The sequence below is a fragment of the Acinetobacter sp. A1-4-2 genome, assembly GCF_040233925.1.
Classification (GTDB): domain Bacteria; phylum Pseudomonadota; class Gammaproteobacteria; order Pseudomonadales; family Moraxellaceae; genus Acinetobacter.
In genome coordinates, this window is sequence record NZ_CP157981.1 from 1,095,607 (window position 1) to 1,153,277 (window position 57,671).

General features: G+C 41.7%; 54 protein-coding genes and 2 pseudogenes (1 of these 56 running past the window's edge). 22 read left to right on the plus strand and 34 right to left on the minus strand.

Features of this window, described 5'->3' with window-relative positions; translation table 11 throughout:
- Positions 1–95: 95 nt before the first annotated feature.
- Both ABJ384_RS05395 and ABJ384_RS05400 read left to right on the plus strand, forming a co-directional pair.
- Entirely contained in the window at positions 96–1,346 is a 1,251-nt protein-coding gene (locus ABJ384_RS05395) for an SfnB family sulfur acquisition oxidoreductase (protein WP_349929352.1), read from the plus strand.
- A gap of 13 nt (positions 1,347–1,359) precedes the next feature.
- Entirely contained in the window at positions 1,360–2,616 is a 1,257-nt protein-coding gene (locus ABJ384_RS05400) for an acyl-CoA dehydrogenase family protein (RefSeq protein ID WP_349929353.1), read from the plus strand.
- A gap of 149 nt (positions 2,617–2,765) precedes the next feature.
- Here the strand turns inward: ABJ384_RS05400 and ABJ384_RS05405 are convergent.
- The 3 genes and pseudogenes from ABJ384_RS05405 to ABJ384_RS05415 form a co-directional block, all read right to left on the minus strand.
- Positions 2,766–3,178 (minus strand): annotated as a pseudogene (locus tag ABJ384_RS05405) (monooxygenase); the annotation flags it as partial.
- Between the two features lie 121 nt (positions 3,179–3,299).
- Positions 3,300–4,919, minus strand: coding sequence for an oleate hydratase (locus ABJ384_RS05410; protein ID WP_349929354.1), 1,620 nt, complete (start codon positions 4,917–4,919; stop codon positions 3,300–3,302).
- 496 nt (positions 4,920–5,415) lie between these two features.
- Positions 5,416–6,458: pseudogene (locus tag ABJ384_RS05415) on the minus strand (transcriptional regulator).
- A 618-nt stretch (positions 6,459–7,076) separates the two neighbouring features.
- Here ABJ384_RS05415 and ABJ384_RS05420 point away from each other — a divergent pair.
- From ABJ384_RS05420 to ABJ384_RS05440, 5 genes are all read left to right on the plus strand, one after another.
- Positions 7,077–8,063, plus strand: coding sequence for a DUF1852 domain-containing protein (locus tag ABJ384_RS05420; protein ID WP_349929356.1), 987 nt, complete (start codon positions 7,077–7,079; stop codon positions 8,061–8,063).
- Positions 8,064–8,090: 27 nt separating this feature from the next.
- Positions 8,091–9,119: a methionine synthase gene (locus tag ABJ384_RS05425; protein ID WP_349929357.1), complete on the plus strand. Its 1,029-nt coding sequence runs from the start codon at positions 8,091–8,093 to the stop codon at positions 9,117–9,119.
- Between the two features lie 97 nt (positions 9,120–9,216).
- Complete coding sequence (locus tag ABJ384_RS05430) at positions 9,217–9,711, plus strand: flavin reductase family protein (RefSeq protein WP_349929358.1); 495 nt, start codon at positions 9,217–9,219, stop codon at positions 9,709–9,711.
- Positions 9,712–9,755: 44 nt separating this feature from the next.
- The gene (locus tag ABJ384_RS05435; RefSeq protein WP_349929360.1) at positions 9,756–10,556 is read left to right on the plus strand and encodes a sulfite exporter TauE/SafE family protein; all 801 of its coding nucleotides are present in this window, start codon (positions 9,756–9,758) and stop codon (positions 10,554–10,556) included.
- A gap of 997 nt (positions 10,557–11,553) precedes the next feature.
- Positions 11,554–11,772 carry a hypothetical protein gene (locus tag ABJ384_RS05440; RefSeq protein WP_086195017.1) on the plus strand — a complete coding sequence of 73 codons (219 nt, stop codon included), beginning with the start codon at positions 11,554–11,556 and terminating at the stop codon, positions 11,770–11,772.
- A 96-nt stretch (positions 11,773–11,868) separates the two neighbouring features.
- Here ABJ384_RS05440 and ABJ384_RS05445 read toward each other — a convergent pair whose 3' ends face one another.
- The 4 genes from ABJ384_RS05445 to ABJ384_RS05460 all read right to left on the minus strand — a co-directional run bounded on the left by ABJ384_RS05445 (position 11,869) and on the right by ABJ384_RS05460 (position 14,065).
- Positions 11,869–12,135 (minus strand): hypothetical protein, encoded by a 267-nt coding sequence (locus ABJ384_RS05445; protein ID WP_227609556.1) that lies wholly within the window; start codon positions 12,133–12,135, stop codon positions 11,869–11,871.
- Positions 12,136–12,434: 299 nt separating this feature from the next.
- A complete protein-coding gene (locus ABJ384_RS05450) occupies positions 12,435–13,061 on the minus strand; it encodes a hypothetical protein (protein WP_349929362.1) in 627 nt (208 codons plus the stop codon).
- A gap of 85 nt (positions 13,062–13,146) precedes the next feature.
- Positions 13,147–13,845 (minus strand): DUF3820 family protein, encoded by a 699-nt coding sequence (locus ABJ384_RS05455; RefSeq protein ID WP_349929364.1) that lies wholly within the window; start codon positions 13,843–13,845, stop codon positions 13,147–13,149.
- An 88-nt stretch (positions 13,846–13,933) separates the two neighbouring features.
- Entirely contained in the window at positions 13,934–14,065 is a 132-nt protein-coding gene (locus ABJ384_RS05460; RefSeq protein WP_349929366.1) for a hypothetical protein, read from the minus strand.
- Positions 14,066–14,462: 397 nt separating this feature from the next.
- On the opposite strand from ABJ384_RS05460, the gene ABJ384_RS05465 reads away from it, so the two are divergent.
- From ABJ384_RS05465 to ABJ384_RS05485, 5 genes are all read left to right on the plus strand, one after another.
- Positions 14,463–15,713, plus strand: coding sequence for an alpha/beta fold hydrolase (locus ABJ384_RS05465; protein ID WP_349929368.1), 1,251 nt, complete (start codon positions 14,463–14,465; stop codon positions 15,711–15,713).
- 154 nt (positions 15,714–15,867) lie between these two features.
- The gene (glyA, locus tag ABJ384_RS05470) at positions 15,868–17,121 is read left to right on the plus strand and encodes a serine hydroxymethyltransferase (RefSeq protein WP_086195022.1); all 1,254 of its coding nucleotides are present in this window, start codon (positions 15,868–15,870) and stop codon (positions 17,119–17,121) included.
- Positions 17,122–17,287: 166 nt separating this feature from the next.
- The gene (gene rnk, locus ABJ384_RS05475; RefSeq protein ID WP_200224459.1) at positions 17,288–17,692 is read left to right on the plus strand and encodes a nucleoside diphosphate kinase regulator; all 405 of its coding nucleotides are present in this window, start codon (positions 17,288–17,290) and stop codon (positions 17,690–17,692) included.
- A 409-nt stretch (positions 17,693–18,101) separates the two neighbouring features.
- Positions 18,102–19,073: a TauD/TfdA family dioxygenase gene (locus ABJ384_RS05480; protein WP_200224461.1), complete on the plus strand. Its 972-nt coding sequence runs from the start codon at positions 18,102–18,104 to the stop codon at positions 19,071–19,073.
- Between the two features lie 149 nt (positions 19,074–19,222).
- Positions 19,223–19,921 (plus strand): Crp/Fnr family transcriptional regulator, encoded by a 699-nt coding sequence (locus tag ABJ384_RS05485; protein WP_349929371.1) that lies wholly within the window; start codon positions 19,223–19,225, stop codon positions 19,919–19,921.
- Between the two features lie 121 nt (positions 19,922–20,042).
- Here ABJ384_RS05485 and slyD read toward each other — a convergent pair whose 3' ends face one another.
- Both slyD and ABJ384_RS05495 read right to left on the minus strand, forming a co-directional pair.
- Positions 20,043–20,525: a peptidylprolyl isomerase gene (gene slyD, locus ABJ384_RS05490; RefSeq protein WP_092819263.1), complete on the minus strand. Its 483-nt coding sequence runs from the start codon at positions 20,523–20,525 to the stop codon at positions 20,043–20,045.
- A 446-nt stretch (positions 20,526–20,971) separates the two neighbouring features.
- A complete protein-coding gene (locus tag ABJ384_RS05495) occupies positions 20,972–22,282 on the minus strand; it encodes a D-alanyl-D-alanine carboxypeptidase PBP6B (RefSeq protein WP_166170245.1) in 1,311 nt (436 codons plus the stop codon).
- 180 nt (positions 22,283–22,462) lie between these two features.
- On the opposite strand from ABJ384_RS05495, the gene ABJ384_RS05500 reads away from it, so the two are divergent.
- Positions 22,463–24,166 (plus strand): M61 family peptidase, encoded by a 1,704-nt coding sequence (locus tag ABJ384_RS05500; protein WP_349929373.1) that lies wholly within the window; start codon positions 22,463–22,465, stop codon positions 24,164–24,166.
- A gap of 253 nt (positions 24,167–24,419) precedes the next feature.
- Here ABJ384_RS05500 and ABJ384_RS05505 read toward each other — a convergent pair whose 3' ends face one another.
- Positions 24,420–25,211, minus strand: a complete 792-nt coding sequence (locus tag ABJ384_RS05505) for a pseudouridine synthase (protein WP_086195029.1) — start codon at positions 25,209–25,211, stop codon at positions 24,420–24,422.
- A gap of 194 nt (positions 25,212–25,405) precedes the next feature.
- Between ABJ384_RS05505 and icd the strand changes: the two genes are divergently transcribed.
- Positions 25,406–26,659 carry an NADP-dependent isocitrate dehydrogenase gene (icd, locus tag ABJ384_RS05510; protein ID WP_349929374.1) on the plus strand — a complete coding sequence of 418 codons (1,254 nt, stop codon included), beginning with the start codon at positions 25,406–25,408 and terminating at the stop codon, positions 26,657–26,659.
- A 276-nt stretch (positions 26,660–26,935) separates the two neighbouring features.
- Here icd and ABJ384_RS05515 read toward each other — a convergent pair whose 3' ends face one another.
- Positions 26,936–28,114 (minus strand): YbfB/YjiJ family MFS transporter, encoded by a 1,179-nt coding sequence (locus tag ABJ384_RS05515; RefSeq protein ID WP_166170253.1) that lies wholly within the window; start codon positions 28,112–28,114, stop codon positions 26,936–26,938.
- A 230-nt stretch (positions 28,115–28,344) separates the two neighbouring features.
- On the opposite strand from ABJ384_RS05515, the gene ABJ384_RS05520 reads away from it, so the two are divergent.
- Positions 28,345–30,321 (plus strand): acyltransferase family protein, encoded by a 1,977-nt coding sequence (locus ABJ384_RS05520; RefSeq protein ID WP_349929376.1) that lies wholly within the window; start codon positions 28,345–28,347, stop codon positions 30,319–30,321.
- A 73-nt stretch (positions 30,322–30,394) separates the two neighbouring features.
- On the opposite strand, the gene ABJ384_RS05525 is transcribed toward ABJ384_RS05520, so the two are convergent.
- On the minus strand, positions 30,395–31,825 hold the full coding sequence (locus ABJ384_RS05525) for a pyridoxal phosphate-dependent aminotransferase (RefSeq protein WP_349929377.1): 1,431 nt from the start codon (positions 31,823–31,825) through the stop codon (positions 30,395–30,397).
- Positions 31,826–32,053: 228 nt separating this feature from the next.
- Here ABJ384_RS05525 and msrB point away from each other — a divergent pair, with 228 nt between their 5' ends.
- The gene (gene msrB / locus ABJ384_RS05530; protein ID WP_180081045.1) at positions 32,054–32,473 is read left to right on the plus strand and encodes a peptide-methionine (R)-S-oxide reductase MsrB; all 420 of its coding nucleotides are present in this window, start codon (positions 32,054–32,056) and stop codon (positions 32,471–32,473) included.
- Positions 32,470–32,952: a glutathione peroxidase gene (locus tag ABJ384_RS05535; protein ID WP_349929379.1), complete on the plus strand. Its 483-nt coding sequence runs from the start codon at positions 32,470–32,472 to the stop codon at positions 32,950–32,952. Before msrB ends, ABJ384_RS05535 begins: the two co-directional genes overlap by 4 nt.
- A 178-nt stretch (positions 32,953–33,130) precedes the next feature.
- On the opposite strand, the gene dapC is transcribed toward ABJ384_RS05535, so the two are convergent.
- The 5 genes from dapC to ABJ384_RS05560 form a co-directional block, all read right to left on the minus strand.
- Positions 33,131–34,300 (minus strand): succinyldiaminopimelate transaminase, encoded by a 1,170-nt coding sequence (gene dapC, locus ABJ384_RS05540; protein ID WP_349929381.1) that lies wholly within the window; start codon positions 34,298–34,300, stop codon positions 33,131–33,133.
- A gap of 25 nt (positions 34,301–34,325) precedes the next feature.
- Complete coding sequence (glnD, locus tag ABJ384_RS05545) at positions 34,326–36,992, minus strand: [protein-PII] uridylyltransferase (RefSeq protein WP_349929383.1); 2,667 nt, start codon at positions 36,990–36,992, stop codon at positions 34,326–34,328.
- Positions 36,993–37,022: 30 nt separating this feature from the next.
- Positions 37,023–38,237 (minus strand): formate-dependent phosphoribosylglycinamide formyltransferase, encoded by a 1,215-nt coding sequence (gene purT / locus ABJ384_RS05550; protein WP_349929385.1) that lies wholly within the window; start codon positions 38,235–38,237, stop codon positions 37,023–37,025.
- A gap of 170 nt (positions 38,238–38,407) precedes the next feature.
- Complete coding sequence (ygaH, locus tag ABJ384_RS05555; RefSeq protein ID WP_166170269.1) at positions 38,408–38,755, minus strand: L-valine transporter subunit YgaH; 348 nt, start codon at positions 38,753–38,755, stop codon at positions 38,408–38,410.
- Positions 38,745–39,500 (minus strand): AzlC family ABC transporter permease, encoded by a 756-nt coding sequence (locus ABJ384_RS05560; protein ID WP_166170271.1) that lies wholly within the window; start codon positions 39,498–39,500, stop codon positions 38,745–38,747. The genes ygaH and ABJ384_RS05560 overlap by 11 nt, the downstream gene beginning before the upstream one ends.
- A gap of 104 nt (positions 39,501–39,604) precedes the next feature.
- Between ABJ384_RS05560 and ABJ384_RS05565 the strand changes: the two genes are divergently transcribed.
- A complete protein-coding gene (locus ABJ384_RS05565; protein WP_180043515.1) occupies positions 39,605–40,084 on the plus strand; it encodes a hypothetical protein in 480 nt (159 codons plus the stop codon).
- Positions 40,085–40,309: 225 nt separating this feature from the next.
- On the plus strand, positions 40,310–40,489 hold the full coding sequence (locus tag ABJ384_RS05570) for a hypothetical protein (protein ID WP_349929388.1): 180 nt from the start codon (positions 40,310–40,312) through the stop codon (positions 40,487–40,489).
- 133 nt (positions 40,490–40,622) lie between these two features.
- Here the strand turns inward: ABJ384_RS05570 and ABJ384_RS05575 are convergent, their stop codons facing one another.
- Positions 40,623–41,324, minus strand: coding sequence for a Crp/Fnr family transcriptional regulator (locus ABJ384_RS05575; protein ID WP_349929390.1), 702 nt, complete (start codon positions 41,322–41,324; stop codon positions 40,623–40,625).
- Between the two features lie 101 nt (positions 41,325–41,425).
- Here ABJ384_RS05575 and ABJ384_RS05580 point away from each other — a divergent pair, with 101 nt between their 5' ends.
- The gene (locus ABJ384_RS05580) at positions 41,426–41,959 is read left to right on the plus strand and encodes an Mpo1-like protein (RefSeq protein WP_349929392.1); all 534 of its coding nucleotides are present in this window, start codon (positions 41,426–41,428) and stop codon (positions 41,957–41,959) included.
- A gap of 68 nt (positions 41,960–42,027) precedes the next feature.
- Here ABJ384_RS05580 and ychF read toward each other — a convergent pair whose 3' ends face one another.
- From ychF to ABJ384_RS05620, 8 genes are all read right to left on the minus strand, one after another.
- Positions 42,028–43,119: a redox-regulated ATPase YchF gene (gene ychF, locus ABJ384_RS05585; RefSeq protein ID WP_349929394.1), complete on the minus strand. Its 1,092-nt coding sequence runs from the start codon at positions 43,117–43,119 to the stop codon at positions 42,028–42,030.
- A 113-nt stretch (positions 43,120–43,232) separates the two neighbouring features.
- Positions 43,233–43,892 carry a methionine ABC transporter permease gene (locus tag ABJ384_RS05590; RefSeq protein WP_349929396.1) on the minus strand — a complete coding sequence of 220 codons (660 nt, stop codon included), beginning with the start codon at positions 43,890–43,892 and terminating at the stop codon, positions 43,233–43,235.
- On the minus strand, positions 43,873–44,943 hold the full coding sequence (locus tag ABJ384_RS05595) for an ATP-binding cassette domain-containing protein (protein WP_349929398.1): 1,071 nt from the start codon (positions 44,941–44,943) through the stop codon (positions 43,873–43,875). Before ABJ384_RS05595 ends, ABJ384_RS05590 begins: the two co-directional genes overlap by 20 nt.
- A 10-nt stretch (positions 44,944–44,953) precedes the next feature.
- Positions 44,954–45,790, minus strand: coding sequence for a MetQ/NlpA family ABC transporter substrate-binding protein (locus ABJ384_RS05600; RefSeq protein ID WP_349929400.1), 837 nt, complete (start codon positions 45,788–45,790; stop codon positions 44,954–44,956).
- An 11-nt stretch (positions 45,791–45,801) separates the two neighbouring features.
- On the minus strand, positions 45,802–46,632 hold the full coding sequence (locus ABJ384_RS05605; RefSeq protein ID WP_349929402.1) for a MetQ/NlpA family ABC transporter substrate-binding protein: 831 nt from the start codon (positions 46,630–46,632) through the stop codon (positions 45,802–45,804).
- Between the two features lie 15 nt (positions 46,633–46,647).
- Positions 46,648–48,069 carry an LLM class flavin-dependent oxidoreductase gene (locus ABJ384_RS05610; RefSeq protein ID WP_349929404.1) on the minus strand — a complete coding sequence of 474 codons (1,422 nt, stop codon included), beginning with the start codon at positions 48,067–48,069 and terminating at the stop codon, positions 46,648–46,650.
- Positions 48,069–49,292, minus strand: coding sequence for an SfnB family sulfur acquisition oxidoreductase (locus ABJ384_RS05615; protein WP_349929405.1), 1,224 nt, complete (start codon positions 49,290–49,292; stop codon positions 48,069–48,071). The genes ABJ384_RS05610 and ABJ384_RS05615 overlap by 1 nt, the downstream gene beginning before the upstream one ends.
- Positions 49,293–49,303: 11 nt before the next feature.
- On the minus strand, positions 49,304–50,506 hold the full coding sequence (locus tag ABJ384_RS05620) for an SfnB family sulfur acquisition oxidoreductase (protein ID WP_349929407.1): 1,203 nt from the start codon (positions 50,504–50,506) through the stop codon (positions 49,304–49,306).
- Between the two features lie 381 nt (positions 50,507–50,887).
- Here ABJ384_RS05620 and ABJ384_RS05625 point away from each other — a divergent pair, with 381 nt between their 5' ends.
- On the plus strand, positions 50,888–51,652 hold the full coding sequence (locus ABJ384_RS05625; RefSeq protein ID WP_349929409.1) for a glutathione S-transferase family protein: 765 nt from the start codon (positions 50,888–50,890) through the stop codon (positions 51,650–51,652).
- Between the two features lie 387 nt (positions 51,653–52,039).
- Complete coding sequence (locus tag ABJ384_RS05630) at positions 52,040–52,510, plus strand: Lrp/AsnC family transcriptional regulator (protein WP_086195053.1); 471 nt, start codon at positions 52,040–52,042, stop codon at positions 52,508–52,510.
- A 93-nt stretch (positions 52,511–52,603) separates the two neighbouring features.
- Here the strand turns inward: ABJ384_RS05630 and ABJ384_RS05635 are convergent, their stop codons facing one another.
- From ABJ384_RS05635 to ABJ384_RS05670, 8 genes are all read right to left on the minus strand, one after another.
- A complete protein-coding gene (locus ABJ384_RS05635; protein WP_086195054.1) occupies positions 52,604–53,353 on the minus strand; it encodes a YebC/PmpR family DNA-binding transcriptional regulator in 750 nt (249 codons plus the stop codon).
- A gap of 112 nt (positions 53,354–53,465) precedes the next feature.
- Entirely contained in the window at positions 53,466–54,029 is a 564-nt protein-coding gene (locus tag ABJ384_RS05640) for a 1-acyl-sn-glycerol-3-phosphate acyltransferase (RefSeq protein WP_086195139.1), read from the minus strand.
- A gap of 1,206 nt (positions 54,030–55,235) precedes the next feature.
- Entirely contained in the window at positions 55,236–55,499 is a 264-nt protein-coding gene (locus ABJ384_RS05645; RefSeq protein ID WP_349929411.1) for a DNA-binding protein, read from the minus strand.
- Positions 55,500–55,715 (minus strand): hypothetical protein, encoded by a 216-nt coding sequence (locus ABJ384_RS05650; protein WP_349929412.1) that lies wholly within the window; start codon positions 55,713–55,715, stop codon positions 55,500–55,502. It lies immediately after the preceding gene.
- The gene (locus ABJ384_RS05655; RefSeq protein WP_349929413.1) at positions 55,708–56,190 is read right to left on the minus strand and encodes a hypothetical protein; all 483 of its coding nucleotides are present in this window, start codon (positions 56,188–56,190) and stop codon (positions 55,708–55,710) included. Before ABJ384_RS05655 ends, ABJ384_RS05650 begins: the two co-directional genes overlap by 8 nt.
- A gap of 9 nt (positions 56,191–56,199) precedes the next feature.
- Positions 56,200–56,562 carry a hypothetical protein gene (locus ABJ384_RS05660; protein WP_349929414.1) on the minus strand — a complete coding sequence of 121 codons (363 nt, stop codon included), beginning with the start codon at positions 56,560–56,562 and terminating at the stop codon, positions 56,200–56,202.
- Positions 56,562–56,816, minus strand: a complete 255-nt coding sequence (locus ABJ384_RS05665) for a hypothetical protein (RefSeq protein ID WP_349929416.1) — start codon at positions 56,814–56,816, stop codon at positions 56,562–56,564. Before ABJ384_RS05665 ends, ABJ384_RS05660 begins: the two co-directional genes overlap by 1 nt.
- Before the next feature lie 133 nt (positions 56,817–56,949).
- Positions 56,950–57,671 carry the 3' portion of a hypothetical protein gene (locus ABJ384_RS05670; protein ID WP_349929418.1) on the minus strand. Its footprint extends 433 nt past the window's final position, so 722 of the gene's 1,155 nt are visible here — the last part of the coding sequence; the start codon falls outside the window, past its right edge; the stop codon is at positions 56,950–56,952.

The following is a 57,671-nucleotide window of genomic DNA, read 5'->3' on the forward strand; positions in this document are numbered from 1 at the left end:
TAAAATGATTTGCTTCGCTTATTAAATTATAAATAGTCTTTAAAAATAATGTTAGCTTTTATCCATTATATATAGGGTAACTAGAGCATTTTATAATGACATCCAAAATTGAAATAAATCTGAAACATGCAGACAATATTCCAAAAGATTTTTATCAACATGACCAATTGGCACATGTTATACAGTCAGATGAAGAAGCAATTGAAGTGGCGCAGCAGCTGGCGGCTGTTTTTGCCAAAGAGGCGTCCAAACGTGATCATGAACGCCTTCTGCCTTTGCAGGAAATACAGCAGTACTCAGCTTCAGGCCTGTGGGGAATTACGATTCCCAAGCAGTTCGGTGGTGCCGGGGTTAGCTATAAAACCCTAGCAGAAGTGGTAAAAATCATTTCCAGTGCAGATTCCTCATTGGGGCAAATTGCACAGAACCATTGGGCCTTTTTGGAACATATCCGTCTGGATGCCAGTCCAGAACAGCAGGCATTCTTTTTTGACCAGGTGCTAAAAGGACAGCGTTTTGGCAATGCCTTCTCAGAAAAAGGCTCAAAAACAGTGGCAGATCTGAGCACCAAAATCGAGTTCAAGGATGACCATGCGGTGATTAATGGTCAGAAATTCTTTGCTACTGGTGCACTGCTGGCGCATTGGATTCCCGTGGTTGCGGTCAGTGATGAAGGCAAGCCATTTGCAGCACTGGTGCCACAGCATACACCGGGTTTAACCATTGTGAATGACTGGAGTGGTTTTGGCCAGCGTACCACTGTGAGCGGTTCAGTACTTCTAGACAATGTACAAGTCGATCTGAAATATGTTGTGCCGATCTATCAGGCATTTGAACGTCCTACGGCAGCAGGGGCGATTTCACAATTTATCCAGTCTGCTATTGATGCGGGTATTGCGCGCGGTGCAATTGATGAAACCATTGCTTATGTACGCCAGCATGCACGTCCGTGGATTGACTCTGGTCTGGAACAGGCCGTGCAAGACCCGTACACCATTGCCAATATCGGTGAATTAAAAATCAAGCTGCGTGCGGCCGAAGCAGTTCTGGCTTTAGCCGGTGAAGCGATTGACCATGCTTTGGAAAACCCGACGGAAGAGACAGTATCTGAAGCAACGTTAATTACGGCCGAATCGAAGGTACTGACCACTGAAATTGCCCTGTTGGCTGCCAATAAGCTGTTTGAACTGTCTGGCACACGCTCAACACTTTCTGAATTGAACCTAGACCGTCACTGGCGCAATGCACGCACACATACTTTACATGACCCTGTACGCTGGAAGTTTAATATCGTCGGGAATTATTACCTGAACGATGTTCCGCCACCGCGTCACGCATGGAGCTAAAAGGAAAAATATTATGACTCTTCAAGCCAATCAAAACTTATCTCTGGGTGCAGATTACCAACAGGTTGCTGCTAAATTCCGCCCGATTTTTCAACGAATTGCAGACGGTGCGCTGGAGCGTGAAAAGACCCGTACACTCCCGTATGAGCCAATTCAATGGCTGAAGCAAGCCGGTTTTGGTGCGATTCGCGTACCCACTGCTTTTGGCGGTGACGGTGTATCGCAGAAACAGCTGTTTCAATTGCTGATTGAACTGGCAAAAGCCGACTCCAATGTGGCTCAAGCATTACGCGGCCATTTTGCCTTTGTCGAAGATCGCTTAACTGCCCGTAAAACTCAATCTCAAGACCTCTGGTTTCAGCGCTTTGTACAGGGTGAAATCGTTGGAAATGCCTGGACGGAAATCGGCAAAGTTGAAATTGGCGATGTGGTGACCCGCGTCACTGAAAATCCACAGGGCCAGTTGGTGGTGAATGGTCAGAAATACTATTCCACTGGAACCATCTTTGCCGATTGGATCGACTTGTTTGCCTGGGATGAAACCACGAATCAGCATGTGATTGCTGCGGTACCGACTCAAGTGCCAGGCATTCAAGTGGTGGATGACTGGAACGGTTTTGGCCAAAAAACCACAGGCAGTGGTACTTTGACCATTCAGCAGGTTGACATCAGCCGTGATCATATTTTGCCATTTGAAGAACGCTTTAAATACCAAACTGCCTTCTATCAAGTGGTGCATTTAGCAACCTTGGCCGGTATTGCACAAAGTGCTGTAGAAGCATTTACTCAAGAAGTCCGCAAGCGCACCCGTATTTTCAGTCATGGCAATGCGGATTTGGTCCGCGACGATGCACAAATCCTGCAAGTGATTGGTAAAGCGTCTGCACAGGCTTATGCGGCTGAAGCGATTGCTTTGCGTACTGCTGAAGCACTGGATAGTGCCTATATCAGTCATTTTCAGAATGATGCGGCGGCTGATCAGCAGGCAAATGAGCGTGCTGAACTGGAGTCTTCACAAGGGCAGGTGGTCATTTCAGAGTTGGTACTGAATTTGACTACAGAGCTGTTCAATGCACTGGGGGCCTCTGCCAGCACTACCGAAAAGCAGCTGGACCGCTTCTGGCGCAATGCCCGTGTTGTGTCTTCTCATAATCCACTGATCTATAAACAGAAAGTCATTGGTGATTGGGTAGTGAATCAGGCACCTTTGCCCTATGTTTGGCAGATCGGCAACAGTCCGGCAGCTAAAAAGCATGAAATTGCAGCATAAATATGATTTAAAAGATTTAAGTAAAACCGCATATCAATGCGGTTTTACTCTATTGAGAGGCTCGAAAAATATAATCTCAGCTTTATTTTAATTCATGTATTTCAGATATTTTTAAATCTTATTTTCTATCTTGGTTTCCAGAATTAAACCTGACCAAAGCCGTTCCAGTCATCAATGATGGTTACACCTGCAGCATCACGCGGAATCAGTATGCAGGCTGAGTGGCCATTCAGAGCGGTAATTCCGACACCTATCCAGTCAGCATATAAGCTGCCGAAGGTATAGTATTTTTTGCCATTCAGCACCACAGTCCCGTTTTTCCATTGTGCAAGATGCGTGCTGAATTGTTCAATGGACTCTTTACCGCCTTCCGACCAGGCACTGCCAACTGTTTCACCTTTGCCGATACGTTGCAGCCATAACGCTTTAAAAGCCTCATTCTGGCTCAGCAGCAGATCTTCAGTAAAGCCCAAATGCACATGCAATGCAGGGGTAAATTGGCATCTGCCTGCACGAGTTCAATCAGCAAGGCAAACAGTTCAGGAAGGGGAGCATCAAAACCATGATAAGCCTACATACAGCAGCTAATAGCGGAATGTTGATGACTTATCTGGAGCAAAAAAGAGCACCCGAAAGTGCTCTTATCCTGCATGCTTCCGCACACATTTAGAATGAATGGAACATTAATGAAAAACGGTTTCCAACGCCTTTAAGCCAACTTTAGGGTCAAGCAGGCCATTATAAATGTCAGGGATTTCACGTTCTACGCCAAAAAACTCGTAAATGGCAATCATGGCACCACGTACTGAATATTCCACGGTAAACACCACATCCTCTTCAATTTCCACAAACTGGCCTAAGAATGCAAAGTTTTGCGAGCCTTGAGGAATGACTAAAGGACGATCGCCAGGTTTACGGCAGGCGAACAAGGCAGACGCATAGGGCATCATGGCCGTGGTAATGTCGGTGCTTTGCAGCACATGGTCTAAAATGTCATCAAAACCGAGCTGCTTGACCAGTTCAGTTAAAATCTCTTTGCCCGTCGCTTGTGACATGGGTTTTTTGATGTAATCGCCCATATGGTCAATTTGGAAACCGTAGCCCCAAAGGGTGTACATGCCTTCAGGCAAATCGGCAAAGTGTGGCTGTGCTGGAACAACAATAGATAAATGCCAGCCAGACTCAAACCAAGTCATCAGTGCGCCTGTACCTGGCTCATTACCGGTATAGTCAATGATGCGTTTTAACAATACCTCATCTTTCATGGTCAGGGTAAATGACTCCCACTTATGTTCATCGACATTGCCATAAAAGGTCATGGGACGGCCAAAATCCGGTGATTTTTTAGCCAATGTATCCCACAATGTCCAGCCATGATCCAAACGGTCACGAATTAATGCAGGTACATCATCCTTGCCGCCATAGCGAGAATCTGCAGTAATCGAACCTAGGGTGAAAATGGCCAAGTCATGCGCTTTCAGCTCAATCTGCTCCGTGCCTTCAGGTAGTTTGACATACAGGCGTGTAGCACGGCGCTCTTGCGTGTCTGCATCGGTTATGAAGTCGGCATCGGTCACATAATTGCCAAAGCGCACATCGACACCTTGCGCCACCAGCCAGCGCTGTAGTGGCAGAATCATCGAATCATACTGATTGTATTTGGTGCGCTTTACCCCTGCGAGTGTATGAATGCGCGGCAGCTCTTGAATGAAGCGCAAAAAATAGCGGCGTAGTTCGGCGGCGCTATGCCATTTTTGAAAGGCGAATGTCGTGCGCCACATGCGCCAGAAGTTGGTTTCAAAAAATGTCTCATCAAAAAATTCATCAATACGGCGACTACCGATTTTCTCTTCTTTAGACGCCAACAAGCGCAGCATTTGCGCACGGTGCAGGGTATTGAGGCCTAATTTTTCGGCATCGGCAATGACATGCTGCGCATCAATTAAACGCGCTTGGGCATGTGTTTTCACCTGTTCATTAAACTCACGGCATTCTTCGCGTACGGAAATTTCAGGGTTTTCCAAAGAGGGAATACTGGAAAATAAATCCCAAAGGCATAAATAGGTTTCATCGGTCAGCATGCGTCCACCCCGTGTGACCCAAGCCTGTGCAGCATTGGGAGTAGGGCCGCCGTCCATTGATCCACCTGAAATATCCAGCTCTTCCAAAATATGAATATTTTTTGCAGGTATTTTCGCATCACGGATTGCAAAGGCCGCTGCTGCCATACCAGCAATACCGCCCCCGATAATCCAAAGATGGGATTGCTGTGCATCTAACCCATAACGTTTGTTATTTTGCATTATTAGCCCCTCGTTTAATTAATATGATGTGCAAACGGTTTTAAAACCATAAATTTAGTATGCTTTTTTATATATGAAAAATGTATTAAATATAAAGTTATTTATCCATAATTTTTGTAATTAAAGATTTACTTATTATGGTTTTTATGAATATTTAATGGACATAAAATGATTTTAATCCGTAATTAAGTTATTGAATTAAAAATACTTATTTAGTTATTACTCTATATTATTTTTCAAAATAAAGATTTTTAGATAATTCACAAGTGTATTTAAATTTATAATAAAAATCTATCATTAATGTGAAAGGTTTGATTATACAGCTTTCAAAGCTGGCTTTGCTGTTGTCGCACTGAATTATTAGATCAAATCAGGAAGATATCATCTTTGAATGGTATCTCGACATCAGTGAGTCATAAAATCATTCAGCTTCAGGGGATATGCAATAAAGTCACTGATGCCGGTTTTACTTTCCATTAATAATTAAATACACAGACTAAAGAAACTTTAAAAACAGGTTTCGATGTGGACTATCTTGCGGCAACAGTTCTAGCAGGCGCTGCACGGCATCTATCCGCTCAGGGGCACGACCAATAATCCGCAGCAGCTGATCAATATCCTGCATTTGATAAATTAACCGGCTCAGTCGCGCATCAAAACTATTGCGCCAGATAGTTAAAAATGGACTTTCGGATTTGCTTAAAAAACTTCCTTTATACAAATTGAAAGTACTGGCAAGAAGACCCGCATTCAACGATTGTTCTGCCCGTAAAAAGTCGCATTGAATTTCACAATTCAATTTATAAATACGCAGTTCAATACAGTTTGGCAGCAGGTTACGCAGTTGGGAAAGTTCAGCTTTAAGGGCCTTGATACTGACATCACGTTCGCCATACAAGGCATAATGCAGTTCGTCTAGATTGATGCCGTATGGATCAAGACCAAAATACACAGAATCTCAATCTGCCGGTGAGTCAGGCTTAAAACATGCTGATTAAACTGAATCCACGGCGTGCCCAGCGCTTGAATATACAAGACATTTGTTTGTTCAAACTGGATGGCACGCTGTACCAAATCTGCACAGCGCTCTACCGCAAGCAAGCCAAGCGGCGTATGTTTTTTATATTTGGTTGAAAGGTTAATAATGCCATGAAACTGGCCAGAGTACGGATCTAAAATGGGGGCTGCATAGCATACCCAGTCACGGACGCTATCCATTTGATTTTCATGCGAGTAAACACAGCTGGAGGTATGGCTGTTTAATGTCAGCCCGATGGCATTGGTTCCAACGGCCTGAGTGGACCAATGTCCGCCTTCGACAAAGTGAACCTGTTCAGCCGAAGAGAGCATGGCCGAACTGCTCCATGTCCATAACAAGGTACCCTGATGGTCGGTCAAGCCTATTGCCATGCCGGAATCATCCGCAATTTTCAGCAAATCGGCATAATTATGCTGAATGGAACGGCGGAACAAGGAGGGCTGGGATTCCTGGGGTAAAGTCTATATAGGTCACAGTCTTGGATATGCGATTTAACACATGTTCAGCTAAAGCCCACTTCATAAGTTTTATGAACTTACTCACTGAACCAAAATTTTCGACGATGAAGATGGCTTAATCAGCCTAATATTCGATAGTTAACTGTTTAAGCTTTGAAATTAATGGTGTTGCATCTTGTTCATAACTTTTTGCGGGAGTCAGTTTTTGATATCCAAGTTTGTTTGATATAGCGATAGGGTGAGTATCTGACCCTTTTATCCAGCTATTTAGATAGCATTAGGTAAAGTGAATATCTTGATATTTTCTAATTTTAAGATGAGATAAATTCACATAACGTTTGGAAGACATATTTTATATCATATTTGGTTTTGGAGATTTTTTGCATCTCATTCAGCATTTCTACTCAAAAATTTAATAATAAAAATAAATAAGTATTTATTATTTATAGATTTATTAGATTAAGAATACTCAATTTTTTAAAGGATAAAGTAGAGCAGGTTCATCCTCATCAAACTAAAGACGGGTAAAGAATATATAAAAATGAATTTTATTCATCTTTTGATTAAACTAAATCATTTTTATTCATCTAATGATTCGCGTATAAATTATTCCATTCAGAAATTTTGGTTTTATCTCAAAAATTAGGGTAGCGGATCACCATGAGTAAAGAGTTTGCATGTTCAATTAAACGCATTCGTTTTGACGAAAACTATCAGCCAGCAGACAGCACACGTCTGACTACGAATTTTGCCAATTTAGCACGCGGTGAAAGCCGTCAAGAGAATCTGCGCAGAACTTTAGTGATGATCAATAACCGTTTTAATAGCTTGGCAGCTATTGATAATCCGAAAGGAGATCGCTATTCACTTGAAATCGATATCATCTCTGCAGAACTAGACGTTGAAGGCAACGGCAAGACTTTTCCATTCATTGAAATGCTGAAAAGTACGATTACCGACCATAAAACCCATGAACGTATTGAGGGCATGATTGGTAACAGTTTTTCATCTTATGTACGTGATTATGACTTTAGCGTTGTATTACCGGCATTGGGCTGTAAAACAGATGAGAAGCCAGAGAACTTTGGTGATTTGCATGGCAAGCTTTATCAACACTTAGTCAATTCAGAGGTCTTTAAAGCAGAGTTTAAAAAACAGCCTGTGATTTGCCTCAGTGTTTCAACTACTAAAACCTATTACCGTACTGCGAATGTGCACCCCGTATTAGGGGTGGAATATAAAAATGATGAATATTCACGCACAGATGACTATTTCAAAAAAATGGGCTTGCGAGTGCGTTATTTCATGCCTGCTCATGCAGTTGCACCCTTGGCGTTTTACTTTAGCGGTGATTTACTGCGTGACTACACCGATTTTGAGCTCATCAGTGCGATTAGCACCATGGAAACTTTCCAAAAGATTTACCGTCCTGAAATTTACAATGCCAACTCGAACGCAGGTTTAGTCTATCAGCCAAGTTTGAACTATCAGGATTATTCATTGACGCAAATTGTCTATGACCGTGTTGAGCGCGGTCAACTGGCAGTCAAACAAGGTCAATGGACTGAAGAAAACTTTATCAAGCCTTATAAAGACATTCTTGAGCAATGGGCTGCAAGCTATGCCGTTGAAAGCCAAGCTGCTTAATTTATTCAATATAGACGATTACTGATTATGAAAATTTTATTACCGACTTCAACAGCGGGCAGCTTACCGAAACCCTCTTGGCTGGCAGAACCTGAAAAACTTTGGTCACCCTGGAAACTGGAAGGTGAACAACTGCTTGAAGCAAAGCGAGATGCTTTAAGTTTATCGTTGCATGAACAACTGCAAGCAGGCATTGATATTGTCAGCGATGGTGAACAAACCCGCCAGCACTTTGTGACCACGTTTATTGAACATCTTGAAGGTGTCGATTTTGAGAAACGTGAAACGGTTCGAATCCGTAATCGTTATGATGCAAGCGTACCTTCAGTGGTGGGTGCAGTATCACGTAAAAAACCGGTGTTCGTGGAAGATGCAAAGTTTTTACGCAGTCAAACCCATCAGCCGATTAAATGGGCGTTACCTGGTCCAATGACCATGATTGATACGCTGTATGATGGGAACTATAAAAGCCGTGAAAAACTGGCTTGGGAATTTGCCAAAATTCTTAATCAAGAAGCTTTGGAATTAGAAGCTGCAGGTGTCGATATCATCCAGTTTGATGAACCTGCTTTTAATGTGTTCTTTGATGAAGTGAATGATTGGGGCATTGCAACTTTGGAGCGTGCACTTGAAGGGTTGCAATGTGAAACTGCGGTACACATTTGCTACGGTTACGGCATTAAAGCCAATACCGATTGGAAAAAGACTTTAGGTTCAGAATGGCGTCAATACGAAGAAATTTTCCCGAAATTACAACAGTCTAAAATTGATATCGTATCACTTGAATGCCAAAACTCACGTGTGCCGATGGATCTGATTGAACTGATTCGCGGTAAAAAAGTGATGGTCGGTGCGATTGATGTTGCAACTAATCAGATTGAAACACCTGAAGAAGTGGCAAACACTTTACGTAAAGCATTGCAATTTGTTGATGCAGACAAGCTGTATCCTTCAACCAACTGCGGTATGACACCTTTATCTCGTCAAGTCGCTCGCGGCAAACTTGAAGCATTAAGCGCAGGTGCTGCGATTGTTCGTCAAGAGCTTGGTGCTTAACACGAAGTGTGGCTAAATCAGAGCAGGGTGAATGATCCCTAAATCATTTGCCATACTTGAGTCTAGGTACGTCATAAATACATTTGAGATAGAAGAGATGATTGAAGCAACTGACTTTAGAAATGCAATGTCCTTGTTGACGACTGCTGTGAATGTAATTACAACACAAGGTACGGCAGGGATGCATGGTTTTACTGCATCAGCCGTATGCAGTGTGACCGATACACCGCCCTCATTGCTGGTCTGTATGAATCAATCCTCTCGCTCACATGCACATTTTATTGAAAATAAAGTGCTATCAGTCAATGTGCTCAGCATACAGCATGAACACATCTCTAATGCATTTGCCTCAAGCAAATTCAATTCTGAAGATCGCTTCAAACTTGGTGATTGGACCACACTCGAAACAGGATCACCTGTGTTAGAAGATGCTTTGGTGAGTTTTGATTGTCAGATTGAAGATATTCAAAACGTCGGTACACATAGCATTTTCTTATGTCGTGTCTTAGCAATTAAACAAAGTCAGCAAGAGGAAAGCCTGGTCTATTTTAACCGCGCTTATCATCAAGTCGGTCAATTAGAAACGGCTTAACCGTCCATTGCTTTAATACTCCATTCTTTAAAAGTCAGCATATCGTGGAACTTATTATTTTTTTAGCCATTGGGGCGCTTGCCGGATTTGCAGCAGGGCTCTTTGGTGTGGGTGGTGGAACAATTATTGTCCCACTCTTATTTATTGTCTTTACCCAAATGGGTTACAGTGCTGACGTCATTATGCATTTGGCTTTAGGCACTTCTTTGGCAACCATTGTGGTTACCTCGATCAGCTCATTGATGGCTCACCATAAGAATGGCGCAGTCATATGGCCTGTATTTAAAAATCTCGCACCAGGAATGGTGATAGGAGGCTTTGTCGGGGCCGGAATTGCAGGATTACTTTCTGGAATTCATCTTCAGCTGATTGTTGGTGTATTTTTGCTTTGGGTGGCTTACACCATGTTTAGCGGTGCCAGACACGTGGTAGATACCCATAAAGTATTGCCTTCATCGCCTAAACAATTAGGTGCAGGCGCTGGAATTGGTGTAGCTTCTGCAATTTTCGGTATCGGCGGTGGCAGCTTAACTGTGCCTTATTTAAATCATTATGGTGTAGTCATGCAAAAAGCGGTTGGAACCTCAGCTGCATGTGGTTTACCCATTGCGATTGCTGGTGCTTTGGGATTTATGATTTTTGGTATGAATGCCCACGCCGCTGTGCCCAATAGTATTGGCTTTGTACATATTTATGCCTTTTTAGGCATTAGCCTGATGAGTTTCTTTACAGTAAAATTTGGTGCAAAAGCAGCACATGCATTATCACCACAAATGCTGAAAAAATGTTTTGCCATATTGCTGTTTATCATTGGATGTTTTTTCCTTTTTAAAGGACTGCGTTGAAACATATTCATTCTTCAGTATGATGAAAAAGCCCATGGAATATGGGCTTCTGTATTTTTGCAATAGCTAGAATGATTGTCTGAGACGCAGTTGTCTTACTAGGATTGAGATAACTTGGTGTTGAGCCATTAAGAATCATTGAACAGCCAGACTGAAATTTGACTTGCTGAAACAAGGACGAAATGTGCTGAAAAAAAATAATTTCACAAAATAGTAGGCAGGATTGCTAGGTACTTTATACGGAATGATTTAACCCATTTTTGTATGAATTTGACCAATCAAATCTAAGAAATATGGGGAAAATTTAGATGAAATTTTAAAAGTGAAAAGCCGGAAATTTTATATTTATTGATTCTACAGACTTTACTATTGTGCTTGGACATCCGAAATATTCTGAAGGACAAGACGTCATTGTGATTCCCAGAATCCGTTGCTGTGAGCATATTTACTGTCATTGGGCTAAAAATGGCAGAGATAAACTATTAAATAAAAGCTAATATTAAAACAGCATCTATTATCCATGTATTTATAAAATATACAATAATAGTTTCTTTGAATTGTTGTGTATAAATGTTGAGCAGGGTTGCCTATTTCATTTTCGAGTTTTATATTAAAAATACAGTAGGTCGAGAGACGCTACAAAGTGGTTGGACGGATCAATGACAGCTTGTTGAGCTTGCAACCTTCGGGTTGAAGCAAAAAATCAGCACTAGCCTTCCAACATAAAAGCCCGCAGTAATGCGGGCTTTCTTATTTTTAGGGCTAAAAAAAATTTCCAATGAACCAATATTCTAGAATTTATTTTAGATAATTGAAGAAATTGATCGAGGTGATTTATTATAAAAATTAAGCGTTTTCTAAATAACATGTTTAAGAGAAATATCATTTATTTGTTTATAAAAAATTACATTGCCAAAAAATCTAACATCTCTAAATTATGAATAAATAAAATTTATGCTATAAAAAGTTTATTTAAATAAAGAGAGCAGGGAATAATATGAGCCAATTAATAGAAATAAAGGTTAAAGACCAATTTAGCAATATTCATGCAGTACAGGCATTATTACAGACAATTCCGGAAAATTCAGCTTTGCATAAACTCTCATTATTTCAAAAGATCGAACATATCGTGGTCAAAGGTGAAATTATTCGTCCAAGTATTGAACTGCTTTTTGAAAGCCGTATTTCCACGAGTATTTACCGTATTATTGAATAATGAAAGTATGATAAAAACTCACTATTAAAGGTGAGTTTTTATAAAAAGTAAAAAAATGATTAAAAATAATTAATACATGGCGTTACAGAGCAATATTTAAATCAAACTAAGTTCGACGTCATATTTATTAAACTCTTCTATCAGGTTTTCAATGACTTTGATTCCAATCGCATCACTACAACTGAATATTTCATCCTTACCTTGAGCACTGTTATAACAGATGATTTGCTGGATTAACCAGCGATTTTCAATTTCTGTTTGATCAATAATGATTCGAACAGGTTGCAGGTTTTCACTGACCTGGCGCGGCAACACACTGGTAATCGCAAGTTGGATATGGGTCAGATCTTCTCTAGGACTCAAAAATGTTATTACCCAATTACCTATTTTTTTTAAGTATACGGGATGGTCTGCCGGATGAAATTCTAAATAATGTAAGGATGTCATCGTGAATTCCCCTGAAATAGTTAATATATGCGGTTTTTAACAATGATTTACCATTCAGCTAAGGTCGTATTTAGAATCACGCCATGGGTTCTTATTTAATCTAGTTATTGTGTAATAAATCCAATCTTATTGTTTTATAAGTATAAAAATAAATATGTCTTAGATAGCTAAGACCTTAAATAAATAATGAAACATAAAAAAGCTCTTAAGCTTGATCAGCTTGGAAGCTTCTGTAGAGAAAAATTGATCTGATTGAGGTAGCGGTTTAATTCCTGTGGAGTGATGCGGCTTTCCTGTAAGGTGGTAATCCATTGCATCTGGCACTGTTTTAAACTGCGTAAATCGTCAGCAGACAGAATACGGCTAATCAGCTGTTTTGCCATTAAACCGCAATGACGTTGCAGCAGTTCAGCCATGAATTGCTTGACCTGTTCAAAATCCAGGATTTCTAGCGTTGTTTGCACTTCATTTTGACAGGATGCCTGCTCAGCTTTTTCATCCGTGATTGAAGATGGGGAAATGCTGGGAACAAAGATCTCTTCGGCAGAGTGATCCTTAAGTTGAGTGCTGTGCAGCGCAGGGCTGGTTTTAATTTCTGTATCTAGGTTGTCGGATGTCAAGGGTGTTTCAATGGACGGGTTAGCCGCACGGCTGATCAGTCCCATTTCCAGCAACTGTTCGAGTAATTCGGGTGGCGCGATACGATGCCTGAATTGTTCAGAAAGCAGATCAAAATCATCGGTGCCAATCAATAGTAACAGTCTGCGCTGACGAGCATTCAGATTCATTGAACGCTGTTTTAAACTTTCAATGCCTAAATCAGTTTTATGAAATTGAGTCATGCTTTAATTTACGTTGCAATAAATTAAAGCTGATTGTAGGGGGGAATCATGACAGGAATATTAAATAATATTACAAATCATTATATTACAGGGTAACAATACTGGTTTTCTCTAGAGCCTTGCGCAAATAAGGGTCCAGATCTTCCTGACGCAGCAGCCATTGCATATAGTCTGCAGGTAAATCTGCTATTGCTGTGCCTCGGTGCTTGCCAAAATTAATGGTCCGAGGAATACGCGCGTCTTCCGATGCGAGATAAAGCTCTTCAATATTTTGAATGTTTAAATGATGGATTTCATGCATTAAAATATTGGCGGTTAAGATAATATCCATATCGGCACGATGTGCTTTTTTAATCATTTCACGGGCTTTTTCACTGCCTTTGCTAATCATATAAATAAGGGCAGAAATATTGTGCGCTTCAGCATCCGGCCAGACTAAATGTGCCAGGGCAAGGGTACAAATGGCTTTGATCTTGCTGGTATCTACACCGCATTTCTCAATGGCACGAATATCATAATCAATATTGTGACCAATAATGTACGTGGTTTCCTGTGGAAGGCTGAAAGTTGTGTAGTGAGGCTGACCCACCAGCTCAGATTCCAGAATATGATGTACTGCCATGGCTGCATACGAAATCGGTTCATCGACACTATAAAGCTGGTCGAAAATTTCGCTCTTGTCTAAGGAAAGTTTGCTGTCATGAATTTGGATCGGTGCATAAGCAATCTCAATCGGCTGTCCATTTAAAGTATGGGTTTCGGTATCGAGAATAATTGCTTGCATGACAGGTCCATAACCGTTGCGATTGTTTGAGTCAATTTAACATTTTCAAAGATACCGATACAAACTGAAAATAGGCTCTTTTCCCTGTTCATGCTGATTTCTGTACCGGACTGCTGGTTAAATACACTGCTTCGAAAGCATCACTCGAAATACGCGCTTTAGATGGATACCAGGATAGCCAGTCATGTTGATCAATGCTTATTTGATAAATCGTAAGCATACCTTTGGGTTTCTGTTTAATGAATTCACTAATCTGTACGCTATCGCTTAGATGACGGCTTTTATAGGTCAGTTTTGTTGATTAGTCATCGGTGCCGCATAAGAAGTGACCACTTTGTTCACGATTTTTTTAATACTTCTATAGCCTAACTCCACGCAAGCCTGGAATCAGACAAATAAAAGCAGACATATTTTGTTAAATTAATAGTGTTTGATATTTGTAAAAGTAAAAAAATAAAATTTATAAAAATCATTGATTTGTATTGATAATAATTCGGTCTCTTTTTAAATTTTTTATTTGATGTTAAATCGCATTGTTCAAATATTAAATAAAGGTAATAGTTTGTATTCATGATTACTTAAATCATCAAAATAAAAAGATATAAGGAAATGCAAAAATGAAAAAAACATTATTAACGGTGTTTATCAGTAGTTCGGTCATCCTTTTAACAGCGTGTGGAAGTGGAAATGGTGATTCGGTCTTCAATAGTCCAAATAATGGAATTCCGGTCAATGATATTCAGAACCCGGTCGTTTCTACCCCCACAGTTTATAACAAAACAAATATGACTAGCGTGGCGGGTGAAAGCGTAGTGATGACTTATAAAATGTTGGGGGTTAATGCTAAACAAGTTCAGGCAACTGCATTGGTCTTTACGCCGAAAACGGCTGTGCCTGCAAAAGGTTGGCCAATTGTGATTTGGGCGCATGGTACAACGGGCGTGGCAGACCAATGTGCACCGAGTCGAAATGCATTGAATATCTATATTCAAGCAATGATTGCTCAACTTTTAACTGCGGGTTATGTGGTGGTTGCTCCTGATTATGAAGGTTTGGGAGAACCAAATGGTAATGAGCTCCATCCTTTCTTGAATGTAAAAAGCGAGGCCTATTCTATTACGGATGCGGTTGTCGCTGCGCGCCATTATTTGGGGACAAAAGCATCCAACCAATGGATGGCAGTAGGACATTCACAAGGTGGACAAGCCGCCTTAGGTGCGGCCCAATATGCTTCACGCGCTTCTAACTTGGTCTATAAAGGAACAGTGGCCCTCGCTCCAGCTTCTAACCTTGCGCTTATTTTGACAGCTGGGGAAAATGCTGCAGGAAAAGAAACCGACCTGAATAAAAAAATTAAAACGTTGTCATCTTTGGATGCATTTACTGCATTAATTACAGCAGGACTGCGTAATCCTCATCCTGATTTGCAATATAGTCAGGTTTTTAAGTCGCCTACGGATAATATTGCGAAAAATGCAGAAGTTGATTGCTATGATCTGTTAGAGCAGGAATTTGTTAAAGGGATGGATGATTACGTGGCAACAGAGGGTTCAGTCAATATAAATAATTACCCGCGTACTCAAATGAATTTTATGGGTATTCCTGTAGTTAAAACCTTTTTGGAAAAAGATTCGCAGCCACTTCAGGTTAAAGTCTCAACGCCCGTGATTATTTATCAGGGATCACTGGACCCTACCGTTCCGAAACAAGTGACTGACGTACTTTATTCTTCAGCGATACAACAAAACACCAATATCCGTTATTTGACCGATGAATCAGCTGCAACGAAATGGGATCATGGAACGGTCTATGCTTTAAATATTCCTAATATTATTACAGATGTAAAATCTCTGATGCCAATTCAGTAATTTGTTTTGACTATATATGCTCATGTTTTTTAATCATGAGCATTTTTTTATTTAAAACTGAGTAAAGTTCATTCTCAACATTTACAAACTTCATGCTACAATACGTGCCAATCTTAGCACGGCTTAAAAGCCCTAATTTAATAGGACCTCGCTAATGTTTGCCAATATCTCTATTGCCGAATTTGATCCAGAAATCGCTCAGGCAATCGCTAATGAAGATGCTCGCCAAGAAGCGCACATCGAGTTGATTGCTTCTGAAAACTATTGCTCACCAGCAGTAATGGAAGCGCAAGGATCAAAACTCACTAACAAATATGCAGAAGGCTACCCAGGCAAACGCTATTATGGCGGTTGTGAATATGTAGACGTTATTGAACAATTGGCAATTGACCGTGCTAAAGAACTTTTTGGTGCTGATTATGCTAACGTTCAACCGCATGCTGGTTCTCAAGCAAACTCAGCTGTTTACTTAGCTCTTCTTAATCCGGGCGACACAGTTTTGGGTATGAGCTTGGCTCACGGTGGTCACTTGACTCACGGTGCAAAAGTAAGCTTCTCTGGTAAAACTTATAATGCAGTTCAATACGGTTTAAACCCGGAAACTGGCGAAATCGATTACGAAGAAGTTGAACGTTTAGCTGTAGAACACAAACCACGTATGATCGTGGCTGGTTTCTCTGCTTATAGCCAAGTTGTAGACTGGCAGCGTTTCCGTGACATCGCGGACAAAGTTGGCGCTTACCTTTTCGTAGACATGGCTCACGTAGCTGGTCTGGTTGCTGCTGGTGTTTACCCAAGCCCAGTGCAAATTGCTGACGTAACGACTACGACTACGCATAAAACACTTCGTGGTCCGCGTTCAGGTTTAATCCTTGCTAAAGCAAACGAAGAAATCGAGAAAAAATTACAGTCAGCTGTATTCCCGGGTAACCAGGGTGGTCCACTTGTTCACGCTGTTGCAGCGAAAGCAATCTGCTTTAAAGAAGCAATGGCTCCTGAATACAAAACTTACCAACAACAAGTGGTTAAGAACGCTCAAGCAATGGCTGAAGTATTAATCGCTCGTGGTTATGACGTAGTTTCTGGCGGTACTAAAAACCACTTGTTCTTGTTATCTTTAATCAAGCAAGACATCACTGGTAAAGACGCTGACGCTTGGTTAGGTGCTGCTCACATCACTGTGAACAAAAACTCTGTACCTAACGACCCACGTTCTCCATTCGTGACTTCTGGTATTCGTATCGGTACCCCAGCTGTTACAACTCGTGGTTTCGGTGAAACTGAAGTACGTGAACTTGCTGGCTGGATCGCAGACATCCTGGACAGTAAAGGCGACGAAGCTGTAATTAACGCTGTAAAAGCGAAAGTTGAAACTGTATGCGCTAAATTCCCTGTTTACGCAAAATAAGTTCTGACTTGAGAAAAGCCCCCTCAAGGGGGCTTTTTTTATATATATTAAAAGTCATATTTTTCAAAGCTGGTATTTCTGCTATAACAGAATAAATCCCCCTATAAAAGCTATAAATATTTTGCTGTTGCTGTAATGACATTTTTCGTCCAAAGGAATCAGATAAATGGCTAAACCCACTATTATTATTTCACAACAAGATCTGGAACGTTTAGAAACGATGCTTGAGCATCAGTCTAAACTGACGCCAACCATGCAGCATCTGGAAGATGAGCTTGCACGTGCCCAAGTGGTTGCCCCGCAGGATATGCCGGCAAATGTGGTGACAATGAATGCACGGGTATCAATTACCATTGCCCCTGCGAATGAACCAACTACGATAACCCTGGTTTACCCACATGATTTTCTGGGTGAGAAAGGACAGGTGAATGTACTTGCACCAATCGGTGCAGCAATTCTGGGACTGGCTGAAGGTCAGGAAATTGAATGGCCGCAGCCAGATGGTCACTTAATGAAAGTGAAAATTGAAAAAGTATTGTATCAGCCAGAACGTGTAGGCAATTATCTATAACTTTTTCAAATAAATAGCCCCCCCATTTAGGGGCTATTTTGATGTACAGATAAAAATAATTAATGCTTAATGATTTTATCGAGACAACACATCATCAATGCTGAAACGACAAAGCTCTGGTGCATGTTATTCCCCAGATTATTTTCTTGATGTTTTGACTTGATCATCAATAAATCGCTTTAAAAATTTGACATTTTTATGTTTTTTAATTGCTTGTATTTTTTAATTGTCTGAATAATTTCAGGGTTGAGAAATCTAATCTCAAAATTCTAAATCAGGAAAGTTCAAAACTTCAGCAGGTATTATGCTGATCACTGTCAACGCTTTGACAGTGTTTATGGCCTATTCAGGGCAGACTGTATTTCAACAACATAACGTTGCAATAAAAATTGAAATATAAGGAATCGCCATGAGCCAAACTCAAACCAAACCCTATGATCCGAACTATCAATATCAACATATTCAGGTAAAACCGATTACCGGGCGTATTGGTGCGGAAATTGAAGGGGTTAAATTGTCTTCAATTCTAAATCAAGACACGGTCCATGAAATTAACCATGCTCTCATCAAGTACAAGACCATTTTCTTTAAAAACCAACAACATTTAACTGATGATGAACAGGAAGGCTTTGCCGCTTTATTGGGCAAGCCCTTGAATCATCCAACCGTTCCGGTCAAAAGTGGCACAGCACATGTGCTTGAGCTGGATTCACGTGGTGGACGGGCAGATACCTGGCATACTGATATCAGCTTTATTGAAGATTATCCAAAAGCTTCCATTTTACGCAGTATAGTTGCGCCTGCAGCTGGCGGTGATACCGTTTGGGCAAATACCACAGCGGCTTATAATGATTTACCAGAAGAACTGAAAGCATTGGCAGATCGTTTACGGGCAGTGCATAGCAATGATTATGACTATGCCTCTAAAGTAACCACAAGCCCGCGTATCGATGCAGAAAAATATCGTGCGCTATTTAATTCAACCGAATATGAAACAGAGCATCCATTGGTGCGCGTGCATCCGGAAAGTGGGGAAAAGACCCTGTTATTGGGTCACTTCTTTAAACGTTTTGTGGGTTATAACAGCCAGGATTCACGCCGCCTGTTTGATTTATTCCAGGACTATGCCGTGAATTTAGAAAACATCGTGCGCTGGCGCTGGAGTGTAGGTGATGTTGCCATCTGGGATAACCGTGCTACCCAGCACCGTGCAATTAATGACTATGGGGATGAGCTGCGTGTTGTGCGCCGTGTCACCATTGAAGGGGATATTCCAGTTGGTGTAGATGGTCGCCCAAGTGTGAACCTGAAGAAAGTGGTGAAACAGGACATTTCTAATTTTACCTTTGAAAATGGTCAAATTTTAGAAAAAGCATCTTAATGGTTAGATGCATTGATTTAGGCTGTATGGACTTGTAGGGATCTGAATTCGAGATATACATAGCGCTAAAAGTTGGTTGGTTTAAGCATATAAAAAACCTAGTATTTATATATTAGGTTTTTTATTTTGAATGAGATCATCAATTTCATATGCTCAGTCGCGCAGAAAAATTACAGCAGATTTTTGGGCAGGATGCTGTGTTTTCTGCATTCAATACACAATCCCATCAAACCTTATTGCAGCATGTGAAATATCTGCGTTTTTTACCACAGCAACAGATCTTGCATTATCAGCAAAAAATGGACGATATCTATGTACTGTTGTCCGGACGGATGCAGATTGGCTGGCTGCTCAGTGATGGCGAGTTTAAAGTCAGTGATTATGTGAAAATGTATTCGGTATTTAATCTGGTGCCATTTTTACAGCAAAAACCGCTGAATTTTGATTTTTATGCCGTAGAAGTAGTTGAAGTGGCTGTAATTTCAGGTCAGGTTTTTCTGGAACAATTACAACAGCAGCCGCAAGCCATGTGGCAGATCATTCAATTACTGAGTGAACGGATGTATAGTTTGATGGAGAAAAACCGTTATCTGCAAACTGCGAGTATGACGCAAAAAATTGCGCGTCATTTAATAACCTTGGGTCAACAGGCAAGACCAGTAGGTCAGGAAAAATCAACCATTCAATTTAAAATGAGCCAGCAGGAATTTGCCGAATTACTGCATGTGTCCCGGCAAACCTTAAACAAGCAACTACAATATTTTATCCAGCAACACATTGTAGAGTGGAATTATAGCCAGATTAGGATTATCGATCTGCAGCGCCTAAAACAGCTTAGCCAGTTCTAAAGAGATGGTTGAAAAATTGCCCGGCTAACTGAAATGATCGCGGATAATTGAATGGGATAAAAAATTCAAGGCAATAAAAAAGGCAAAGTCAAAACTTTGCCTTTTATGATCGCGGGCGATCTTAGTGGTGATGACCACCAGCACCGTGTACGTGACCGTGTTCTAATTCTTCAGCAGAAGCTGCACGAATTTCAACGATTTCAACTTCGAAAGTTAAATCTTGGCCAGCAAGTGGGAAGTTAGCGTCTACAACAACGTTGTCGCCTTCAACTGCTTTAACAGTCACGATTTGAACGCCGTCATCAGTTTGAGCTTGGAACTGCATACCCGGTTGGATGTTGTCTACACCTTGGAACATTTGAGCTGGAACTTCTTGTACGAGGTCAGGGTTGTATTCACCATAACCTTCAGCAGCAGGAACATTTACAGTGAATTTTTCACCAACAGTTTTGCCTTCTAAAGCGTTTTCTAAACCAGGGATGATGTTGCCCGCACCGTGCAAATATGCAAGTGGCTCACCTTGTGATTGGTCGAGAGTTTCGCCCTCTGCGTTAGTCAACGTGTAGTGGAAAGAAACCACGAGGTCATTTGCAATAGCAGTCATGTTATTGATCCATTCAATTTTTTAAGGGTACATCATAAAGTGAAAAGTAGGTTTTGTAGACTAGATTTAGCAAAAATCTGCATTTTTCCCACTCTTATGGTGTTTTTTTAATAGTGGGGATGGTTTTTTTAATTTCAATGAAATTTTAATCTTTTTAGCTGTTTTTCTTGTGACAAAATCCAGAGCTCTTGATTTGTACAGTCATACGCCAGTAGTTTGATAATGGTTTAACAACACGGCAAGACTTTGAGTGGGAAATTTGAGCATACTATACTGGGACAGGGAGGAAAGTTGAATTTGAGCTGTCAGGCATTTAGGAGTCATTATTGGTCAGTAAAAAGAAGATGATATATACCTACCATCTTCTTTTTATTACTTTTATCCAAATGATTATTTTATGAATAGGATTGTTCTGTCATCTGACTCAAGTCAAAACTATTCATCCTTTAGCGTAGAGGATAAATTTTGACCCGAATGTCATCACTTGAGAAAAAACTAAAAAGCTGTTTAAACCAGAGGGCAATTTTCTGGAAGAAATTGGCTTCTTCAATTTGCACATCATTTTCAATGGCAATGGTGCGGATCAACTGGTTATTTTGATAAACCTGCACGGTGGCCAGTTGCATAACTTTGGCTAAAGGAGCAGTCAGGTATTTTTCCGTGATTTCAACATTTAAGTGGGTCTTGGTTTCTTGTAAGGGCTCAATGGCTTGAATCGTACCATTGCCTGTATTCAGCATAACACGCTGATTGACCGTATCATACGTTTGCAGATCAATCGCATAGGGCTGGTCATATAAAGACGTGGTGACAATTTGCGGTTTGCTGGTTTCCAGTTTAAACATTTTTAAAGTAGATTTCACCACCGGCAATTCAGCAATCAGCTGTTTATCTTTAATCGCGACCTCATTACGGGTATAGGTATAGGCCATATCCATCAGGGTGTGGGCAACTTCCGCACGTTTTAAGGCATTTTTTGTACCCATCACCACCACAATCAGGCGACGTTCAGGTAGTGCAGGATTACCAGTAGGGCGATGTGCAGTCAAAGCCAGGTTATAACCAGCCGCTTTAGTGAAACCAGTTTTTAAACCATCCACACTTGGGTCAAACTTGAGTGCCAGATTGGTTGCGCGGTGAAAACGCTGGTTATAGCTGAAACTTGGCATGACTGAATAATGCAGATATTCAGGCGTCTGAACGGTCAGTGCTTGACCCAGCAGGGCCATGTCATGAGCAGATGAGTAATGATCTGGCATGGTCACGCCTGGTGCATTGGCAAAATGCGTATCCTTCATCCCTAAGGCTTTGGCTTCTTTATTCATGCGTTCAATGAAAGCCGGTACAGTACCTGAAATACGTTCTGCCAAAGTCACCGCTGCATCATTGGCTGACATCACGATCAAACCTGCCAGAAGCTGATCCACAGTAATCTGATCCCCTTGTTTAAGATACATTTGCGACTCATCCCACTGCACCATTTTTACCACCGGTGTCGCCGTGATGACTTCATCCTTTTTTAAACGACCGGCTTCAATTTCTTTCAATGCAATATACGCAACCATCATTTTGGTCATGGATGCCGGTGCACGTTGCTCATGACTATTGTGCTCTGCAATGACCTGACCTGATTGGGTATCAAGAATGGTCCATGCCTGGGCTTCAACGCTTTCAGGAACAAGGTTGAGTAATGCAGCATTGACTATCGTGGAACACAATAAACTTAAGGATGCGAGGAGGTAGATGACAGCTTTCAATGATCTTCCTTATTTACCAATCCATTGGTGGTAGAAATGCAAAAAATATGAGGAATGCTATGCCTTTTTTTTAAGAATGGCTAGTCGGAATTGCAGACAATTGCGACAGTTCAGCATTGCCGGACAAAAAATGCTAAGCTAATTGTTAAGTTAACTTTTTTATATTTTATATTGCCCATTATGTTGCATTATCAAATCGAATTTGACGATTATCGTCAGCATCTTATTCACGTGACAGTTCGCTTTTTAGCTGATCCAACTCAAGTCCTTTCTCTACCGACCTGGATTCCGGGTAGCTATCTGATTCGCGAATTTTCAAAGCATATTGAGTCGGTTCGTGCTTATGATGAAGATGGGCGCATTTTACAAATTCAGAAATTTGAGAAGAATAAATGGCGTTTATTTAATACCGATCATGAACTGATTACGGTGGAATATGATGTCTATGCCTATGACTTGTCTGTACGCGGTGCCTATGTGGACCAAACCCGTCTCTATGTGAATCCGGCCTGTGCATGTTTGGGGCTAGAAGGACAGGAAAATAAAGCGGTTGAAGTTGAAGTATTCCTTCCAGATGAACTGAAACATTTCCAGCTGGCAACAGGTCTAATGGCTAAAAGTCTGGTTAAAGGTCGTTATACCTTAAAGGCGGATAACTATGCCCAGTTGATTGATTCACCTTTTGAGCTGGCAGAACAAACACGTTTTAGCTTTGAAGCCAATGGTATTCCCCATGAATTTGTGGTGTCTGGCAAACATGCCATGAATGCCGCGCGCATGCAGCAAGATATTGAAAAAATCTGTGCCACTGAAATTTCAATGTTTGGTTCTGCACCATTTAGTGACTATACCTTTATTACCATGGCGACAGGCAATAGCTATGGAGGCTTGGAGCATCCGAACAGTACCAGTCTGATTACCCCACGTGACGATTTGCCTAAAGCCGATGAACCTGCTGAACCCTCTGCGGATTATCAGCGTTTCCTGGGTTTATGCAGTCATGAATATTTCCATTCCTGGTTGGTAAAATTTATTCGTCCTGAAAATTTCGTCAATTATGATTTAAACAAAGAAGGCTACACTTCATTGTTATGGATTTTTGAAGGTTTCACTTCTTATTATGACGACCTGATTTTGCTGCGTAGTGGTGTGATTTCTCAAGAATCTTATCTGAAATTATTAAAAACACAGATTGACCGCTATTTGCAAAATCCGGGACGCGCGATTCAAACCGTTGCAGATTCAAGTTTTGATGCCTGGGTGAAATTCTACCGTCAGGATGAAAACTCCAATAACGCCGGCACCAGCTACTACAACAAGGGTTGTTTGGTGGCGCTGTGTCTGGACTTGGGCTTGCGTTTACGCGGTTCAAGCCTAGATGCCTTAATGCGTAAATTGTATAAAAATGCGCAAAATGGTGTTCAAGTTAATGAGCGTACCATCTTCGAGTTGTGTAATGAGTTGACAGGCGATAACTGGCTTGAACAGATCAATCATTTGATCAATACCACCGATGAGTTACCATTAGATCAGTTGCTTCCCGAATTTGGTTTAAGTTTTGACGTTAAAAATGACAAGTCTTTGCCATTTGGCTTAAAGCTTGCCGATAAACCTGAAGGTGTGTTGATTCAACAAGCGCGTCGAGAGGGGGCAGGGGCGAAAGCAGGCCTTTCTGCGCAAGATGTTATTATCGCGATTGATGATTTGAAAGCGACGACTAAACTTGTTGAGAAGTATGCAAAACAAGAGGGAATGTATACTGTTCATGCTTTCCGCCGTGATGAGTTAATGACTTTTGAAGTTCAGGCTGGTGGTTCTGAATTGACTGAAGTTGAACTCAAAGTTGAAGATCAGGCCAAAGCTGAGAAGTGGTTAAAGGCTTAATTTGTATACTCTTTAAACTTTATGTAAAACCGATGCTTAGGCGTCGGTTTTTTATTTATCTAAAGAAAAATCAATAAAAAGAGAAGAACCAGTTATTTTGCAGGATTTTTCAAGGAAGAAAATAATTGGTATCAGATTAAGACGTACTATTATACATTGAGCCAAGTTGATGAAGCATATGACAAGTTAAATCTATGATACTTATTAAAGAAAAAAAGCCCACTTATGTGGGCTTTAATTTGAATACTAAAAATTAACCGCGACCACGCCCACGACCACGTGGTGCTTTAGTGTTCGGACGCGTTGTACCATTGGTCTTGCGACGTGGTTTCTCGCTTTCATCCATTTGCCAGATACGTTTCGTACCAGATGACTTCTTCACGGAACCATCTTTGTTCTTGCGAACCATTGGCTTACCGCCTGTACCACCCGGTTTTTTCACATAAGAACGTGAACGGTAAGGTTCTTCCGCAGGGACATCTTTAAAGTCCGGGTATAGTAAAGGTTCAATTTCTTTGGTTTCACCTGGTTGTAAACCCAATTGAACAAGATCAATAGAACCAATTTTCGTACGAATTAAACGTAAAGTTGGAAAACCTACCGCAGCAGTCATACGGCGAACTTGGCGGTTACGACCTTCACAAATTGAAATTTCAATCCAAGAGGTGGGCACAGATGCACGGAAACGAACTGGTGGATCACGGTCCCATAACCATTCTGGCTGTTGCACTTTAATGGCTTTGCCCGGAAGGGTTATACCATCTTTCAGTTCAACCCCTTTACGCAGCTGTTCAAGCGCTTCTTCAGTGACATCACCTTCAACCTGTACCAGATAGGTTTTAAACTTCTTGTTGGCCGGGTTGGTAATAAATTGGTTTAAACCGCCGTGGTCGGTTAAAAAAACTAAACCTTCAGAGTCCATATCTAAGCGACCCGCCAAACGCAAAGTCGGATCGTCTACGAAGTCAGCCATGGTCATGTGTGCTTCGTCTTTACGGAATTGGGAGAGGACGTCATAAGGTTTATTGAGAATGACGATTTTCATAGCAAATAACTTCTTTAATTACATAAGACTAAAAAGGTTAAGTTTTATTCAATGGGGAAATGTTGTTATTTCCCGTATAAATCTTAAACACAATGGAATTCAATTAAACTATTATGCGTTAAGAAAGGACGAAAGTATTGCCTAATCGGCAATTATTTTTAGATATCGCTAGATACAAAGGGAGAACCTAGACAATGGGTTATCAGAAGATCGTTGTTCCTGCGGATGGTAGCAAAATTACCGTAAATGCAGACTTGTCACTCAATGTTCCAAACAATCCTATTATTCCTTTTATTGAAGGTGACGGTATTGGTGTAGATATTACACCGGCCATGAAAGCAGTGGTTGATGCTGCGGTTCTAAAAGCTTACGCTGGTAAACGTTCGATCGAGTGGATGGAAGTATACTGCGGCGAAAAAGCAGACAAAATCTATGGCACTTACATGCCGGAAGAAACCTTTGAAGCTCTTCGTGAATTTGTTGTTTCTATTAAAGGCCCGTTAACAACCCCGGTTGGCGGCGGTATCCGTTCTCTAAACGTTGCATTACGTCAGGAATTAGATCTTTACGTATGTGTACGTCCAGTGCGCTGGTTTGAAGGCGTACCTTCTCCGGTTCAACATCCTGAACTGACGGACATGGTGATTTTCCGTGAAAACTCTGAAGATATCTATGCAGGTATTGAATGGAAAGCAGATTCACCAGAAGCCAAAAAAATCATCCGATTCCTGAAAGAAGAAATGGGTGTGACTAAAATCCGTTTTGAAGATAACTGTGGGATCGGGATTAAACCGGTGTCTAAAGAAGGGACTCAGCGTCTGGTTCGTAAAGCGATCCAGTTTGCCATCGATAATGACAAGCCAAGCGTGACGCTGGTCCACAAAGGCAACATCATGAAGTACACCGAAGGTGCATTCAAGGAATGGGGCTATGAAGTTGCGCTTGAGCGTTTTGGTGGCGAACTTCTGGATGGTGGGCCATGGGTTAAAATCAGAAACCCTAAAACCGGTAAAGACATCATTATTAAAGATGTGATTGCGGATGCCTTCCTGCAACAAATTTTGATGCGTCCTGCTGATTATTCAGTCATCGCAACGCTGAACCTAAACGGTGACTATATTTCTGACGCGCTTGCTGCCGAAGTGGGCGGTATCGGGATTGCTCCTGGTGCCAACATCGGTGGTGCAATCCAGATGTACGAAGCGACTCATGGGACTGCTCCTAAATATGCCGGTCAAGACAAAGTCAATCCGGGTTCAATTATTCTTTCTGCTGAAATGATGCTGCGTGACATGGGCTGGACTGAAGCGGCTGACTTGATCATCAAGGGTATTTCTGGTGCAATTGCCAATAAAACTGTGACCTATGATTTTGAACGCTTAATGCCGGACGCGACTTTGCTACGCTGTTCGGAATTTGGTCAGGCGGTCATTAACAACATGGAATAAGTCATTTGACCTGAATCTGTATGAAAAAAACCTGCGCATATCGCGGGTTTTTTTATGGTTACGGCACACGATGTTTTATAGATCAGGAGCGAAATTTATCATGCAATCTGCACAATAGCATGAATAGTTAAGCGGTATGTTCTAGCATCGAACAAACGCGAGCAAGATAGTCAGTATGCGTCTTATTGCGACCGTTATGCTCATTTTTGGAGGTCAGTCCCGGTATCTGGTGGTGCAGCAGGCATACGTTATGCCATCTGCCTGAATCGAAACAGGTTATGCTGGCTCACTGGTTTTGAATTTAGCTGTACGGGTATGCCAGACCAGTTGTAATGTTCCCGATAATAAAACTATCGCAGCCAAGACAAACTGTTGATGATAAGTCACGCCAAAATGTTGCAGAGTGCTAAAACTTAATCCGCCAATCAGCTGCACAGATGCAAAGCATAGTGTGGCAATACTCCAGAGCTTTTTATACGCCAGACCATAGAGTTGCAGGATGGTATAGGAGGTTAAAAACACCACTGCCGGATTGAGCATGCCGGTAAAAAAGGAAGAAGCAAAAGTCAGCACTGGACTGGTGTTTAAGGTTGCAATAAAAATGGCTACTATATACAGACTGTAAAGAATTTTCAGGGCGAAAAAATTGCCAAATTTTCTTGCCAGTGAATAGGCAGTAAAAGCCCCGAAAGCACTTCCTAAGCCATACAGAATCCAGTTGAAATTGATCCAGAACAGGTTCAGCCCCAGTTCATGGCTCAGGTAGTCAATCCAGAATAATGAATGGGGAATATAGGCAAATGCACTGCAGGCATATACAACCAGCAAGCTATAAAAGATTGTGTTGAGTGGAGTTTTAGATTGAGCCGGCACTGTTTGTGCAGACAGATGATGCTTAAATTGTTGCAGTAAAACACTTAAGCAGGCACAAATAATCAGCGCGAAGCCACATAAAATCAGCCAGGCGGTCTGTATGGAAATCTGGTCCAGATAAGGCAGGAACAGGGTCGCCAATAAAACCCCCAGACCAATTCCGCTAAAACCAATAAAATTGATTTTAAAACGGTCCTGAATCTCACAGCATTGTGCCACTACACTCGGGGATAAAATCATCAGCAGGCCGCCACTGATTCCCGAAATCACACGCCAAAAAATATACCAGGCTTGCGGAAAACCGGAAAATGCACAGCACATTAAACTGAACATTCCGGCAATTGCAGCCATCTGAATATATAGGGTCATGCTTTTGTTTTGAGGTAGTCGCATGGCTGCAAAAGCCCCCATCAGATAACCGAGTAAATTGGCACTGCCTAAAAGACTGGCAAAACCTGTTGACCAATCAAACGCTTCACGCGTGCTGGGTAACAAGGCGGTATAGGAGAAACGTAAAATACCAATCCCCAAGCACATACTGAGGCATAAAAAAAGACTAAGCTTGATATTGGTTGAGGACATCCATGTACTCACAGTATTTATTATTCATTCATCATATAAATAGCATGTGTACCGAACAATAAACAGGATCAGAACAAATAAACACTATAAAAACATGCGTGCATACGTGATTAAGTAATCTTTAAGAGTGGTTCTATAAAATTAGCCAAGATATAAATCTTTTATTTTGTAAATTGAGTTTTCTGAATAAAGGCATACAATTTTGCTTCTTGATTATACTTTGTGAAATGATGAATTTCTCCTATCGTGCTGATATCGATGGCTTAAGGGCAATCGCCGTTTTATTGGTGATTTTTAACCATGTCGGATTATCTTTTTTTTCAGGAGGATATATTGGTGTGGATATCTTTTTTGTCATTTCAGGTTATTTAATTACCCTCATTTTAACCCACGATATTCAGTGCAAACGGTTTTCTATTGCACGGTTTTACAAGAAACGTGTGGTACGCCTGGCACCTGCTTATTTTACCGTACTCAGCGTTGTCAGTATTATTGCCTGGCAGGTGATGCTACCTGGGGATCTGACGCAATATTTTGACAGTGTAATGTATGCCACTCTGCTCATGGCGAATATCTATATGCGCAATGAGGTGGGAGATTACTTCAGCCAGGATGCCGAAGGTATTCCTTTATTGCACTTATGGTCGCTTGGGGTAGAAGAGCAATTTTATATTTTCTGGCCGTTATTGTTATTGCTGTTTGTTGGAAAGGTGTCGCGTAAATATACCTGGGCCATTATCACGACATTAATCGTGACTTTACTGTTTTATGCCCAGCACACGTTAACGCAAAATGCAGAGAAGGCCTATTACAGTATGCCGGTACGTGCCTTTGAGTTGCTGATTGGTGCATTAATTGGCTTTCTGCCTCAGCTCAAAATTCCGGAAAAATTACGACAAAGTCTGGTTTGGATCAGTTTGATCGTTTTATTTGCGGCGGCAGTAAATTTTGATCAACAGACACCTTTTCCTGGCGCAATGGCACTGATCCCGTGTTTGGCAACTGCATTCATCATTTATCTCGGGCAATGTTCACCCTCAAGTAATGTGTTACTGAGCAATCGTTTAAGTACCTGGATAGGAAGAATTTCTTATCCCTTGTATTTATGGCACTGGCCGATTATCGTGTTATTCGGCATTTATATGCAGCCATTAAATGTCGAAAATCAGGTGGTGATTGTATTATTGTCCATCCTGTTGGCATTTTTGACCTATCAGCTCATCGAAAAACCGAGCAAACGTTTTGTGATGGCGGCGAATTACAAGGTGATAATCATTGGTTTTCTGCTGCCAGCCCTGAGTTTTATTGCCATTGCCAAGACCGTCAATCTCAATGAGGGTTTTCCAGACCGGTTTCCGCAATCTGTTTATAGTAAGCAGGAAGCAATGCTTTCTTATGCGCATGTGATCCGAAATAAATGCATGGATATTGAAGACCCGAAAGCGTTACCGCATCAGGAGGACTGTGTCTTGGGCAAGCGGAAAGCGGCTATCGATTTTTTGTTGATTGGTGATTCGCATGCTAACGCTTATAGCGCAATGCTGGATGTCTGGGCCAAAGATGCCAATTTACGCGGTTATGATGTCACACAAAGTTCAACCTTCTATTTACCCGGAGTGCGGCGTTTTGAATCTAATTTTAATCGCTGGGAAGAGCTGAGCGAATTTAAATTAAGAAATGATGCGATTACTGCCCATCTTGTGAAAACACATTATCCCACCATTATTTTAGCCGGTTCTTATGTGCCATATTTTGGTGATGAAGTGAAGCTGCAAGATGGTGTTCATCATTCCAATACAGAAATATTTAAAATCGGTTTTATGAAAGCTTTGAGGATTGCTTCTCAGTCCAGTGATCAGGTGATTCTGCTGAATGATGTACCGCGCTTAGATCAAGATGGGGTGCCGGCAGATTGTAATTTGCGCAATGAAATTTTACATACTCATGCGCCATGTACTGTGTCCAGAAAGAATTATGAGGCACAGTTACTACAATTTAACCGAATTGTTGCAGAGGCAAAACGGCAATACCCTGACCTGAAAATTATTGATCCAACCAAGGCAATGTGTGATCAGCAGGCGTGTAAAATTATGATTAATCAGGTGCCTTTATATCGGAATAAAGACAGTAATCATATTAATAATCAGGGTTCTAGAGAATTAGGTACTGAATATTTAAAACAGTTTGGCAATCCGCTTGAAGACTAACAAAGGTTAGTAGCAGGCATAAAAAAACCGCGTGATCAAACGCGGTTTTTTAGCAATCTCCGAAATCAGGACATTAGCGCATTTTTGACAGGAAGCGACCTAAACGGGTAATTGCTTCACGTAATTCATTTTCGGCCGGCAAGAATACCACGCGGAAATGGTCTGGAGTCGGCCAGTTAAAGCCGGTTCCTTGAACCAGTAACACTTTTTCCGCACGCAATAAGTCGAGCATGAATTTTTCATCATCCTCAATTGGGTAAATTTCCGGATCCAGTTTAGGAAAACAGTACATGGCACCTTCAGGTTTTACGCAAGAGACACCCGGAATGTCATTTAACATTTCCCAGGCAATATTGCGTTGCTCATATAAACGGCCACCCGGACGGATCAAGTCATTAATTGACTGATAACCGCCTAAAGCAGTTTGAATGGCATATTGCGCCTGATGGTTGGCACATAGGCGCATCGATGCCAACATGTCCAAGCCTTCAATATAGTCTAAGGCCCGTGATTTATCACCGGTAATGGCCATCCAGCCTGAACGGAAACCTGCAATACGATACGCTTTAGACAGACCATTAAACGAGATGCAGAGCTGGTCACCGGCAAGTGCAGCAACAGCAACATGCTCAATGCCATCATAAATAATTTTGTCATAAATTTCGTCAGCGAACAAAATCAGGTCATATTTTTTTGCCAGATCAACAATTTGTTGCAATACATGACGTGGGTATACCGCACCGGTCGGATTGTTTGGATTGATAATCACAATACCACGGGTATTTGGTGTGATTTTATTTTCCATATCCGCAATGTCTGGATACCAGAAGTTTTCTTCATCACATTTATAATGAATGGCAGTACCACCAGACAGGTTTACGGCAGCTGTCCATAATGGATAATCCGGCATAGGCACCAGCATTTCATCGCCGTCATCCAGCAAGCCCTGCATCGCCATTACGATCAGTTCAGACACCCCATTACCTACATACACGTCATTCACATGCATGTTGAGAATGCCTTTTTGCTGGTAATACTGGCAGATTGCCTTACGCGCAGGGAAAATCCCTTTTGAATCGGTATAACCTACCGCATTGGGCAGGTTTAAAGCGACATCATTAATAATTTCTTGCGGCGCTTCGAAACCGAATGGGGCAGGGTTACCGATATTCAGTTTAATAATCTTATGCCCGGCTTCTTCCATTTCGTTGGCCGCTCGTAACACAGGTCCGCGAATGTCGTAGCATACATGCTCGAGCTTAGACGATTTTTTAATTTCGCGTGGGGTGTGGAAAGTGTTCGGCATTTTTATGTTCTCGGAAAGAGTGGAGGTCACTTTTGCATAACGGTATAAATAGCTTTTAAATGTCTCGGTTGTTACCAGATCGAGATGATGTTCATCTCTGAGTAAAGCAACAATTTTTTCATGCGTAAAACCTGTCTGTTGATATTGTTTAATCACAGGCAGCAGATTTTTAAAAATTACGCTCTTTTTCTGCGACATTTTTTAATCCTGAGCAAGAGTAGGACTAAGCCTAACACTAAATTTGCTTACAAAAAAGCATTTAATTTTCAGAATTGCTTACCATAATTTTATATTTGCTTACTTTTTGCTTTTTGAGTCATTATATTGATTTTGTAAATTGTTGAATAAAGACTAGAAATTTAAGATTGAATGACGTAAATATACGATTATCCTATTTTAAATAGCACGATATAAAGGGACGTCATCATGGGAAAACTCAATAAAACAGAAAGAGAATGGCAAAGAGAGTTATCACCAGAAGAGTTTCGCATTACGCGACAAAAGGGGACGGAGCCAGCATTTACCGGTAAGTACTGGAATACCAAGCAGGCAGGGACTTATCTTTGCCGTTGCTGTGGGACAGAATTATTCTCTTCTGAAACTAAATATGACAGTGGTAGTGGCTGGCCAAGTTTTTATCGCCCTGTAAATAGTTCGGTCATTGAGGAGCATCAGGATTCGACACATGGTATGGTCAGAACCGAAATTGTTTGCCATCATTGTGGCGCACATTTAGGCCATGTTTTTGAAGATGGTCCACAACCTACAGGATTGCGCTATTGCGTAAATTCAGCTTCTTTAGAATTAAAAACACAAGAAAAAAGTGACGAGGAAACCTATCCATGACCAACATTTATCAGTTTGAGGCTGAGTTGTTAGATGGAAAAAATAAATCATTTGCCGATTATCAAGGTAAAGTTTTATTAATTGTAAATACCGCAAGTAAATGCGGTTTTACTCCCCAGTTTGCAGGTCTTGAAAAGTTGTATGAAAAATACAAGGATCAGGGGTTTGATGTATTGGGCTTTCCCTGTAACCAGTTTGGTGGGCAAGATCCGGGTTCCAATGAACAGATTGGTGCATTCTGCCAAAAAAATTACGGCGTGAGTTTCCCGATGTTTGCCAAAGTGGATGTAAAAGGGCCTGAAGCCCACATTTTATTCCGCTATTTGACCAATAACAGCAAGGGAATTTTAGGCAATGGCATTAAATGGAATTTTACCAAATTCTTGATTGGCAAAGATGGCAAGGTGCTAAATCGTTTCGCACCCACCACTAAACCTGAAGAGCTGGAAAGTGAAATTGAAGCAGCTTTAGCGCAGTAAGCTGGAATAATAGAAAATAAATAAAATAGGGCGATTCATGAATCGCCCTATTTTATTTTACAGGCTTAGAAATCTATTTCATTTTCACAAATGCAATCAACAGGTCATTTAATCCACAAGCCAATCATCCACTGGTGAAACAGTGGATGATGCTTGATCTTATTGTCTCTTTAATTCATTAAAGAATGGCTTTAAGACGCTGAATGGCTTGTTCACATTGTGCGATATCGGCGACCAATGCCATACGGACATGATTTTCACCCGGATTGCCTTGTTCGGTATCACGTGACAGATAACGGCCAGGCAGGACTTTAATATGGGCTTTTTCCATCAGCATTTTGGCAAAAGTTTCATCATTGTCTACTTTTAACCAGTAATAGAAACCTGCATCCGGTTTTTTCAGTGGTAGTAAATGCCCCAGTTCATTTTGGAATAATTCAAATTTGGCACGGTACAACTTACGGTTTTCTTCTACATGCACTTCATCATCCCATGCCGCGATTGATGCCAGCTGGTGCTGAACCGGCATGGCAGCGCCGTGATAGGTACGGTATTGCAAATATGGTTTCAGTAAAGTGGCATCACCTGCTACGAAACCTGAACGCATACCCGGCAGGTTTGAACGCTTTGAAAGGGAATGGAACACGACACAGTTTTTGTAATCATCACGGCCGATTTCGGCACAGACTTCCAGTAAACCGACAGGGGCTTGATCAAACCACAGTTCCGAATAGCATTCATCTGAGGCAATGACAAAATTATATTGGTCTGAAAGTGCGATCAGTTTTTTAAATTGCTCTTTTGACAATACTGCACCAGTCGGGTTGCCTGGGGTACAGACAAATAGCAATGCAGTTTTTTCCCACACTTCTGCAGGAACCGCATCAAAATTACCCAGATAGTTATTTTCTTCTGTGCAATTAATGAAGTAAGGTTTGGCACCGGCAAGCAAGGTTGCACCTTCATAAATTTGATAGAAAGGATTTGGCATCACCACATAAGGCGCATCTTCACGGTTCACTAAAGCCTGAACAAAAGAAAAAATGGCTTCACGAGTTCCAGAAACTGGCAATACATTGCTCTCTGCACTGATGCTATTGAGCTTGAAGCGACGTGTGAGCCAGTTGGCAATGCTTTGACGTAATTCAGGTAAGCCTTTGCTGTTCGGGTAAGTCGATAAATGCTGGAAGTTGTCAATAATGGCCTGTTTTACAAACTCGGGTGCCGGATGCTTTGGCTCACCAATTGATAAGGCAATAAGGGGTAAATCTGCAGTTTGGATATCCTGAAAAAGCTTATTTAACTTTTCAAAAGGATAAGGATGCAATAATGACAAACTTGAGTTCATGAAATCGATACCGCGTAAATTTAAGTTAGTGGTGACCAGAGACTAGACTTGAGGCTTCATCCAGAGCTGACTTCAATTGGGCAGCAAAAATTTCAGCTTCTGAATCAGTCATTGGCTTACCATCTTTTTTGGTGACAAAGAAAATATCTTCTGCACGCTCACCCAAGGTAGCAATTCTAGCAGAATGAATATCTAAACCCTGCATCATAAATAAACCACCTACTTTAGCAAGTAAACCCGGATGGTCGAGCGTTGCAATTTCAACCATGTTTTGCTGTAAAGCGGCATTCAGGGTGATATCCACGGTATTTTCAATATCAAAATGGCGTAATTGGCGTGGAATACGACGTTGCATTAAGCCCGGGTATTTATCTGACTCGCTTAACGCCTTGACCAAAGCATCAATAACCGTCTGTTCACGCTCAGGGTCGGTCAGCAAGGTACCAAAACGATCTAAAACCACATAGGTGTCCAGACTAAAGGCCGTTGATGCGGTGATAATCCGTGCATCCTGAACGTCCAGATTCATCCGGTCCAAAATGGCAACGGTGGTGGCAAATAGATTCGGTTGATCCTGAGTGTAAATAAAGATCTGTACCGCATCTTGTGCCGACTGGCGATGGGCACGCATCAAGACCAGAGGTTCGGTGTTGTTGCCATGCTGCAATATGGCACGGGTATGCCAGGCAATTTCATCGGCTGATTCTTTAATAAAATATTCATCGCCCAGTTCTTGCCAGACTTTTTCGACATCGGCCAGAGAGAAGTCATTGACCAATAATTCACTGGCAGCAAATTTGGTGTCTTCAATCAGCATTTGATAATCCACCGGATGTCCAAGACCGGTACGAATCACATCACGTGCATGGGTATAAAGTTGACGCATTAAGGAAGCACGCCAGGTATTCCAGAGTTTGGGATTGGTCGCGTTAATATCTGCAACAGTTAAGGTATACAGATAATCCAGATGCTCCATATCACCGAGTTTTTCAGCAAAATCTTGAACTACATCCGGATCGGAAATATCTTTTTTCTGTGCAGTCATGGACATCAGTAAATGACTTTGAATCAGCCAGGCCACCAAATTACATTCACGTTCGGTAAAACCATGTTTCCGGCAGAATGCAATCGCATCTTCTGCACCCAGTTCACTATGATCACCGCCACGGCCTTTGGCGATGTCATGGAACAGGGCTGCCAGATAAACAATGTCGCGACGGCGAAGGCGTTGGAACACTGAACTGACCACCGGGAAATCTTTGGCAAATTCAGGTTCTTTAAAGCGGTTTAAATTACGCAGCAATAACAGGGTATGAGCATCTACGGTATAGATGTGGAACAGATCATATTGCATCAGTCCCATAATTTGCCCAAAGGCTGGAATGTAATTGCCGAGCACGCCATAACGTTTCATCGCCACCAGCGTATCATACAGGCGATGCGGTGAACGGATGATCGCCATAAACAGGGCTTGGTGTTCGGAGTTATCGCGATAATCTTGATTGATGCGTTTGGCTGCAAGGGTGAGCAGACGTAAAGTGCGGGCACGGATGCCTTCAATTTCAGGGCGATTTGCCAATAAATAGAAGATTTCCAGGATTGCACTGGGACGTTCCGAGAAAATTTTATGATGCTGTACCGCCAGTTTGCCATCGACCAGTTTGAAATTTTCGTTAATTTCTTCAATTTTACGTTCGTAGTTGGGCAAACGTGGGGTAATCACAGATTCATTAAAGTAAGCCAGCAGCATTTCATTTAATGTGGATACCTGCTGTGCGCTACGATAATAACGTTTCATGAATTGTTCAATCGGATAATTCGGTGATTTATCTTCTTCACGTGTATAGCCAAACAGGGCCGCAATATCACGCTGATAATCGAATAACAAGCGGTTTTCATCGCGTTTGGTAAGGCGGTGCAGATGATGACGGATTTCCCATAGAAAGCTTTCAGCTTCTTCTAGCACACCCAGTTCGAACTCTGAAATAAAGCCTAAATGTACCAGGTCATAAATACGGTTGACCCGGAAGTGACGTTTGGCAATCCAGCCAATCTGGTTGATATCGCGGATGCCTCCCGGCGCATTTTTAATGTCCGGTTCCAGATTGCTTTCGGTATTGTTATGCTGAGCATAGCGCTTTGCCTGCTCATCCATTTTGGCATCAAAAAAGGTTTTATCGGTCCAGGTTTGTGAAACAATACGGCGTGGCCATTTCGCCAAATGCCGGTTACCACTAATTAAACGCGATTCAATCAGCGCAGTCGCGACGGTCAAATCATTAGTGGCCTGTTCCACACATTCGTAAATGGTGCGTACACTAATACCGGGTTTGAAATTACCGACATCCCAAAGCGAGGAGATAAAAGTAGAAATCAGTTTTTCCTGCTCGGCAGTAATATCATCTTCCGATAAAATCATGATATCGACATCGGAATAAGGCAACATTTCCCGACGACCATAACCACCCACGGCAAACAGACCCAGATCGGTCTGGTCAAGTTCAGCATGTCTCCAGAGAAACTCAAGGGCTTCATCAATCAAATGGGAGCGGGCCAGGATAATTTCCCGGATGGACTGTCCATTTTCAAAACTTTCCTGAAGCTGATTTTCAACATCGGTGCGCCATTGATTGATCGCCTGAATGTCATGGTTACTTTTAACGTAATTCAGCAGTGGAGAAGTATTGATCATGAACAGTGGTCCGTTAATAAGGTTACAAGTTTAGTTTTGTTGAACACTGACTTGAGACGCCGTCTCTAGTGCAAGTTTACGTGCCTGATCTGTTGTTTCAGCACGTGCAGTTGCGACCCCCATACGACGACGTTTAAAACCTTCGGGTTTACCAAAAAGGCGTAAATCGGTGTTTGGGTTGGCTAAAGCAAGATTTAAGCCAGAAAAAGACAAATTGCGATCATCAACGCCTGCATAAATGACGGCACTGGCTGCAACACTATGACGAGATGTACTTACTGGCAGACCTAAAATGGCACGTGCATGTAATTCAAATTCGCTCTGGAATTGCGATGCAAGGGTAACAAGCCCTGTGTCATGCGGACGTGGAGATACTTCACTAAACCATACTTTATCGCCTTTGACAAACAGTTCCACGCCGAAAATACCGCAGCCCCCTAAAGCAGCCGTGACCTTATGTGCAATGCGCTTAGCTTCTTCTAAAGCCACCGGAGTCATGGCCTGAGGTTGCCAGCTCTCGACATAATCGCCAGAGTCCTGACGGTGTCCAATCGCGTCGCAGTATTGGGTTTCAATTTCGCCTGTTTCAGCATTTTTGGCACGAACTGTGAGCAAGGTAATTTCAAAGTCGAAATCGATTTGTGATTCCACAATCACTTTACCCTGATTGACCCTGCCACCGGTTTGCGCATATTCCCAGGCCGCATCGACTTCATCAAAGCTCTTAACTCGTGATTGTCCCTTACCGGAAGAAGACATTACCGGTTTAACAAAGTTGGGATAGCCAATGTCATCACAGGCGGCACGGAATGATTCAATCGAGTCGGCAAAACGGTAAGCTGAGGTCGGCAAGCCCAGTTCTTCTGCTGCCAGACGGCGAATGCCTTCACGGTTCATGGTCAGGTTGACGGCTTTTGCTGAAGGAATCACGGTGGCAATATTTTGTTGTTCGATTTCAACCAGAACCTGAGTTGCGATGGCTTCAATTTCGGGCACAATCAGATTGGGTTTGATTTTGTCAATCAGTTGTTTGAGTTCTTCGGCATCTGCCATATTCAAGGTATAAGCATAATGCGCAACTTGCATCGCAGGAGCATGGTCATAACGGTCTGCTGCATGAACTTCTACACCTAAACGTTGCAGAGAAATCACCACTTCTTTACCTAGCTCTCCTGAACCTAATAACAAAACTTTAAAGGCAGAAGCTTGAAGGGGAGTACCAATAGTCACGCTCATGTAAATCATCCATGCTTGATTTTATGGACTTTTAGCATAGCAGAACTGATTGGTGAATTAAGCCCGGATTCACATAAAATAATGATATTGTCCAACAATTTTATTTATAAAGTGATCTCTAGCTTTAATTTTAATCCCTTCAAAATCTCCCCTTTAAAAAGAGGAGATTTTTAAAACACTTAGAAGGAAACGGGCATATAGGTGTAAATCAAACCATAGGTCAAGGCGGCGGTTAAAGTCGCCGGGACAATCTTCTTAAACTTAAAATATAGCCCGGTTAAGGTCAGGAAACCTACAAGCATGGCGAAGCTTTTATTGGGGCTTTCCATCAAGGGGGGAAGAGTTGCCACCACCAGCATGGAACTGATCGCGGCGATGCCAATACTGCCTAAAGCTATTCTGATCCAGACTGAGCCACGCTTTTGAGAATTTTGCTGATGTTTTTGAATGACATAAAAAGGACCAAAACGCGAAGCAAAATTGGCAATGCCGACAATGATCCCGACCAGAATAATTTCAAGATTCATGGGTTTCTCCCAATACATCATCATGCTGTTTTAAAACATAATGTTTAAATAAACCTGCCAGAATACCGGATAAGATGCCAATAAAAATGGCTGCTGACAAATTAATGAAATAGCAGGCAATCGCGGAAACAATTAAACAGACCGTGACAATAAAGGTATGTTTCTTTTCAAAGGCAGCGAGCAGGAAGCTGAGGAATAAGGCCGGCAGCAAGAAATCCAGCGCGGCTTGTAAAAACTGCGGTAAGGCACTGACCTGGTCGGCAAACAGGCCGCCTAAAAATGAACCTAAAGCCCAGGACATCCAGCTAAACAGGCTTAAGCCCAGCATCCAGGACTCTGACCATTCCTGACGTCGTTGCGAGAGTTTAATCATGCCCGAGGCAAACACTTCATCGGTCAGGCCCCAAGCCCAGACGGCAGTTTTCTTTAAATTCAGCTTGTCCTGAATCAGGTTTTGTAGGGCCGGACCGTAAAGTACATGACGAATATCTAAAGCAATCACAGTGAGGGCAGTCATCCAGATGGATGTACCACTACCCAGTAAAGCCACGACCAGAAACTGGCTGGCACCGGCATACATGGAGCAGGATAGAAATAGTGCTTCCCAAGAGCTAAAACCGAACTGGCTGGCCGAAACACCAAAAGCAAATGAAACAGGAAGATAAGTAAAAATAATGGCTTGGCTGTCTTTAGCACCTTGCCAAAAGCCGGCAGCTTGAACTGGAGGGATTTTGTGCTCAGACACGACACACCTTTGCGGGAGAGTTGAACAACAGGTCAAATGATGATTGAGTATTGTACTCGAATTCACTAGCATAGTGCCGAATTGTTTATCTAAGCGAGCCTGATATGAGGATGTTGAAGACGCGTGGAATGCTGATTGTTTCTTTATTATGCAGTAGTGTTTTGCTACAGGCTTGTGGAAATGACAGCAAGAATACTGAAAAACCTGAAATTAAGCCGGCACCCAAGCTGACCAATGATGCCACCACTTATGCCAACGAAGCCTGGAAATTCATTAATCAGGTGGATGGTTTGGTCTATGCCAAAAAACTGGATGTATTGGAAGAACAGGTCCGTAAACCTGCACGCAAGCTCAGCACGGATTGGCGCATTAATGTCAAAATGACTGATTCCGTGACTGAAGGTAAATATGCACTCTGTCGTAAAGCCTTGACCAGTCTGGAAATCTGGGCGCGTGAGACGATGGATCAATCCAGCTCAGTGGCCCAGAAGCAGGCCGATTACGAACGTGATAAACAGCAATGTAAAGATGCGATTGAGCATCCACAGCTGGGCAATACCGATCCGAAAAAGGTTGGGGTTTAAAGAAAATAAAAACGGGGCAAAGGCCTCGTTTTTTATGCCTTAAATGTCATGGTGTTTTCTTTTGGTTATAGTTTTAAAGAATGAGTAAGAGAATAAAACGATAATCTGATAAATATATAGAATTATCTTAAAATGATAAAATATGTATAATAATGTGTGTTTTTATGATGAAAAATTCAATTTAATTCAAAATTTATTTAACTTTAATAACGGTTAGGAGTGATAATGATGTTGAATAAAGTGTTTTTATCAATAAGTGTGGTGGTTGTTCTAAGCGCTTTGAGTAGTGTTTCCACAGCTGCAGAGCCGTTACAGGCCATTCAGTCGTCATCGGACAATGAATATGAAGTTGCGCCATGCACCAATGGTTTTGATGATGTCAATGTGTGTCAATTACGTTCATAAGTACAATGTGTAAAATAGATGCATCATCAGGCAAGTTATTCACTTGTCATGCTTGGCCATAAAATGGCTTATCCTGCAACGGTATACATCTCTGAATTATTTTCATGGTTTAAAATTTCATTCATCTTCCGATTTAAATATTGGGAAAGGCATGCGCAATGCGATGCAGTTCCGCTACATCCAAAATTTCAATTTTCTTAAAAGATACGCACAAAATATTTTGCTGTTCCAACGCTTGTAGTTCCTGATTGATGGTCTGTCGGGAGCAGGTCAGCATTTGTGCCAGTTGTTCCTGGGATAAATGAATGACATTCTTTTCAATACTTAAATGATTGCCATAGCCATTTAAAATAAACATCAGGCGTTGTGCCAAACGCTGGCTGAGGCTTTGCGTTTGAATGGAAATCAGTTCCAAAAAAGCAAAGCGCAATTTTTGACTGGTCAGTTGTGCGATGTGATACCAAAAAACCGGATGTTGTTGTAGCAGTGATTGCAGGGCTGTACTCGGTATATGTAAGATCAGGCTTTTTCGAATTGCAATCGCATCATGGGAACGGGGCTGGGCATCCACCAGCGAAATTTCACCAAACCACATAACCGGTTCAACAATTGCAGCTACGGATTCTTTACCTTCAATATCAATATAACCCAGGCGAACGGCACCCTCTAAAACAGCATAGATCCCATTAAATATATCTCCTGAATGGAAGATGCTTTGTTCCTTGTCAAAACGCTGCTGCACAGCACAGTTCACAATAAAATCCTTAAATAGCGCAGGCAATTGTGCAAACCAGATATTCTGCTCTAAATGTTTAATATAAATGGGTTCGAGCATTTTTATTCCTTTTTAATCTGAGTTGTCGGCTAGCTGACAACTTGTCCTGATATTTTTTTATATAGTGAAATGAAAATATAAGTCTAACAAGGAAGACGGTCATGACCAAATTAGAACAATTACTGAGCCAGTATGCCGCATACCATCTGGACCAGAAAAATATTTATACCCATTTTGTGGGTATTCCATTGATTGTATTTTCAATCATGTGTCTGACTGCACGTGCCGGTGTGGTCACTTCAGGTGTCGAGCTGACTTTGGCTTTAGCATTACTACTGGCAAGTACAGTGTATTATCTCAGTCTGGACCGCATCTTTGGCCTGATTATGTTGCTTATCTACGCGCTTGCTTATCCATTTGCTTACAGGATTGCACAGCTGGATATGACTGTCTGGTTAAGCGTGAGCATTGGCATTTTTGTGGTGGGATGGATATTCCAGTTTGTGGGTCATTTTTATGAAAAGAAAAAACCGGCTTTTATGGATGATGTGATTGGTCTGGCGATCGGCCCTTTATTTGTCCTGGCTGAAATGGTGTTTATGTTCGGGTTTCGAAAAGAGCTGGAGCAACGCATGCTGGCAGAAGCACGCAAGCAACGTGCTGTAATGGATGCCAAGACCGTGAATCTGAACTGAAAACAGCTCTAAATAAAAAAGCCAGCATCATGCTGGCTTTTTAAGCTGTTTTGAAACGTCAGAATGGCTTAAACGTTAAAACGGAAGTGCAGCACGTCACCGTCCTGAACCACGTAAGTCTTGCCTTCCAAACGCCATTTACCTGCTTCTTTCGCGCCAGCTTCGCCGTTGTATTGTACGAAGTCATCATAAGCAATACATTCCGCACGGATAAAGCCTTTTTCGAAGTCAGTATGAATCACACCCGCTGCTTGAGGAGCAGTTGCACCGACTTTGACGGTCCAGGCACGAACTTCCTGCACACCCGCAGTAAAGTAAGTTTGTAAGCCAAGCAGGCTGTAACCGGCACGAATCACGATGTTCAGGCCTGGTTCTTCCATGCCCATTGCTTCTAAAAATTCAGCGCGGTCTTCATCTTCAAGCAATGAAATTTCAGCTTCAATCTGGTTGCACAGTGGAACCACAATGGCATTTTCTTCAGCAGCCAATTTTTTAACCGCTTCCAGATGCGGGTTGTTTTCAAAACCATCTTCAGCCACGTTGGCAATATACATGGTTGGTTTTAAAGTCATTAAACCAAAACCACGAACCAGTTTACGCTCATCATCATCAAGGTCGGCTGCACGTGCAGGTTTGCCTTCATCTAGCAAAGGCAAAATTTTGTCTAAAACAGCTTTAGTGGCAACAGCATCTTTGTCTCCACCTTTTGCAGATTTAGCCAAACGCGTAACCGCTTTGGTCACAGTTTCCAGATCAGCCAGTGCAAGTTCGGTATTGATGGTTGCAATATCATCCAGTGGATCAATTTTGCCGTTCACGTGAATGACGTTTTCATCTTCAAAACAGCGAACCACGTGTGCAATGGCATCTGTTTCACGGATGTTGGCGAGGAACTGGTTACCCAAACCTTCACCTTTAGATGCACCGGCAACCAGACCGGCAATATCCACGAATTCCATCGTGGTTGGAAGCACGCGTTGTGGTTTAACGATTTCCGCAAGTTTGTCCATGCGCAGGTCAGGTACAGGCACGATACCGGTGTTTGGTTCGATGGTACAGAACGGGAAATTTTCTGCAGCAATAGCAGCTTTAGTCAATGCATTGAAAAGTGTAGATTTACCAACGTTCGGCAAGCCGACAATACCGCAATTAAAACCCATGAAATGACTCACAACGTGTTATTTAAAAATTGCCGCTGATTTTACATGAAAGCCATGACAAAGTCAGGTCATGGCTGGATGCTTTGTTGAAAACTCATAAAATGGATAGGGATTTAAATTTTACGTTTATCCAGCTGGCTAGAGATGGAATCGCCCGTGGCCTGCACCAGCATGACCAGAATCACCAGCACGACAATCACGGCCAGCATAATCTGCATGTCAAAACGCTGATAACCATATCGGTAGGCAATATCGCCTAAACCACCTGCACCAATGGCACCGGCAATTGCCGATGAGTTGATCATGGTCACCAAAGTCACGGTAAAGCCTGCCACAATCCCGGGCAGCGCTTCAGGTAGCAGCACATGCCAGATAATCTGCTTGCGGTTACAACCAATCGCTTGGGCGGCTTCAATCAAACCCTGATCGACCTCGCGTAAACTGACTTCTGCAATACGGGCAAAGAAAGGTGTGGCTGCCAAGGTTAAAGGCACTACCGCGGCCCAGACCCCATAACTGGTGCCGACAATCCAGCGAGTGAGTGGAATGAGCGCCACCATTAAAATTAAAAACGGTACTGAACGGGTAATGTTGACCACCCAGCCTAAAGCCTGATTGATGCTTTTGGAAGGATAGATGCCATGTTCGGCAGTACTGACTAAAATGACAGCGATAGGCAAGCCAGTAAAAAAGGCCACTAGAGCAGATACTCCCACCATCAATAAGGTGTCAATGGTGCCGCTAAGTAATAAATCAATGAGCTGGTCGTGCATAGCCAATGACCTCAATCTGTGCAATATACTGTTTTAATTTCTGCTGGAGTAGTGTGGTATCTATATGTAGATCGGGGATTGCCACAATAAAACTGCCGACCAGATGGTTCTGGATGCTATCGATATGACTCTGATAGAGATGAACTGGATGATCGAACTGCTCAAAAATTACTTTCAAATCTGGTGAATACTGAACACTAGAGGCATAACGTAGTTTTAAAATGCTATGTGAACTGTCGGCAATAATCTCTGGCGTTAGCGCAAAAGGCAATTCCAGCTGTTCCAGATTCAGCAATTCCTGAGTGATCTGCTGCTGTGGATTAGAAAAGACCGACCAGACTTCACCCGCTTCAACAATTTCACCGTGTTCAATCACCACCACCTGATCGCAAATTTCACGAATGACCTGCATTTCATGAGTAATCAGCACAATGGTGATGCCGAGTTTCTGATTGATTTCCTTGAGCAGAGACAGCACCATAGAAGTACTTTCCGGGTCCAGGGCAGAGGTGGCTTCGTCACACAGCAAAATTTCCGGATGATGCACCAGCGCCCGGGCAATCCCGACGCGCTGCTTTTGTCCGCCGGATAACTGGGACGGATAGTTGTGTGCCTTGTCACTCAAACCGACCAGTTGCAGGACTTCATTGACCCGCGCTTCAATCTCGTGTTTGTTATAGTTGGCGACTTTTAGCGGCAGGGCAACATTTTCCCAAACGGTCTTGGCCGACATTAAATTAAAGTGCTGGAAGATCATGCCAATGCGCTGACGCAACCGAATCAGTTCAGCATGTTTCAGTTCAGCCAGATCCTGCTGGTGAATGTGAATATGTCCTTCACTAATCTGCTCCAGACCATTTAAAGTACGCAGCAATGAAGATTTACCTGCACCACTTTTGCCGATAATGCCAAAAATTTTGCCTTCCGGAATATCCAGGTTGATGTTCTTCAAGGCATGTACCGATTGACCCTGTACTTCATAATATTTGTTCAGGTTTCTGATCTTGATATGGGGAACAGAGAAGTCCACCTGTGAACCAAAACTCACCATTTTATTCTCCTTATTTCCAGCCTTCAAACCACATGCCCGTACCAAAATCCCGGTCTAAAATTGTTTTTACTTTTGCAGAATTCTGGAAAGCTTTGACAAAGGTTTCGAGTTTTTTATCGTGATCGACATAATCTTTTCTGGTCACAAAAAGAATGGCATATTTCTTATCCACCGGATCTAAAAACAAGGCACTGTGAGGATCGGCTTTTTTCGCCATATTTAAATAATGCGGAAAACCAAAAATCAAATCTGCATCGTCATAGGCAAGAGCCGTTTGCGGACCTTCCACTTCTAAAAATTTAAGCTGTTTTGGATTGGCCACAATATCTTGCAGGGTTGACAGCTCATTATGGATATCTTTGATTTGAATTAGGCCTGCACGATGCAGCAAAATCAATGCACGAGCCGAGTTTACAGGATCACTGGGAATCACCACACGTGCATTTTTTGGCAAGGCATCTAAGGATTTATATTGCTTGGAATACAAACCGACATGGCTGCCACTGCCTATGCCGAAAGCATGCAGGTCATAATGGGTTTGTTGAACCGCATTCTTTAAAAACACGCTTTGCTGGAAAAAGTTGGCATCAATATCGCCATTTTGTACGGCAACATTGGGTGCTTGCCAGTCTGAAAACTCTACCAGTTTGACATGAATGCCATCTTTCTCTACTTCTTTTGCAACCGTTTGTAATAGTTCCGCATAAGGTGGACTAATACCAATCGTCAGGACATTATCCTGTTGCTGGTTTTGCACATAACGATAGGTTATTAATCCTGCAATGATGACAACGACAGTGAGGCCAATCAGCAGTTTTTTAAGATTCAGTTTGGAAACTTGAGACATAATTTAAACCCTTATTTCCAGCCCGGGAACCAGAGTTTGGCACCGAAATCTGCATCCAAAGCCTGTTTCACTTTTGGCGAGTTTTGATAGATCTCGACAAATTTTTTCAGCTTGTCATTTTTATCTTGGTAATCCTCACGCACGGCAAACAAGATGGCATAACGGTTATCCTTGTTAGAGTCAAATAACAGCGCCTGTTCAGGATCAGCTGTTTTCGCCAGACGTAAATAGTGCGGATAGCCAAAAGCCAGATCGACCTCATCAATTGCACGCGCGGTTTGCGGACCTTCCACTTCAACAAACTGCAATTTTTTCGGATTGCTTGCGATGTCTTTCAGGCTGGATAAATGATTTTCAGGATTCTTCAGGGTAATCAGTTTTGCCTGTTGCAATAAAAGTAGAGCACGGCCTTGGTTTACAGGGTCGTTTGGAACCACGACCTTCGCGCCATCTTTTAACTCATTAAAGCTTTTGATTTTCTTGGAATACAAACCCACATGCGTGGCTGCACCTTTGGCAAAGGCTTTGATTTTAAAGTCAGTTTCTTTTTTGGCATTGTCTAAAAAGGGTTGATGCTGGAAGAAGTTGGCATCAATATCGCCGTGATTCAGGGTAATGTTGGGGGTATTCCAGTCGGAAAATTCCACCAGTTTGACATTCAGACCTTGCTGTTTGGCCTCGACTGCTGCCACCTGTAAAGGCTTGGCAAATGAAGGACTAATACCAATCACCAGTTCATCAGAAGCTGATTTCTTTTGTTGATTCCAGACCACCAGTCCAATAATGACTGTGGCAATAATCACCCCGATAATGGTCAGTTTGGTTTTTGTTGTTTGTGCCATGTTGCACCTCAAAATTTATGCGGATTGTTTTTGCTTTAAGTTGGAGTTCGAAGTTGAGGCGGAGCTTGGACATCGAAATTGCTGAACTGGGTGTGAGGTCGACAGTCGGTTGCCTTGATTAAACAGTTTGTGTCTTAAACTGCCATGTTCGTAGGCTGTTTTATAACGGCCGCGCTGCTGTAATTCAGGAATCACCAGACGAATAAAGTCATGGTGTGACTCAGGGGCAACGGTGCGGGTCAGGTTAAAGCCATCAATACCGGTTTCATCGATCAGCTGAATCAGTTTTTCAGCTACAGTTGCACCACTCCCGACAATCAGGGGATAACGACCACCTAATACATGCTGAGCTTTTAAATCATTTTTGCTGATGCGCTGTTCTTTAAATTTATTGTTGACTGATGCAATACTGTTGGTCTTCTGGTAAGGGATCGCTTCATCATCGGCAAATTTGGACAGGTCAATGCCGACAGAACTGGAAAAATGGGCCAAACCCGCTTCAGGGCTGGCATAAGAGCGATATTCATCCAGCTTTTGCTGTGCCAGTTCATCAGTTTCCGCAGTGACCACGGTAATGCCGACAAAGATTTTAATATCTTCAGGATGACGTCCTTGATCGGTAGCTTGCTGACGAATCTGATCGACCTGCTTTTTGATTTTTGCAGGCTGATCACCGCCAATAAACATGCCTTCCGCATGCTGGGTGGCAAATGCCATTCCACGCGGTGAAGCACCTGCCTGAAATAATACCGGGGTGCGCTGAATGGAAGGGGAAACTTGAAATACGCCCTGGCTTTGGTAAAATTGACCATCATGCTGAACGGGATGGACTTTGGCAGGATCGGTAAATATCCGGTTTTTCTTGTCTTTTACAACGGCATCATCTTCCCAGGAACCTTCCCAGAATTTATAGCAAAGTTGTACAAACTCTTCGGCCTGCTCATAGCGCAGGTCATGGTCTTTAAGACCTTTTTCACCAATTAATCGCTGTGCGCTGTCCAGATAACCGGTGACAATATTCCAGCCAATACGGCCCTGGGTCAGGTGATCCAGACTGGCAAAACATCGCGCAAACTGATAAGGAGACTCATAACTTAAATTGACGGTAATACCGAACCCTAGGTTTTTCGTCACCGCTGCCATGGCAGACACCAGCGTGCTTGGATCATGACTTGGTAATTGAATCGATTCTTTTAAAGTCAGGTCAATATTGTTTTGATAGACATCATACACCCCGGTAATATCGGCAATAAACAGGCCGTCAAACAGGCCTTGTTCCAGGGTCTGGGCTAAATCTGTCCAGTAGCTCAGCTCATTAAAACGCTGCGATTCATCACGTGGATGGGTCCATAATCCGTGATTGATATGGCCGACACAGTTCATGTCAAAAGCATTTAGCAAGATTTTTTTGGATATGGATTGTGATGCTTTTGTCATTACAATGTCCCCCGACGCGGTGGCAATACGCCATTTAAAATATGATTGGCTATGAAATAATATTTCCAGCGCGAAGCATCATGCAGCGTGTGCACGCGTGCATTGCGCCAGAAGCGGTCCAGACCATCTTCACGCTGGCTGCCACGGCTACCGGCCAGTTCAATCAGTTTGGATGATGCTTTTAAGGCAGTTTCGGTACTGTGTGCACGTACTTTGGCCACATCTAACGATGCTTTGGCGACATTTTCTGCGGTCGGTGCAGGTCTGGCGGCATCAATTGAACGGGCGGCCTGTTTCAGTAACACTTCAGAGGCACGTACATCGGCGATAATCCGTCCCAGTTCGAACTTTGTCAGTGGGTCATCTGTGGCTTGATCTACGCCAGAATCAATCCACGGACGGGCCTGACGCACACGGTTTAAAGTTTCTTCAAAGGCGGCACGGGCAATACCGGTTTCAATAGAGGCATGCAGCAATTGAGCAAACGGACCGGAGATGGTTGGCTCTGAATAGGCAATATCAAACGGCACTACATCTTCAGCCAGCACCTGCACATTATTGAATTTCACTGTACCGCTGCCTGTGGTACGTTGCCCGAAACCACTCCAGTCATCGATTAAAGTCAGACCTTGGCTATCACGCGGCACAAAAGCCAGGAACTGCTGATCCTGTTCATCGACCACCAGTGTTGGAATGCGATGAGCAAATAAACTGCCGGTGCAATAAAACTTTTCGCCATTAATCACATAGCCCTGATCAGTTTTGCGTATCGCGGTTTGGCGTTGTGCAGCGGTTTTGGTTTTAAACTCGGCCAGAGCATTGCCAAAACGGGCACCTTTTAGCACTTCAGCATAGAGTTTCTGTTTTTGCTCTTTGGTGCCGCTATTGCGCAGAATCTCCAATCCATAAAAATGGTTTTGCGGAATCTGGCCAATGGAACCATCTATACCACTCATTAGTGCAATCACTTGCGCTACGGTATAACTGGATACTTCTGCACCGCCATACTGTTTTGGGACGGTAATGGCCCAGAGTCCAGACTGGCTATAGGCTTCGATTTCTTCAAAAGGCAAGATGCGCTCAGCATCGCGCTGAATGGCTCCAGCTTTGAACTGTTGCGCTAGATTGCGTGCAATTTCTAGCGCTTCTGCATCGGACTGAATAACATGTGCATGCGCCAACTGTTCGGGATGAAATGAAATAATGTTTTGATATGAAGTCATGACAAATATCCTTAAATCCAGGCGTGGCGGGCAGGGAGTGTATGATTGAGGTAGTAATCCCCAAGCGCATGTAGCTTCCAGCGCACCGGATCATGCAGGGTATGTACACGCGCATTGCGCCAGTGCTGGTCCAGGTTGTGCTGACTCAGACTGGAACGGCTACCGCCAAGTTCCAGTAATTTTTCAGAAATGTGCAGTGCAGCATCATTGGCATAAATCTTCGCTTCAGCGACTAAAATAGAGGCTTTGGCCGCCTGTTCATCAGTGACTGATTGCAGCTGATCCAGTTCATCCAGATATTCAGCTGCTTCATCAAGCAGCAAAATGGCAGCATCCAATAGCACCGCAGACTTGCCGACTTCCTGCAAGGTATAGTGTTCAAAGCTGGCTTTTTCCACTTGTGCATCGACAATCGGGCGTGCTTTATGCACCGCCGTCACGGTATCAGCAAAGGCCGCTTCAGCAATACCGACATCAATGGCAACTTGTAATAACTGTGAATACGCGCCGCGGTAATTGGGCTGACTGGAAAGCAGGCGTTCATCAAAAATTAGCAGTGGATCAACTTCAACATGCTCAAGTCTGACTGTGCCACTTGAAGTGGTGCGCTGTCCAAAACCATTCCAGTTATCAATCACATTCACGCCTTCAGCCTGAGCATTGACGATAGTCAGTACTACATGACCTTCGGGATGAATAGCTTTAATCGCGAGCCAGTGCGCAAAACTACTGCCCGTTGAATAGAATTTTTCGCCATCGACAAAATAACGCCCATTTTCAAACGTTAATGTAGTCGCCAGGGTTTTGGTATCTTTGGTATTACGTTCCGGTCCACCATTGGACAGGCGTTTACCTTGTAAAATTTCTTGATAAATAAACTGTTTTTGCTGCTCTGTACCCATCATTTGGATCATATTCAGCAGCGCAATCTGATTTTGTGGGATTTGTCCCACACTGGAATCGGCCTTATTCAGAATGCGGAATACATGTGCCAATGTTTTATTGGAAACGAAAGCACCACCAAATTGCTTTGGAATACGAATACCACCTAAGCCTTTCTGGCTGAACAGATCAATTTCAGCAAAAGGTAATAAACGCTGTTGATCACGTTCATTGCGACCTTCCAAAGCAAAATCTGCGACATGATACGCAGCATGAATAGCTTCAAAATCGTTTTCAATTACATGAACATTTTCAGAAATTAAACGAGACATAATGACACCTTAAATCGATATCAGAACGCTACAAGTAATTGAATTCAAAATTAAGCAATTGCTTTTGCAAAGCTTATGAAAAATCCTGTTTAAGATAAAAACTGCTAGATTTTTATTTATTTTGCATATATTAAGTGTTTAAAAAACAACATGATTTGAATTTTTTTAAACATTTATTTTCTGAGGCTGGCGGGTTTATATCAGCTTTAAAGATAATCAAGACAAAAAAATGTATAAAAATAAAAAACGTATGACTGTTAGCACCAAGATGATATTTTGGATAAAAAGCGCATTGTAATTCCCGGATAGGGTGACTAAAGTATCCGACTGAATTAGATGGTTTTGACTTGGCAGAACTAAAAAAATAAAAGCGGAGTTTTTATGCGAATTTTATACCAGTTTCCTTTATCTCATTTTTGTGAAAAAGCGCGCTGGTTGCTCGATCATAAAGAATTGGATTATGTCGCACAAAATTTGGTGCCAGGTGTACATCGTGCTTTTGCACAGCTAAAAACAGGGCAAAATAAATTGCCTATTTTACGTGATCAAGATCTTTGGATTGCCGACTCGACTGAAATAGCTTTATATCTGGATGAAGTATATCCGGAACACTCTTTATTGCGTGCCGATCTACAACAACGTCACTTTGCTTTGGAAATCAATGGGCTTGCCAACGAACTGGGTAGGCATGTACGCCGTTGGGGGCTTGCCCATACCTTGTCGGAAAGTGAAGAATCCTTAGATATTTTAATTGGTGAAAAGGGATATTTACGCCAGTTTGAAAAATATTCCAAACCTCTTATCAAAGCCTTACTTTCCAAAGGCTATCAACTAAATGCAGACAAAGTGGCCGAATCTAAACAGCAGATGGATAATATCATCCAGAATTTAAATGCAAGATTGATAGAGAGTTATGGGCGTTATTTTGTCGGTGAACGTCTTGGCCTTGCTGATATTGCGGTCTGTTCGATGCTTGCACCAATTCTGGAAATTCCCGGGACACCTTGGGAAAAAGAACAGGGCGAAACTTTATCTGAAGAATTTCGACAGTATAAAGAACATTTAATGGCATTACCCTTGGGACAATATGTGCTGCGTATCTATCACACTGAACGGAATGCACGGGTCGATTGGCGTGGAGTTTAAAAGCCAGCGATAAAAATACGCACTCTATAGCGCGTATTATTGCAAATCAAATGACTGTATTTTTTGGTTTTGGTCGAACATCTTCCTTTTAATCTATTTCTATTCAAATATAAAAGATGAGTGATGATCCGGAGCAGGACACTTGACTGGATGAGGGTTAAATTCGATATAAGTCTTTAGTATATAATTAAAATTACCATTGAGTTTTTTTTATTTTTGAGTGGCTCAGGGTACTTTAAGCAGGCATCAAGATCTTTCTTTATGAGCTGGAAAGGCTTATGGAAAATATTTTCATAATCTTAAAATTTTGTGAAAAATAAATAATTGCTATATCACAAAGCTAATGTAATATTTTGCGTAGCTATCGATCATTGAAAAGAGTACAAAATGGAACTAGATCGTTTTGATAAACAGATTCTTGAAATATTGAGTCATGAAGATGTCAATTTGAATGAGCTTTCTGAGCGTATTAACCTCTCAGTGAGTTCGGTTCATCGACGGATCAAGCATCTGATTGAGGCCAATATCATGACCCATTTAAAGCGTGATATTAACTATGCCAAGCTGGGTTTCAGTTTACATGTGCTCTTGCAGGTGTCTTTAAATAAACATGATACGGATACTTTTGCCAAGTTTTTAGAAGAACTGGAAAGTATTCCAGAAGTGATTAAGGCTTTCTTGGTGACCGGGCAATCCGCTGACTTTATTGTTGAAGTGGTGGCTAAAGATATGGAAAATTATAGTGAAATTCTGTTAAAACGCATCGGTAAAATTGAGCATGTGGTTGCATTACATTCCAGTTTTGTGATTAAGGAATACAAGGTATTGAATTGTAGTGGCTTACTGAACCGGGTTTGAAATTATAGTTTAGGTAGCAGTTTTATATAAAAATGCCTTTAAAGCACATAAAAAAACGCACCATCAGGTGCGTTTTTTTATGTGGAAAAAGAATTAATCATCTAATTGAGCTAACACTTCTTCTGTGAATTCAACGTTGGTATAAACGTTTTGAACATCATCCAGATCTTCAAACATATCAATCATTTTTACGATTTTTTTCGCTTGATCGATATCTGAAATTAAGGCTTTAGTTGAAGGGTTCATTACAACTTCAGCATTGTCAGATTTAAGACCGGCAGCGGCTAAAGCATCTTGAACTGTACCAAAACTTTCCGGAGTGGTAATGACCAAGATTTCATCTTCATCAACTTCAATATCTTCAGCACCTGCTTCTAAAGCCACATCCATGATTTGATCTTCTAAAGAAACATCTTCAAAAGTAATCTCACCGCGTTTAGTAAACATATAAGCAACTGAGCCAGCAGTACCTAAGTTACCATCAGTTTTAGAGAAACAGTGACGAACATCAGGCACAGTACGGTTTAAGTTATCAGTCATTGTTTCAATAATAACCGCAACACCTCCTACACCATAACCTTCATAAGTGATTTCTTTTAAATCGGCATTTTCTTCACCGCCAACACCGCGCTGGATTGCACGGTTGATGGTATCACGTGTCATATTTGCGACTAATGCTTTTTCAACGACAGCACGTAAACGTGGGTTAGACGCAACATCACCACCGCCTAAACGGGCAGCTGTAACAATTTCACGAATGAATTTTGTGAATACTTTAGCGCGGCTTGCATCTTGTTTTGCTTTACGATGCTTTGTGTTAGCCCACTTGGAATGACCCGCCATGCGAAATATGCTCCTTGTAGATTGGCCTTATGCCTATCAGATTGTGCAAATTCTACCATAAGCCCTTTTTTCTTAGAAAGAGCTAGATTTTGAGTTTTTAAACAAATAGCAACTAGTTCTTAGGTTCAGGGATCACAATATCCAGTCCAACTTTTTCTCTGTAAAGCTGTTTTAACAAAGCCAGGTCGTGATTAATTTCTGTTGGATAAATCTTGCCTAAAATACCACCTTCTTTGGTTTGCGAATTGGCATACATTAAAACAATAGGCACACCAGCAGCTTTGGCAATATACCAAAAACCTGTACGGATGGGCTTTCTGGATTCACCCGTTTTGGCACGGGTCGCTTCAGGTGCAATCACCAGATTGAATTTTTCATTCTGCTGAAAATGCTCAACCATAAGTGAAACAATATCCTGATTTGCTTTTCGATCAACAGAAATTCCCCCAATAGCTTCTAATAAAGGCTTCATGGGACCTTTAAATAATTCTTTTTTAATCAGGGTATGAATTTTTATATCATAAATCTGGAATAGTGCCAGTGAAAGCACGGCATCCATCATGGATGTATGTTCAAATCCAACAATAACCTGCTTATCTTCAAGTACATCTGGTTCAACATGATATTTCCATCCTGCAAGCTTAAATGCAGATTCACCGATAAATTTTTTTAACATGAATGTAGGGGATATTTGACTATATGAAAGTGGGCTAATTTCTGCCAGTTCTTGTATGTAGTCAAGTGTTAATGAATTAAAAATCACCAAATGGATACGCACTATATGGTGGATGAAATATGTGTATTAATTGCTTTTATATATTAAATTTCAAACATAAAGATATAATATGTATTAATTTATATAAAATAAGACTAAATAGTGACTATTCAGATGAAAAAATACCTATTAGACTTTTGTCGAAGATAAAATTTTTTAAACACAGGGCGCGATGTGGCCTAGGTTTAATGAGGATTGAAAAGAATGATGTATGTTTCGACTTTTCTATTAGCATTTTGTTTGTTTATGCTGGTTGTTGTATGGTCTTTAATCGAAATTCGCATTGAAGAGCAAAAAGAACGCAGTCTTTAGCGGTGATTTGCAGTCGAAGCTGGAAAAATCTTTATAGTTGGATTTAAAAAAATATTTCTTCACAATCTAAATAAAAATTAAAGTAATACTTTTTAGGTATAAGATTTTCATCTTTTTCACATGATTTAAATTTCAAAAAAAATTAAGATTCAATCATGATTCATTTAAAAGGTTGCCTGTGTAGACTGGCAGCTTGATTATTCTCTTTTTAAAGTTTTATATTTTCTCAAATATTGTTCATTTTTCTTAATTTATTAGGGTGAAATATGGATATTGTCATAGCTCGTTTGATTGTTCCAAACACTTGCTATAAAGGCCTTTAGCTATAAAATTTACAATTTGTGCGTAGTAGGGTGAAACTGAGTTTAGGGTAAAAATAATCGCTTTTTAAAATATGCCTAGGAATTGTTGTGTTACTGTGCAAGTAACAGCAAAAATGCTTGTTTTTTGAAAAAATCTTCGTTAGTATTGCCTCGCTTGAACTTGTTGAAATATAACAAATTCAGCTTATCAGGGCCTATAGCTCAGTTGGTTAGAGCAGCGGACTCATAATTCTAATTTCTCCTTCAAAATTCGCAATTCTCTACAATATTTCGCAATATCTCACTTCTATTAAATCGATCAAAACCTTATATATACAATACATTGCAATATTTGGAACTTTCTCACAGTCTATCGAAATAATCCTAGCGTCTACTATGAGTCTACTTGTAGACCCGATTTGTAGACTTTAAGTAGACTTGAAGAATTTTATAAATTTATCCAAAAATAAAGCCCTCATTTGAGGGCTTTTTATTAGGCAGTATGTTGAAGTCGATTATTGTCCATAAACTCTAAAACATCTTCCTTTTTATACAGAACAGTTTTTGCTGTGGGTTTTGTGAATGGAATCCCACCACCTTCACATCTTTTCTTCTGCAACCATGCCAGTGATAAATGGTAAACCAAGGCAATCGTTTCTGGAGTAAATTCAGCCTCCAGAGGAGCATTGCGAAAATCTTTGATCAATGCCTTTTTTTGACATTCAGACATTTTATCAATTTTAGTTAGACGGCCCATTTAAGACACCTCCCGCAAACTTTGCAAAACACTAAAAGGTAATTTCATATCTATGTTCGGCTGTTCATTGCGTCTCGTGAAACCAACAAGGCTGTGATAGATAACATTGATACTTTCAGAATTAAGTTCCATCTTTGCACCAGTGCCACTGATGACATGAGGCGCTAATGCTTCGGTTAGATCCTTGGCGACTTCAACCATTTCTTCGTTAGTCATCGGCTGGCTCCTGTGCTTCGATCATGGCCTTAAGATCCTGCTGAATCGGCAGTAATTCACCTAGGGCTAAAAGGCTATCTTCTTCAAACAATTCCTCTATGCCATCAACTGCTTTTGCTAGACGTTCTTTAGGCACCAAAACAAAATCGCCACTCACCAATTTTTTAACCTGGTCTATGTCCAACGATGGGGCTTTTTTAGCATTTTGTGTATATTTAAAGTGACGTTGAGCAGCAGCAATCACGGTTGACCACTTAACACCTTTTTGGAATGTACCACCTCCAACACATGCAGGAGCATCAAGAACTTGTTCATGCACCGCTTGGGCTTTGGCTTGCCATGCCACCCACTGAGCATTTGCATATCCGACCGAGTAAGAATTATCTTCTTCAATATAATCACATGCTATTTGACGGCCGTTATGAAACCCTTCCCACCAACTCTCAAACGCTTCTCTTTCTTTCTGAATATCCATCACGCCACCTCAACTTTTACTCTTACAGCGAATATCACCGGACATGGTGGAAATAGGTCCCTGAACATCACCACACTTCACATCACCAGACATAGTTGACACACTGCCAATCACGTTTTCACACTCCACATCACCAGATGTTGTTTTAATTACTTGTGCAGCCCCATGAACAACAACATCACCAGATATGGTTGAAACAGAGTCGCAACCACCTAGGATTTCAATTCTAATATCTGGTGTATTTTCAATTGTTGTGCCGCCATCAATAACAATCGAGTTTTTTGAGACAATTAGATTTCGACCAAAAAAGCTTTTACCGTTAATTTTCATTTCTACAACTTCATTTGCAGTAGTATTTAATAGATCTTCCATCACGCCACCTTTTCCTTCAATGCCTCAATAAATTCTCTACCTATCAATAGCCAATGATTTAAAAAATCAGTCCAGACCAACTGGCATGCTTTATTCATTTTTCCATCGCGCCAAATCACGATTTGTCTACGTTCTTTAGGCGCTCTTGGATTGATGCAAACCATCGAATTATCAGAATTCATCTTTGCTTGATAGCCGATCACCGATAAGAATATGAAAAATGCATCTTGTAGGTTTTTAGGGATTGTTTTCATCGATACCCCCAACTATTCACAAAATCCTGAATACAATCTTCAATACCGAAAAGATTGATGTTCTTGTATGTCTTAACCCGGCCGTTGTGCTGAATTAACAGCACGCGGGTTATGGATGAGTACCGGTAGCTCATCAAGGCTCACCAATTGCCGCAGTAAACGGATCTAATTCAAGTCGACGTTTCTCAACCATTTCCATTAAGCGTGGTTGAATTTCTTCATCACATGCTGATACATCGATTTCCAGCGCATCCAATTCAGTCAGGTCTTCAGCTTTTTGAATACGAACCGCGAGGGAAGATTGGGCCTTAGGTGGATTAAGTTCGACCAGGCGCTTATTGATTGCATCAATTAATGGTTTGCGCTGTTCTTCGGTCCACGACTTTGTATATTTGATCTGGGCATTCACTTCTGCAGGAGTGGTAGCATTGGCCACTCGATCAAGCAGATCAGCCAGCAGCTCCTTATAAACAGCATCTTCATCAACTTGAATAGGTTGTTCCGAAGATTCATCTTTTTTAGATTGAATGAGACTTTCAGCATCTTCCTGCAGTCGCTTTAGTTCATCAACTGACAAATCCTTTGACTCAGATGGAGGCGTAGTAAGCTCTTCAATACGTTTTTCACCCAGCTTATTTAGCTCAATGATCTGTCCGCGAACCATATGGCCATTTGCACTTAATTGATAGCGGATCTGCATAACAGCATCCACAGTTTCAGCGGCATTGAGTTGAGAGGTAAATTTCTCAACCAATTTCACAGCATCAGTTTCAATTTCCTCCGTCAAACTGTCTTCTGCAGCAGCTGGACCTTGCTCAGCAATCTGAATATTTGACTGGCTTTCAAATGTCTTTT

What these genes read in the sequence shown, in the direction of transcription:
- ABJ384_RS05640 (WP_086195139.1), bottom strand. Translation starts at nt 54,029, where the DNA reads ATGTTAAAAAAATTTATCGGTGAATCTGCATTTAAGCTTGCAGGATGG.
- glnD (WP_349929383.1), bottom strand. Translation starts at nt 36,992, where the DNA reads ATGATCAATACTTCTCCACTGCTGAATTACGTTAAAAGTAACCATGAC.
- icd (WP_349929374.1), top strand. Translation starts at nt 25,406, where the DNA reads ATGGGTTATCAGAAGATCGTTGTTCCTGCGGATGGTAGCAAAATTACC.
- ABJ384_RS05420 (WP_349929356.1), top strand. Translation starts at nt 7,077, where the DNA reads ATGAGTAAAGAGTTTGCATGTTCAATTAAACGCATTCGTTTTGACGAA.
- ABJ384_RS05480 (WP_200224461.1), top strand. Translation starts at nt 18,102, where the DNA reads ATGAGCCAAACTCAAACCAAACCCTATGATCCGAACTATCAATATCAA.
- ABJ384_RS05400 (WP_349929353.1), top strand. Translation starts at nt 1,360, where the DNA reads ATGACTCTTCAAGCCAATCAAAACTTATCTCTGGGTGCAGATTACCAA.
- ABJ384_RS05525 (WP_349929377.1), bottom strand. Translation starts at nt 31,825, where the DNA reads ATGTCGCAGAAAAAGAGCGTAATTTTTAAAAATCTGCTGCCTGTGATT.
- ABJ384_RS05580 (WP_349929392.1), top strand. Translation starts at nt 41,426, where the DNA reads ATGACCAAATTAGAACAATTACTGAGCCAGTATGCCGCATACCATCTG.
- ABJ384_RS05595 (WP_349929398.1), bottom strand. Translation starts at nt 44,943, where the DNA reads ATGGTGAGTTTTGGTTCACAGGTGGACTTCTCTGTTCCCCATATCAAG.
- ABJ384_RS05630 (WP_086195053.1), top strand. Translation starts at nt 52,040, where the DNA reads ATGGAACTAGATCGTTTTGATAAACAGATTCTTGAAATATTGAGTCAT.
- ABJ384_RS05460 (WP_349929366.1), bottom strand. Translation starts at nt 14,065, where the DNA reads ATGCTTACGATTTATCAAATAAGCATTGATCAACATGACTGGCTATCC.
- ABJ384_RS05430 (WP_349929358.1), top strand. Translation starts at nt 9,217, where the DNA reads ATGATTGAAGCAACTGACTTTAGAAATGCAATGTCCTTGTTGACGACT.
- ABJ384_RS05605 (WP_349929402.1), bottom strand. Translation starts at nt 46,632, where the DNA reads ATGGCACAAACAACAAAAACCAAACTGACCATTATCGGGGTGATTATT.
- ABJ384_RS05570 (WP_349929388.1), top strand. Translation starts at nt 40,310, where the DNA reads ATGATGTTGAATAAAGTGTTTTTATCAATAAGTGTGGTGGTTGTTCTA.
- dapC (WP_349929381.1), bottom strand. Translation starts at nt 34,300, where the DNA reads ATGAACTCAAGTTTGTCATTATTGCATCCTTATCCTTTTGAAAAGTTA.
- ABJ384_RS05615 (WP_349929405.1), bottom strand. Translation starts at nt 49,292, where the DNA reads ATGACTTCATATCAAAACATTATTTCATTTCATCCCGAACAGTTGGCG.
- rnk (WP_200224459.1), top strand. Translation starts at nt 17,288, where the DNA reads ATGGCTAAACCCACTATTATTATTTCACAACAAGATCTGGAACGTTTA.
- ABJ384_RS05610 (WP_349929404.1), bottom strand. Translation starts at nt 48,069, where the DNA reads ATGACAAAAGCATCACAATCCATATCCAAAAAAATCTTGCTAAATGCT.
- ABJ384_RS05660 (WP_349929414.1), bottom strand. Translation starts at nt 56,562, where the DNA reads ATGGAAGATCTATTAAATACTACTGCAAATGAAGTTGTAGAAATGAAA.
- ychF (WP_349929394.1), bottom strand. Translation starts at nt 43,119, where the DNA reads ATGGGTTTTAATTGCGGTATTGTCGGCTTGCCGAACGTTGGTAAATCT.
- ABJ384_RS05500 (WP_349929373.1), top strand. Translation starts at nt 22,463, where the DNA reads ATGTTGCATTATCAAATCGAATTTGACGATTATCGTCAGCATCTTATT.
- ABJ384_RS05395 (WP_349929352.1), top strand. Translation starts at nt 96, where the DNA reads ATGACATCCAAAATTGAAATAAATCTGAAACATGCAGACAATATTCCA.
- purT (WP_349929385.1), bottom strand. Translation starts at nt 38,237, where the DNA reads ATGATTTACATGAGCGTGACTATTGGTACTCCCCTTCAAGCTTCTGCC.
- msrB (WP_180081045.1), top strand. Translation starts at nt 32,054, where the DNA reads ATGGGAAAACTCAATAAAACAGAAAGAGAATGGCAAAGAGAGTTATCA.
- ABJ384_RS05520 (WP_349929376.1), top strand. Translation starts at nt 28,345, where the DNA reads ATGAATTTCTCCTATCGTGCTGATATCGATGGCTTAAGGGCAATCGCC.
- ABJ384_RS05600 (WP_349929400.1), bottom strand. Translation starts at nt 45,790, where the DNA reads ATGTCTCAAGTTTCCAAACTGAATCTTAAAAAACTGCTGATTGGCCTC.
- ABJ384_RS05635 (WP_086195054.1), bottom strand. Translation starts at nt 53,353, where the DNA reads ATGGCGGGTCATTCCAAGTGGGCTAACACAAAGCATCGTAAAGCAAAA.
- ABJ384_RS05425 (WP_349929357.1), top strand. Translation starts at nt 8,091, where the DNA reads ATGAAAATTTTATTACCGACTTCAACAGCGGGCAGCTTACCGAAACCC.
- ABJ384_RS05505 (WP_086195029.1), bottom strand. Translation starts at nt 25,211, where the DNA reads ATGAAAATCGTCATTCTCAATAAACCTTATGACGTCCTCTCCCAATTC.
- ABJ384_RS05440 (WP_086195017.1), top strand. Translation starts at nt 11,554, where the DNA reads ATGAGCCAATTAATAGAAATAAAGGTTAAAGACCAATTTAGCAATATT.
- ABJ384_RS05665 (WP_349929416.1), bottom strand. Translation starts at nt 56,816, where the DNA reads ATGAAAACAATCCCTAAAAACCTACAAGATGCATTTTTCATATTCTTA.
- ABJ384_RS05515 (WP_166170253.1), bottom strand. Translation starts at nt 28,114, where the DNA reads ATGTCCTCAACCAATATCAAGCTTAGTCTTTTTTTATGCCTCAGTATG.
- ABJ384_RS05625 (WP_349929409.1), top strand. Translation starts at nt 50,888, where the DNA reads ATGCGAATTTTATACCAGTTTCCTTTATCTCATTTTTGTGAAAAAGCG.
- glyA (WP_086195022.1), top strand. Translation starts at nt 15,868, where the DNA reads ATGTTTGCCAATATCTCTATTGCCGAATTTGATCCAGAAATCGCTCAG.
- ABJ384_RS05650 (WP_349929412.1), bottom strand. Translation starts at nt 55,715, where the DNA reads ATGACTAACGAAGAAATGGTTGAAGTCGCCAAGGATCTAACCGAAGCA.
- ABJ384_RS05450 (WP_349929362.1), bottom strand. Translation starts at nt 13,061, where the DNA reads ATGACTCAATTTCATAAAACTGATTTAGGCATTGAAAGTTTAAAACAG.
- ABJ384_RS05590 (WP_349929396.1), bottom strand. Translation starts at nt 43,892, where the DNA reads ATGCACGACCAGCTCATTGATTTATTACTTAGCGGCACCATTGACACC.
- ABJ384_RS05645 (WP_349929411.1), bottom strand. Translation starts at nt 55,499, where the DNA reads ATGGGCCGTCTAACTAAAATTGATAAAATGTCTGAATGTCAAAAAAAG.
- ABJ384_RS05455 (WP_349929364.1), bottom strand. Translation starts at nt 13,845, where the DNA reads ATGCAAGCAATTATTCTCGATACCGAAACCCATACTTTAAATGGACAG.
- ABJ384_RS05565 (WP_180043515.1), top strand. Translation starts at nt 39,605, where the DNA reads ATGAGGATGTTGAAGACGCGTGGAATGCTGATTGTTTCTTTATTATGC.
- ygaH (WP_166170269.1), bottom strand. Translation starts at nt 38,755, where the DNA reads ATGAATCTTGAAATTATTCTGGTCGGGATCATTGTCGGCATTGCCAAT.
- ABJ384_RS05410 (WP_349929354.1), bottom strand. Translation starts at nt 4,919, where the DNA reads ATGCAAAATAACAAACGTTATGGGTTAGATGCACAGCAATCCCATCTT.
- ABJ384_RS05575 (WP_349929390.1), bottom strand. Translation starts at nt 41,324, where the DNA reads ATGCTCGAACCCATTTATATTAAACATTTAGAGCAGAATATCTGGTTT.
- ABJ384_RS05485 (WP_349929371.1), top strand. Translation starts at nt 19,223, where the DNA reads ATGCTCAGTCGCGCAGAAAAATTACAGCAGATTTTTGGGCAGGATGCT.
- ABJ384_RS05620 (WP_349929407.1), bottom strand. Translation starts at nt 50,506, where the DNA reads ATGTCTCGTTTAATTTCTGAAAATGTTCATGTAATTGAAAACGATTTT.
- slyD (WP_092819263.1), bottom strand. Translation starts at nt 20,525, where the DNA reads ATGACTGCTATTGCAAATGACCTCGTGGTTTCTTTCCACTACACGTTG.
- ABJ384_RS05655 (WP_349929413.1), bottom strand. Translation starts at nt 56,190, where the DNA reads ATGGATATTCAGAAAGAAAGAGAAGCGTTTGAGAGTTGGTGGGAAGGG.
- ABJ384_RS05465 (WP_349929368.1), top strand. Translation starts at nt 14,463, where the DNA reads ATGAAAAAAACATTATTAACGGTGTTTATCAGTAGTTCGGTCATCCTT.
- ABJ384_RS05535 (WP_349929379.1), top strand. Translation starts at nt 32,470, where the DNA reads ATGACCAACATTTATCAGTTTGAGGCTGAGTTGTTAGATGGAAAAAAT.